At 55.7% G+C, this 57,671-nt stretch carries 50 protein-coding genes (1 of these 50 running past the window's edge); 24 read left to right on the forward strand and 26 right to left on the reverse strand.

The window, feature by feature from the left end; translation table 11 throughout:
- Window positions 1-52 precede the first annotated feature (52 nt).
- Window positions 53-394: a hypothetical protein gene (locus ACYSMN_RS13565; RefSeq protein ID WP_488924434.1), complete on the reverse strand. Its 342-nt coding sequence runs from the start codon at window positions 392-394 to the stop codon at window positions 53-55.
- Between the two features lie 367 nt (window positions 395-761).
- Here ACYSMN_RS13565 and ACYSMN_RS13570 point away from each other — a divergent pair, with 367 nt between their 5' ends.
- Window positions 762-2,291, forward strand: coding sequence for a hypothetical protein (locus ACYSMN_RS13570; RefSeq protein ID WP_488924435.1), 1,530 nt, complete (start codon window positions 762-764; stop codon window positions 2,289-2,291).
- A 22-nt stretch (window positions 2,292-2,313) separates the two neighbouring features.
- Here the strand turns inward: ACYSMN_RS13570 and ACYSMN_RS13575 are convergent, their stop codons facing one another.
- The 7 genes from ACYSMN_RS13575 to ACYSMN_RS13605 all read right to left on the reverse strand — a co-directional run bounded on the left by ACYSMN_RS13575 (window position 2,314) and on the right by ACYSMN_RS13605 (window position 11,838).
- Window positions 2,314-2,727 (reverse strand): hypothetical protein, encoded by a 414-nt coding sequence (locus ACYSMN_RS13575; RefSeq protein ID WP_488924436.1) that lies wholly within the window; start codon window positions 2,725-2,727, stop codon window positions 2,314-2,316.
- Window positions 2,728-2,900: 173 nt separating this feature from the next.
- A complete protein-coding gene (locus ACYSMN_RS13580) occupies window positions 2,901-3,557 on the reverse strand; it encodes a PKD domain-containing protein (RefSeq protein ID WP_488924437.1) in 657 nt (218 codons plus the stop codon).
- Between the two features lie 2 nt (window positions 3,558-3,559).
- Window positions 3,560-4,294 carry a LytR/AlgR family response regulator transcription factor gene (locus ACYSMN_RS13585; RefSeq protein ID WP_488924438.1) on the reverse strand — a complete coding sequence of 245 codons (735 nt, stop codon included), beginning with the start codon at window positions 4,292-4,294 and terminating at the stop codon, window positions 3,560-3,562.
- A gap of 52 nt (window positions 4,295-4,346) precedes the next feature.
- Window positions 4,347-7,868 carry a hybrid sensor histidine kinase/response regulator gene (locus ACYSMN_RS13590; RefSeq protein ID WP_488924439.1) on the reverse strand — a complete coding sequence of 1,174 codons (3,522 nt, stop codon included), beginning with the start codon at window positions 7,866-7,868 and terminating at the stop codon, window positions 4,347-4,349.
- Between the two features lie 314 nt (window positions 7,869-8,182).
- A complete protein-coding gene (locus ACYSMN_RS13595) occupies window positions 8,183-10,216 on the reverse strand; it encodes an OmpA family protein (RefSeq protein WP_488924440.1) in 2,034 nt (677 codons plus the stop codon).
- A 136-nt stretch (window positions 10,217-10,352) separates the two neighbouring features.
- Window positions 10,353-11,417: a tetratricopeptide repeat protein gene (locus tag ACYSMN_RS13600; RefSeq protein ID WP_488924441.1), complete on the reverse strand. Its 1,065-nt coding sequence runs from the start codon at window positions 11,415-11,417 to the stop codon at window positions 10,353-10,355.
- Window positions 11,418-11,544: 127 nt separating this feature from the next.
- Complete coding sequence (locus ACYSMN_RS13605; RefSeq protein ID WP_488924442.1) at window positions 11,545-11,838, reverse strand: hypothetical protein; 294 nt, start codon at window positions 11,836-11,838, stop codon at window positions 11,545-11,547.
- Between the two features lie 308 nt (window positions 11,839-12,146).
- Here ACYSMN_RS13605 and ACYSMN_RS13610 point away from each other — a divergent pair, with 308 nt between their 5' ends.
- Complete coding sequence (locus ACYSMN_RS13610; protein ID WP_488924443.1) at window positions 12,147-12,569, forward strand: BrxA/BrxB family bacilliredoxin; 423 nt, start codon at window positions 12,147-12,149, stop codon at window positions 12,567-12,569.
- A gap of 129 nt (window positions 12,570-12,698) precedes the next feature.
- On the opposite strand, the gene ACYSMN_RS13615 is transcribed toward ACYSMN_RS13610, so the two are convergent.
- Window positions 12,699-13,151, reverse strand: coding sequence for a GxxExxY protein (locus ACYSMN_RS13615; RefSeq protein ID WP_488924444.1), 453 nt, complete (start codon window positions 13,149-13,151; stop codon window positions 12,699-12,701).
- Between the two features lie 97 nt (window positions 13,152-13,248).
- Complete coding sequence (gene recQ, locus ACYSMN_RS13620) at window positions 13,249-15,444, reverse strand: DNA helicase RecQ (RefSeq protein ID WP_488924598.1); 2,196 nt, start codon at window positions 15,442-15,444, stop codon at window positions 13,249-13,251.
- A 166-nt stretch (window positions 15,445-15,610) separates the two neighbouring features.
- On the opposite strand from recQ, the gene ACYSMN_RS13625 reads away from it, so the two are divergent.
- The gene (locus tag ACYSMN_RS13625) at window positions 15,611-16,588 is read left to right on the forward strand and encodes a KpsF/GutQ family sugar-phosphate isomerase (protein ID WP_488924445.1); all 978 of its coding nucleotides are present in this window, start codon (window positions 15,611-15,613) and stop codon (window positions 16,586-16,588) included.
- 172 nt (window positions 16,589-16,760) lie between these two features.
- Window positions 16,761-17,849 carry a mannose-1-phosphate guanylyltransferase gene (locus ACYSMN_RS13630; protein ID WP_488924446.1) on the forward strand — a complete coding sequence of 363 codons (1,089 nt, stop codon included), beginning with the start codon at window positions 16,761-16,763 and terminating at the stop codon, window positions 17,847-17,849.
- 76 nt (window positions 17,850-17,925) lie between these two features.
- Here the strand turns inward: ACYSMN_RS13630 and rlmB are convergent, their stop codons facing one another.
- From rlmB to ACYSMN_RS13655, 5 genes are all read right to left on the reverse strand, one after another.
- A complete protein-coding gene (gene rlmB, locus ACYSMN_RS13635) occupies window positions 17,926-18,963 on the reverse strand; it encodes a 23S rRNA (guanosine(2251)-2'-O)-methyltransferase RlmB (protein WP_488924447.1) in 1,038 nt (345 codons plus the stop codon).
- Window positions 18,927-20,153 (reverse strand): GWxTD domain-containing protein, encoded by a 1,227-nt coding sequence (locus ACYSMN_RS13640; RefSeq protein WP_488924448.1) that lies wholly within the window; start codon window positions 20,151-20,153, stop codon window positions 18,927-18,929. Before ACYSMN_RS13640 ends, rlmB begins: the two co-directional genes overlap by 37 nt.
- A gap of 143 nt (window positions 20,154-20,296) precedes the next feature.
- Window positions 20,297-23,296 (reverse strand): glycosyltransferase family 117 protein, encoded by a 3,000-nt coding sequence (locus ACYSMN_RS13645; protein ID WP_488924449.1) that lies wholly within the window; start codon window positions 23,294-23,296, stop codon window positions 20,297-20,299.
- 219 nt (window positions 23,297-23,515) lie between these two features.
- A complete protein-coding gene (locus ACYSMN_RS13650) occupies window positions 23,516-24,160 on the reverse strand; it encodes a T9SS type A sorting domain-containing protein (RefSeq protein WP_488924450.1) in 645 nt (214 codons plus the stop codon).
- Window positions 24,161-24,453: 293 nt separating this feature from the next.
- Window positions 24,454-25,245 carry a biotin--[acetyl-CoA-carboxylase] ligase gene (locus tag ACYSMN_RS13655; RefSeq protein ID WP_488924451.1) on the reverse strand — a complete coding sequence of 264 codons (792 nt, stop codon included), beginning with the start codon at window positions 25,243-25,245 and terminating at the stop codon, window positions 24,454-24,456.
- A gap of 15 nt (window positions 25,246-25,260) precedes the next feature.
- Here ACYSMN_RS13655 and rsfS point away from each other — a divergent pair, with 15 nt between their 5' ends.
- From rsfS to ACYSMN_RS13690, 7 genes are all read left to right on the forward strand, one after another.
- Window positions 25,261-25,650 (forward strand): ribosome silencing factor, encoded by a 390-nt coding sequence (gene rsfS / locus ACYSMN_RS13660; protein ID WP_488924452.1) that lies wholly within the window; start codon window positions 25,261-25,263, stop codon window positions 25,648-25,650.
- Between the two features lie 90 nt (window positions 25,651-25,740).
- Window positions 25,741-27,852 (forward strand): ATP-dependent zinc metalloprotease FtsH, encoded by a 2,112-nt coding sequence (ftsH, locus tag ACYSMN_RS13665; RefSeq protein WP_488924453.1) that lies wholly within the window; start codon window positions 25,741-25,743, stop codon window positions 27,850-27,852.
- Window positions 27,853-27,965: 113 nt separating this feature from the next.
- Window positions 27,966-28,631, forward strand: a complete 666-nt coding sequence (locus ACYSMN_RS13670) for a LutC/YkgG family protein (RefSeq protein WP_488924454.1) — start codon at window positions 27,966-27,968, stop codon at window positions 28,629-28,631.
- Window positions 28,597-29,409 (forward strand): UDP-2,3-diacylglucosamine diphosphatase, encoded by an 813-nt coding sequence (locus ACYSMN_RS13675; protein ID WP_488924455.1) that lies wholly within the window; start codon window positions 28,597-28,599, stop codon window positions 29,407-29,409. Before ACYSMN_RS13670 ends, ACYSMN_RS13675 begins: the two co-directional genes overlap by 35 nt.
- Window positions 29,410-29,545: 136 nt before the next feature.
- The gene (locus ACYSMN_RS13680; protein WP_488924456.1) at window positions 29,546-30,391 is read left to right on the forward strand and encodes a hypothetical protein; all 846 of its coding nucleotides are present in this window, start codon (window positions 29,546-29,548) and stop codon (window positions 30,389-30,391) included.
- 198 nt (window positions 30,392-30,589) lie between these two features.
- Window positions 30,590-31,753, forward strand: a complete 1,164-nt coding sequence (locus ACYSMN_RS13685; RefSeq protein WP_488924457.1) for a zinc-dependent alcohol dehydrogenase — start codon at window positions 30,590-30,592, stop codon at window positions 31,751-31,753.
- A gap of 260 nt (window positions 31,754-32,013) precedes the next feature.
- Window positions 32,014-34,641, forward strand: coding sequence for a S8 family serine peptidase (locus ACYSMN_RS13690; RefSeq protein WP_488924458.1), 2,628 nt, complete (start codon window positions 32,014-32,016; stop codon window positions 34,639-34,641).
- A gap of 297 nt (window positions 34,642-34,938) precedes the next feature.
- Here the strand turns inward: ACYSMN_RS13690 and ACYSMN_RS13695 are convergent, their stop codons facing one another.
- Window positions 34,939-35,697 carry a M57 family metalloprotease gene (locus ACYSMN_RS13695; protein ID WP_488924459.1) on the reverse strand — a complete coding sequence of 253 codons (759 nt, stop codon included), beginning with the start codon at window positions 35,695-35,697 and terminating at the stop codon, window positions 34,939-34,941.
- Between the two features lie 548 nt (window positions 35,698-36,245).
- Between ACYSMN_RS13695 and ACYSMN_RS13700 the strand changes: the two genes are divergently transcribed.
- Entirely contained in the window at window positions 36,246-37,787 is a 1,542-nt protein-coding gene (locus tag ACYSMN_RS13700; protein ID WP_488924460.1) for a PSP1 domain-containing protein, read from the forward strand.
- 5 nt (window positions 37,788-37,792) lie between these two features.
- Window positions 37,793-38,281, forward strand: coding sequence for a gliding motility lipoprotein GldH (locus ACYSMN_RS13705; RefSeq protein WP_488924461.1), 489 nt, complete (start codon window positions 37,793-37,795; stop codon window positions 38,279-38,281).
- A 174-nt stretch (window positions 38,282-38,455) separates the two neighbouring features.
- Here ACYSMN_RS13705 and ACYSMN_RS13710 read toward each other — a convergent pair whose 3' ends face one another.
- The gene (locus ACYSMN_RS13710) at window positions 38,456-38,656 is read right to left on the reverse strand and encodes a cold-shock protein (RefSeq protein WP_488924462.1); all 201 of its coding nucleotides are present in this window, start codon (window positions 38,654-38,656) and stop codon (window positions 38,456-38,458) included.
- A 269-nt stretch (window positions 38,657-38,925) separates the two neighbouring features.
- On the opposite strand from ACYSMN_RS13710, the gene ACYSMN_RS13715 reads away from it, so the two are divergent.
- Complete coding sequence (locus ACYSMN_RS13715; protein ID WP_488924463.1) at window positions 38,926-40,503, forward strand: hypothetical protein; 1,578 nt, start codon at window positions 38,926-38,928, stop codon at window positions 40,501-40,503.
- Window positions 40,504-40,769: 266 nt separating this feature from the next.
- Here the strand turns inward: ACYSMN_RS13715 and ACYSMN_RS13720 are convergent, their stop codons facing one another.
- Entirely contained in the window at window positions 40,770-41,633 is an 864-nt protein-coding gene (locus ACYSMN_RS13720) for a hypothetical protein (RefSeq protein WP_488924464.1), read from the reverse strand.
- 190 nt (window positions 41,634-41,823) lie between these two features.
- Between ACYSMN_RS13720 and ACYSMN_RS13725 the strand changes: the two genes are divergently transcribed.
- Entirely contained in the window at window positions 41,824-42,639 is an 816-nt protein-coding gene (locus ACYSMN_RS13725; RefSeq protein WP_488924465.1) for a phosphatase PAP2 family protein, read from the forward strand.
- Between the two features lie 94 nt (window positions 42,640-42,733).
- Here the strand turns inward: ACYSMN_RS13725 and ACYSMN_RS13730 are convergent, their stop codons facing one another.
- The gene (locus tag ACYSMN_RS13730; RefSeq protein ID WP_488924466.1) at window positions 42,734-43,117 is read right to left on the reverse strand and encodes a hypothetical protein; all 384 of its coding nucleotides are present in this window, start codon (window positions 43,115-43,117) and stop codon (window positions 42,734-42,736) included.
- A 199-nt stretch (window positions 43,118-43,316) separates the two neighbouring features.
- On the opposite strand from ACYSMN_RS13730, the gene tssD reads away from it, so the two are divergent.
- From tssD to ACYSMN_RS13750, 4 genes are read left to right on the forward strand one after another with little or no spacing between them, the layout of a single operon-like run.
- Window positions 43,317-44,255, forward strand: coding sequence for a type VI secretion system tube protein TssD (tssD, locus tag ACYSMN_RS13735; protein ID WP_488924467.1), 939 nt, complete (start codon window positions 43,317-43,319; stop codon window positions 44,253-44,255).
- A 6-nt stretch (window positions 44,256-44,261) separates the two neighbouring features.
- Window positions 44,262-44,762 carry a hypothetical protein gene (locus tag ACYSMN_RS13740; protein ID WP_488924468.1) on the forward strand — a complete coding sequence of 167 codons (501 nt, stop codon included), beginning with the start codon at window positions 44,262-44,264 and terminating at the stop codon, window positions 44,760-44,762.
- A gap of 37 nt (window positions 44,763-44,799) precedes the next feature.
- Complete coding sequence (locus ACYSMN_RS13745; RefSeq protein WP_488924599.1) at window positions 44,800-45,096, forward strand: HNH endonuclease; 297 nt, start codon at window positions 44,800-44,802, stop codon at window positions 45,094-45,096.
- 5 nt (window positions 45,097-45,101) lie between these two features.
- Window positions 45,102-45,617: an SMI1/KNR4 family protein gene (locus ACYSMN_RS13750; protein WP_488924469.1), complete on the forward strand. Its 516-nt coding sequence runs from the start codon at window positions 45,102-45,104 to the stop codon at window positions 45,615-45,617.
- Here ACYSMN_RS13750 and ACYSMN_RS13755 read toward each other — a convergent pair.
- Entirely contained in the window at window positions 45,614-46,207 is a 594-nt protein-coding gene (locus ACYSMN_RS13755; RefSeq protein ID WP_488924470.1) for a hypothetical protein, read from the reverse strand. The two genes, ACYSMN_RS13750 and ACYSMN_RS13755, sit on opposite strands and share 4 nt — an antisense overlap.
- A gap of 465 nt (window positions 46,208-46,672) precedes the next feature.
- Between ACYSMN_RS13755 and ACYSMN_RS13760 the strand changes: the two genes are divergently transcribed.
- From ACYSMN_RS13760 to ACYSMN_RS13770, 3 genes are all read left to right on the forward strand, one after another.
- Window positions 46,673-47,071 carry a response regulator transcription factor gene (locus ACYSMN_RS13760; protein WP_488924471.1) on the forward strand — a complete coding sequence of 133 codons (399 nt, stop codon included), beginning with the start codon at window positions 46,673-46,675 and terminating at the stop codon, window positions 47,069-47,071.
- Window positions 47,072-47,232: 161 nt separating this feature from the next.
- A complete protein-coding gene (locus tag ACYSMN_RS13765; RefSeq protein ID WP_488924472.1) occupies window positions 47,233-48,447 on the forward strand; it encodes a PAS domain-containing sensor histidine kinase in 1,215 nt (404 codons plus the stop codon).
- Between the two features lie 108 nt (window positions 48,448-48,555).
- Entirely contained in the window at window positions 48,556-48,996 is a 441-nt protein-coding gene (locus ACYSMN_RS13770; RefSeq protein ID WP_488924473.1) for a hypothetical protein, read from the forward strand.
- Window positions 48,997-49,108: 112 nt separating this feature from the next.
- Here ACYSMN_RS13770 and ACYSMN_RS13775 read toward each other — a convergent pair whose 3' ends face one another.
- The 5 genes from ACYSMN_RS13775 to ACYSMN_RS13795 all read right to left on the reverse strand — a co-directional run bounded on the left by ACYSMN_RS13775 (window position 49,109) and on the right by ACYSMN_RS13795 (window position 52,824).
- Complete coding sequence (locus tag ACYSMN_RS13775) at window positions 49,109-49,603, reverse strand: GNAT family N-acetyltransferase (protein ID WP_488924474.1); 495 nt, start codon at window positions 49,601-49,603, stop codon at window positions 49,109-49,111.
- Between the two features lie 83 nt (window positions 49,604-49,686).
- Window positions 49,687-50,145: a DUF6428 family protein gene (locus ACYSMN_RS13780; protein ID WP_488924475.1), complete on the reverse strand. Its 459-nt coding sequence runs from the start codon at window positions 50,143-50,145 to the stop codon at window positions 49,687-49,689.
- Between the two features lie 29 nt (window positions 50,146-50,174).
- Window positions 50,175-50,525, reverse strand: coding sequence for an ArsR/SmtB family transcription factor (locus tag ACYSMN_RS13785; protein WP_488924476.1), 351 nt, complete (start codon window positions 50,523-50,525; stop codon window positions 50,175-50,177).
- 175 nt (window positions 50,526-50,700) lie between these two features.
- Window positions 50,701-51,747 (reverse strand): ComEA family DNA-binding protein, encoded by a 1,047-nt coding sequence (locus ACYSMN_RS13790; protein ID WP_488924477.1) that lies wholly within the window; start codon window positions 51,745-51,747, stop codon window positions 50,701-50,703.
- Window positions 51,748-51,864: 117 nt separating this feature from the next.
- A complete protein-coding gene (locus ACYSMN_RS13795) occupies window positions 51,865-52,824 on the reverse strand; it encodes a hypothetical protein (protein WP_488924478.1) in 960 nt (319 codons plus the stop codon).
- Between the two features lie 126 nt (window positions 52,825-52,950).
- Here ACYSMN_RS13795 and ACYSMN_RS13800 point away from each other — a divergent pair, with 126 nt between their 5' ends.
- Complete coding sequence (locus tag ACYSMN_RS13800; RefSeq protein WP_488924479.1) at window positions 52,951-53,553, forward strand: DinB family protein; 603 nt, start codon at window positions 52,951-52,953, stop codon at window positions 53,551-53,553.
- Window positions 53,554-53,612: 59 nt separating this feature from the next.
- Here the strand turns inward: ACYSMN_RS13800 and ACYSMN_RS13805 are convergent, their stop codons facing one another.
- Window positions 53,613-54,374 carry an outer membrane beta-barrel protein gene (locus ACYSMN_RS13805; RefSeq protein ID WP_488924480.1) on the reverse strand — a complete coding sequence of 254 codons (762 nt, stop codon included), beginning with the start codon at window positions 54,372-54,374 and terminating at the stop codon, window positions 53,613-53,615.
- 420 nt (window positions 54,375-54,794) lie between these two features.
- On the opposite strand from ACYSMN_RS13805, the gene ACYSMN_RS13810 reads away from it, so the two are divergent.
- Window positions 54,795-57,671 carry the beginning of an alpha-2-macroglobulin family protein gene (locus ACYSMN_RS13810; RefSeq protein WP_488924481.1) on the forward strand. The gene runs 3,417 nt beyond the window's last position, so the window shows 2,877 of its 6,294 coding nt (coding positions 1-2,877); it begins with the start codon at window positions 54,795-54,797; its stop codon lies off the right edge, out of view.

Below are 57,671 nucleotides of genomic sequence, written 5' to 3' on the forward strand. Positions count from 1 at the left end.
TTACATGCGGAACAGACTTTTTTGACCTAGGCCTACTACCTCGCAACTTGGGTTAGCTAGCTGCTACGCCACCCCAGCCGCTGCTGCCGTGCTCTACTGCGGTGATGCCACCCCAGCCGCTGTTGCCATGTTCTTCTGTGGTAACGCCACCCCAACCGCTTTGACCGTGATCTGCTGCGGTGATGCCACCCCAACCACTTTGGCCATGCTCTTCGGTGGTGATGCCACCCCAACCGCTTTGACCGTGATCTGCTGCGGTGATGCCACCCCAGCCACTTTGACCATGCTCTTCGGTGGTGATGCCACCCCAACCGCTTTGGCCATGATCTAAAAGAGTGGACTCAGTTGTGAGGGTAGCGATTTGAAAAAGGGCGAGGGCGATGAGTTCCAACATGACAGTAGAGTTTGTGTGTTTCAAGTGATTGACTGACACAAAGGTGGGCTATAACCGTACGCTCGTAAAGGAAAGGTAGAGTCTAAAAGTGATTTGTATATTGCAGCTTTTATATTTAACTTTTTCTTTAAAAACAAACACTTTTATCGAAGTCGACTAAGACCACCCTTGATCTTTATCGCTTAACGGAAGATAAATGACTGAAATGTGACATCGGGTCCTCAAAAACTTTCCATCTCACCTAGTACAAAGGTGAATGCATAAGGAGGCAGTTGTAAAGGAAAAAAGTACTTGATTTGTGACAATCGATCAATTGAGGTTTCTAGCCCTTGATAAGCTCTTTAAAACCGTCTGAACGTATTTTACAATGGAAGAACTGAACAATCTAGCACGAATTGTGACAGACCGTCGGCAGAAGGTTCTGCCTCTCTTGGACTTTAATGCTAAAAACAGCACTAACAAAGAGATGGGTTTGATTCAATTGCTAGTAGAAGAGCAAGCGAAATCTCAGCAGCAGGTAATCAGATCGTTATATGGCAAGATAGATGATAATAGTAAAACAGCTTTTCGTAAGTTGAAGTCACGGGTTCAGCAAAAGTTACTGAACCATTTATTCTTTCTTGATGAATCAGATCCACGTCACGCCTTATCGCGTCGTTATGAACAGCAGTGTCTGAGCATGTATTATCAAGTCAGCACGTTATTTGGCGAAGGAGAATATTATAGTGCTGAACGCCTCGCTCGCAAAACATTAAGACTGGCCGAAACAATGGAGTTCACCCAATATGAGGTGATGTGTGGTCAACTGTTGCGAATCATATATGCAGATATGCAACAACCTGGCAAATTTCGGAATATCAATAAAAAACTGAAAATCAGTCAACAGCGTCTATTGCTTGAGGAAGAAGCTGCCAAAATATTTTGGGAGTTGAAGTCGATGCTAGCTTACACAGTACGGTCGCGACAGACCATTCTAGGAAAAATTGACGTTCAAGTCAAACAGTTAGAAGACTTGCATAAAGTAGCAAAAACATTCAACACTTTCGTTTTCCTCTACCGGACGCAACTTATGGTGGAGGAACTAGTTGGGAATTACGAAAAAATAATTCGTCTTACGGCAACTACCGCAAAGAAATGGGAACAGGAAAAAATCAACCGTAAACGTTTCGATAAGCTACTGAACAATTACATGAGTGTGTACGCACACTTGCGTAGCCGGCAGGCTGAGAAAGGTCTAAAGCTAGCAGAAGAGTACGCCAAAGACTTTCATTATGCTTCCAACAATTGGCTATATTTTTTGGAAATATATATGCTGCTAGCTCTGCATGCAGGCCAATATAGCCAAGCTCAAGAACTGTTGCATACAGCGCGAAAAAGCGTTTATTTCACTAAGCAGCGTGATGCGGCGCGGGAGCGTTGGGACTTGTACGAAATGTACTTACAGTTTATCCGACCGGAATCTTCACCACTGCGGGTACGCAGCTTCAACATGTTTATTCAAACGGTGCCGACGCATAGCCGCGATAAACAGGGCTATAATATAGCTGTACTTATTCTCCAATTTATGCACTACTTAAAGAAGCGGGATATAGAAGGATTGCTCGTACGATTAGAAGGGCTGCGCAAGTACCAGCAGCGCCATTTGCGGGAGGCAGGTGCACTTCGTAGCCAGCTATTTTTCAAGATGTTGGCTCTCACGGTCAAAGCAAACTTCGACCCCGCGCTAAGTAAGCAGCGAGCTGCACCGCTGCTGTTGCAGTTGCAAGCTGCGCCTCCGCCCGGTGAGGCATTCTCCGAAATTGAGATTGTGCCCTACGAGCATCTCTGGCAAATCACAATGGAGATTTTGCAAGACACAGCTCTACAGAAAGCCTTAGAGGATAGGCAACTGGTGTAGAGGCCAACATGTTGTGTTGTCGCTAATGCTCAGCGTTTTTCGCAGGCTCGACAATCGCTTTATTATCGGAAAGGCTGATTTGTGTCTGGGTGGCTTCGGCTGGCTTGGGAGCTGTAGCCAAATACCGCTGAAACTGAGCCTCTGTTAAGACCCCTTTGAGCTTCTCGGCGTATTCTTCTTCCACAGTACGCAGCTTGGTTTGGCGCATCGCCGGGTCATCACCGTACATGGTCTTGATCTGGCTCTCCTGTACCAACCGCTCGTAGGTGAGGCGGCGAACCTGTATGGAGCGAGCATCGTCGAGGGAAATGCGGCTAGCTAAGGCTCGCGTGGCTTCCATAGCCTCTGCCCGCAGCCGGTCAGGAGCTTGTTGGGCGGAGGCCGAGAACGAGGCAAGGCTGCTAGCAACAAGCACAACAAGTAGTGTTTTCATCATAGCTCAGGAGAAGATTTGATGGAATGCGAGCGCAATTAAAGCAATTATTTATATGATTAATACATACGAGCTATATATTTTGAAACTAACTCAGATAAAACAGACAATTATGTCCTCTAGTGATACATGGTACGCTAGATGCACTTAATGAACCAGTTACCTAATATCTTCATCTACGGGGCTGCTAGTACGGTCACAAGCTGGCTAACACAATGGCTGTCGGGGCAAGAACCAGGGCCGTTGGCGCGGAGGGCCATACGCACGGAATATTTGCCGGGCCGCCGAAAAATGTGCTCTACACGGCGTCCGTTGGAAACGGCCCCATCCCGAAAATCCCAGAGGACGACTACGTTCTCACAGGCAGGCAACTGCGAGTCTACCGCGTCGAAAACGACACGTTGGCCCACCCGAACCGCGGCAGGAGTAGCGGTGAAGTTGAGTACTACTTCTTTAGTGAAATCAACAGGAATAAGCTTTTCGGCCGCGCGTACTTCGCCGGTTTTCTCGTCTATTACATCCAACTGCACGGTGTAAAGGCGGCGGGCAGCGTAGCAATGAGTAACAGCAAGGCCGGTTAGGGTGGTGCCGTCACCCATTTGCCAACGAAACGTGAGTGGACCGGCCGCGGAATCCACGGATGCCCTGGCATCAAGGTCCACACAGAGTTCCGCTGCGCGTGGTTGCGGGCAGGTTACGCTCAACGTATCGCCAGCCCGCTGAGCGTATGCAGCACGCAACGGCAACAAAATCAGCAGCCCAAGTAGCACCGCAACGCAGGAAAGACACCTAATGGACCTCTCCCAGCGAAAACGGGTGCTAACAGCGTACATTGTTAGAATTTATTGAGCCGCTGAAATACCTCACGCATGTAAGTCTGACCAATAGAGATGTGCTTGCCATCGATTAGAATGGTATTGTCTTCTATGGCTTGTATACGCTTGAGGTTGACGATGAATGAGCGGTGAACCCGCACAAACATGGTTGATGGAAACTTCTCCTCCACCGCTTTCATAGTGCTGTACACGATGAGTTTGCTTTGCCCCGTCACGATATGCACGTAGTCGCCGAGGGCTTCAACGTAGCGTACATCGTCGAAAATAACCTTGACAAGCTTAGTGTCAACTTTCACGAAAGTGAAGTCGGACGTGTCGGCGGGGGCAGAGATGGCAGTGGAGGCTGGCTCGGCAGCGGGGCGAGCTTCAAAAAGTTCTAGTGCGCGCTGAGCAGCTTTCAGAAAACGTCCGTAGCTAATAGGCTTTACCAAATAGTCGACTACATCGTGCTCAAAAGCTTCGACGGCATAGTGCTTGCTGCTGGTAATGAGGACGACTAGCGGCGGATTCTGGAGGGTGCGTAGCAAATCAATGCCGGACATCAACGGCATTTCCACGTCCAGAAATAATACATCAACAGCTTGGCCGCGGAGCACTTCAGCCGCTTGTACGGCGCTTTCGCAACTGCCAACAACTGTTAGGAAGGGCGTACTAAGGATACAGTTTTCGACAACCTGTATAGAAAAAGGATCGTCGTCGACTATCAGACAGCGGAGAGGAGTAGAGTGGGGCATACGTTCAAAGGTAAACTATCCCCCGAAAAAAATACAATCGTCTTGACTTTGCTTAATTTTTTTGGGCCCGCTCCCGCAACGGCGCGTACAGCGCGTCTAATTGTTCTTCTATTTGGTCGAGAATGATAGCCAGAGGAGCCGTTTCGGTAGCTTGCCGCGCCTGTTGTTCCAAGGTATCGAGGGCGACATGTAGCGTATCGACACCGAAGTAGGCAACTTGGCCTTTCAACTTATGCGCCGTACGAGCCAGCGTATCCGTGTCGGCCGCTGAAAAGGAATCAGCAAGCTGCTGCTGAAGGGCTGGGGCCTGCGTTAGAAAAGTGGAAATGGCCTGCTTAACAAAGGCTTCGTTGCCGCTGGCCAACTCCTCTAACAGTGTCAGGTCGAGTGGGCTGTGCGAGGAGGTGGCTTTCGTGTTGAGTAATTTGGCTGCGGTAGGCGGGGGCAGTGTAGCCCGGCCAGTGTAGTGGGCCAAGCGGCTAAAAAGCACAGCCGGATCAAAAGGTTTAGCCAGGGTATCATTCATACCGGCCGCTAGCGCTAGGATGCGGTCTTCGGGCAGAGCCGAAGCGGTGAGACCAATGATGGGAAACTGCTGGGCGTCGGGGAAACGGGCCCGCAGCTGGCGTGAAGCTTCGTAGCCGTCCATCTCGGGCATTTGCACGTCCATCAGTACGGCGTCGTACTCCCCGGTCTCGGCGGCTTGTACGGCTAGTCGGCCGTTGGGGGCTATGGTGACGTGCACGTTCCAGGCTTCTAGGGTCTTGCGCGCCACTAATTGGTTTAATTCATTGTCTTCGGCAACCAGCACGCGCAACGCAGGTTCGAAGCAACCGACGGCCAAGCTGGCTTCGTCGGGCACCGTAGTGGGGTCGGCAACAGGATAGGCAATGTCGAAGGAGAACACGGAGCCAGCATCTTCCGCACTCTCCACCCACAATTGGCCGCCATGCAATTCCACCAAGTTACGAGCAATGCTTAAGCCCAAGCCAGTACCGCCAAATTGCCGGGTTGTGCTGGCGTTGGCTTGCGAAAAATCCTCAAAAATGGTGTCCAGCTTAGCTGCCGGAATACCGATGCCCGTGTCTTGCACTGCGAAACGTACTACCGGTTGATCAGGATTTTCGCTGTTAGTAACAGCTACCCGTACCGTGATGCCGCCGGTAGCAGTGAATTTTACGGCGTTGCCAACAAGGTTGACAAGAACTTGATTGAGCCGCACCGGGTCGCCGAGGACGGCAATGGGCACGTCGGGAGCTAAATCGAGATGGAAGTAGAGGTGCTTGCTTTCCGTAGCGAAGCGGAACATGCTAGCTACACGCCGAAGCAGATCAGGCAGATGAAACGGCGTGTGTTCGAGGGTGAGCTTGCCAGCCTCGATTTTCGAGGAATCCAGAATATCATTGAGAATGACCAACAGGTTCTGCGACGACGATTGCACGGCTTCTAGGTACTCCTTTTGCTCGTGGGTCACGGGCGTTTGGCGCAATAGGTGCGTGAGACCAATAACGGCATTCATGGGCGTGCGGATTTCATGGCTCATGTTAGCCAGAAATTGCGCTTTTGCCCGTCGCGAAGCTTCGGCAGCGTCGCGGGCTACCGTTAGCTCGGCATTCATCTCTTCAATGTGGGCTTTTTGGCGCTGCAGTTGCCGAGTGCGCTTGCGCACGGTGGTTTCCAACTGCAACTTCTGCTGCCGCAAGATAGCCTCCCGGCCCCGCATGAAAGCCCAGATACTCGCTGCTACCGCCAACACACTCAGAACACCAAACCACCACGTCCGCCAAAAAGGGGTAGCAATGCTGAAGGAAACCGTAGTGGGAGTGCTCCAGGCGCCTTGTTCGCCGCGGCGGGAGCGTACTTCAAATACGTAGCGTCCGGCATCGAGGCGGGGGTACTGCACCTCATTTTCGGTGGCAGGTAGGCTCCACTCTTCCACGTAGCCGCGCAGGCGGTGTTGATACTGCCACGTTCCCGCGGGCGCCAAGCTAGCCGCTCGAAAACGAAATCCTACCCGATGCCGTTTGGCCGTAAGCTCCCCGAGGCTAGTGGCTGCAAAATCGAAACCCAAGCGCCGCTCTTCGTCTATATCTACCGCCGGAACCGTGAGGCGAGGCAGTGTAGAAGACGGCAAGTGCGCGGTGGAAAATCGTATGAGCCCAGCCCGACTAGCTACCCAGACAAGGCCAGCCATATCCGTTTGCGCGGCATTTGGTAGCAGATCCCGTACCAGCGGGTTCTCGGCGGAGGTCAGGACTTGGAAGGTGTGGGTGCGGGTGTTGAAGCGGCTCAGGCCGTTGCGGTGCACAAGTAACAGGTCGTTGCCGGGTAGGGCGGCAAAGCCGTAGCAGTAATTGTTGGGCAGGCCTTGCTGTCTGGTGTATTGGCGAAATTGGCCGTGCTCGAAGCAGTATACTCCGTCGCCTTCTGTGCCCACCCAAATGCGGCCCGTGGCGTCCTCATGCAGGGCGGCAATGTCTTCGCCACCTGGCAATAGCCGATGAATTTGAAACCGCCCGTCGGGTTCCCGTACTGCCAATCCCGTACCGTGCGTACCGAACCACACTCGTCCAGCCCGATCAACCAGCAGCGTGTAAATATCGTTGTGAAGCAAGCCATTAGCAGTAGTAAATTGCTCCACTGCGCCACTTGCCATTATGTGCCAGGCTCCTTCACCAACGGTACCTAGCCAAAGCCCACCCTGAGCATCGGAGGCCAGAGCCGTGATGCTCAACTCGCTCGGAATTTGTGCAAGACGCGTAGGGTTACTTGTAGGACCGAGTCTAGGGGTGTTTTTGGTAGAGTTACTTCGGTTGTATCGCCACACTCCGTGGCCCGTAGTGCCGAGCAGTATACTGGCGTCGGTAGTCAGCAGCGCTGATACTTCCTGTTGAAAACCTGGAGTTTTGGTTAGTAGCTGTAAGCCAGCGGCGCCAGGCCGCACAAGATATAGGCCCTGCTGCGTTCCGAACTCCAACGTTTGGCTGGTCCGGCCCAGAGCCGTAGGGCGAAGAGGACTCGAAAAGAGAGTGAACTGCTCATCGGTGAGCCGCCATAAGCCCTGCCCCGAGGTTCCTAGCCAGCGGTTACCTTCGGTATCCCGTAGCAAACAGCTCACCTGGGTTCCTGAGGGCAACTGGGTGGCGAGGCGCTGCTGCCAAGCCGTGGCAGCGGTATCGGGAACAGGCAGGCCATGAATGGCAGTAGTTGCCAGTTGCTGAAATTTGGTTCCGTACTGCCGGGAGCGGCCACCTTGATAGTGGCCTATCAGCAGGCGGCCGGTGGAATCTTCGAGTTGCAGGTCCGTTACGAAATCTTCGGCTAGTCCGTCTTTGGTGGTGAACGTGATAAAATCCGCACCATCGTATCTAACCAAACCCTCCGCTGTACCGATCCACAAATAGCCCTGTTGGTCTTGTGCTAGAGCATAAATGAAAGGCGTTACTAAACCGTCTGCTGGCCCAAACTGCTTCAGAAACTGCCGCGCTGGTAATGTCTGAGCCTGGCTTTGCTGACTAAGCAGCAGAAACAGCAGGAACAGACAACGAAACAGCGTAGAAAAAGCGCGAAGCACAGGCGATAGTCGGGGGCAGAGCAACAGAACCAGGATGTCCGGCAAGGTAGGTTTCTAGTTATCCTTTGTCCGGCAATAATCGGGGAACGGGTGCTCTTTCTCGCCGAACCGGTCTCGCTACTGGTTCACATGGCGTTGCGCAAAGCCCGGGTTGTATTCTCGAATGTAGCTGAACCGTAAGCTCAGCCATTACGCAAAACCGGGACAAGAACTACAGTTCGTGCCCCGGTCAGCTTGTTGCATAAAACCCCGGTTCCAGGCCTTGTTTGCAGAGACCTCCCGGTTGCAGAAATTGCTTTGCTTGCCCCTTTAAACTACTTGCCAGTCACTTTAAACTCGGTGCGGCGGTTCTGTTGGCGGCCGGCCTTGGTGGAGTTGGTAGCTACCGGCTGCGTATCGCCGTAGCCCGCGAAAGTGAGACGGTCCTTCGTCACGCCTTTTTGCACGAGGTAGTCTACTACGGCTTTGGCGCGGCGTTGCGAGAGGTCTTTGTTGTAGGCGTTGTTGCCCACGTTGTCGGTGTGGCCCGAGATTTCGAGGCGCAGGGCGGGCGTTTCGGTCAGCAGTTTTTGCAGGCGTTGCAGTTCGCCGGTGCTCTCCTTCCGTAGCGTGGCTTTGTCGAAGTCGAAGAAGATGTTGTTGAGTACCACCTTCACGCCCACATCGAGCTTCTTGAGCTGCACGTCTTTCACCACTTCCGAATAGGCGGCGCCAGCTGGCAGGTCAAAGTTTTCGGAGTGGAATAGGTAGCCTTCTTTCCGCACTACAATGCCGTAGTTAACGCCGGAAGGCAAACTCACCAAGTAGCGCCCCGACTGGGCATTGGCCTGAAAGGAAGCAATGTTTTCGTTGCGCGAGTTATCAATTACGTCAATAGTAGCTTCGAGTGGCTGCTTGGTGCCAGCGTCCGTCACGGTGCCTTTCAGGATGGTAACCTGGGCCGTGGCAACGGGCACTGGCGGGGCCAGCTGCGTTTCCTTCACGGGCTGGGCGCGCGAGGCCAGCAACTGATCTTCTTGGCTGAGCACCGGCGGCTTTTCTTCGCCTAAGAACGTGATTTGGTAGATATCTTTCGAGCCCAAACCATCATCGCGGAAGGAGGAATAGTACCCGTGCCGCCCGGAAGCTGAAATCACGAAGAACACGTCGTCGTCGGGCGTATTGATGGGCCAACCGAGGTTTTCAGGCGTGCTCCATTTACCGTTTTCGAACGTCGACTTGAAGATGTCGTAGCCGCCCATCGAATTGTGGCCTTCCGAGGAGAAATACATCGTTTTGCCATCGGGATGCAGAAACACGCCTTCTTCGCCGTAGGGAGTGTTGATAGGAGCGCCCAAGTTCACGGCTGGCCCTCGGCCTTCTATCTCGATCTTGTAAATGTCGCGGCTGCCCAGGCCACCGGGCTTGTCGCTCACGAAAAACAGGCTCCGCCCATCCGGCGTGTAAGCCGCCGACGATTCGTGGGCCTTGGTGTTGATGCGGTTGCCGAGTTGTTTGGGTTTGGCCCACACGGCGCCGCGCAGGTTGCTTTCGTTGAGGTCACCGCCATTGTCTTCCACGTACACCAGCATACGCTGAGCATCTGGGGCAAGGCCCACGGTGGCGTCGTGGCCGGCGGTATTTACGGTTTCCCCTAAGTTGGTGGCAGCTCCCCAGGTGTCGCCTTGGCGGGTGCTTTGGAACACGTCTTCGAAGAAACCACCCGATTCTGGGTCTTTCTCCCCACCCGTGGAACCCTGGCGGCGCGAGGTAAACAGAATCACCGATTCGTCGGCCGAAATCACCGGTCCGTAGTCGGGGTAGGGAGAGTTGATGCCTGGCCCCGCGTTATCAACGAACACGCGGATGGGCTTGGCGGCCAGCTTGCGGCCGTTTTCGCACTCCTGGATTTTCTTCTGGATGTCCTGCGTGAAACCCGCCGTATTCTTAGTGCCGGTAGCGGGCGTGGCCTGTTTGTACTCGGCTATGGCTTCCTGCCACTTACCGTTGAGGTGCAGCCCGCGCCCCAGCAGATAATGAATGCGCGTATCGACACCTGAGTTGAGCTTATAGGCTTTCTGCAAGTAGGCCAAGGCTCGCGGCTTGAACCCGGAATGCAGGTAACAATCTCCAATCCGGAGGTTGAGACGGGCGTTTTCGGCGTTCAGCTTTTGCGCTTCGAGGTAGTGGGGCAGGGCTTGCTCGTAGCGCGGCGGATCCATTTCGTACCACTCATCGCCGGTCTTAATTTCTTTGATTGCCGCCTTTAGCCCATCCTTATTATCGCCGAATTGCTCTTTGCTGAACTCAACGTTTTGAGCCTGCGCAGTAGCGGAAAGCAACAGGAAAGCAAGTAGATATTTGTGCATATGGTGGGGGCGCGTCGCACGTGCCCGTTGGGTTTGAAGGATGAGGGGACGCACAGCACGCGCCCAGCATAGAAATTAGATGCAGAAGAACACCTTGCGTGTGTCGCTCCACGGCACGGGCGCGTGCAACAGGCCGCTATTCTGCGTCGCCGCAGCCGGAATTGGCGGCGTAGTTATTCCCAATTTCCAGACCCAGCTCGGCCGCCTTGCGCCAGTCTTGGCACGCCCCATCGGTGTTGCGCAGCATTTCGCGGGCGTGGCCGCGGTTGAGGTAAGCTTCGGCGTACTGTGGGTTGAGGGCAATGGCACGGCTTGCGTCGGCTTCGGCCTTTTTGTAGTCTTCTAGTTTGAGGTAGGCCGCGGCGCGGTTGTTCCACGCGAAGGCGTAGGTGGCGTCCAATTCCACAGCTTTTCCAAAGTCTTCAGCCGCACCCTTGTAATTCGCCGCATCGTAGCGGGCGGCGCCGCGGTTGGTATACGCCGTGGGGTTGTCGGGCTTTTTCTGGATGTACTCCGAATAATCAGCCTGGGCTCCTTTCAAGTCGCCGGCGCGGCGCTTGGTGCTGGCACGGTTCAGCAGGGCCGGCAATAGGTCGGGCTGTAAGCTCAGCGCTTTGGTATAATCCTGGATGGCGGCCGGATATTCCTTGAGCTGCCGCTCCGCGCTGGCCCGGTCGTGCCAGGCGTAGGCGTAGTTGGGGTCGGCTTTGGTGGCTTGGTCAAAATCAGCCTTGGCCGCTTTGTAGTCGCCTTTTTCGAAGCGCAAGGCACCCCGGTAATACCAGGCCGGCGCGTAGTTTGGGCTGGCTTCTACGGCTTTAGTGTAGTCCTGTTCCGCTTCGGCGGGCTGCTTCAACGCCTCTTTGGCTTGCCCGCGTCCGAAGTAATGGGTACCGGTCGGTTCGAGTTTGATAGCCGCGTCGTAATCCTCGACGGCCGGCTGGTATTCTTTGAGTTCGTAGCGCACTGCGGCGCGATTATAAAAGGCTTTGGCAAAATCCGGCTTGGTTACCAGAGCTTTGTCAAAGTCCTGTAGCGCAGCACGGTAACTCTTCTGGTTGAATTTGGCTACCCCGCTATTGTATAGCTTTTCGGCTTGCTGAGCGGGCGGTAGCGTGGAAGCCCGTACGCTATCCACCTGGGCTTGAGCAGCCAAAGCCAGCAGACTAGCAGCAGCAGTTAAAAGTATCGGTTTGCGCATAGATTCCGTTGAGTTTGATTCGGCCGGATAAATGTAATTTTAATTGCGCAAACGGCGGAAAATCAACGCATATTTTGTTGTATGGTAGAATTATGGCAAGGTGAATTAGTAGCCTTACTAGGGCAGTCTAACTGGTCAGCTGGGTCTGGGTCAGCTCCTGCCATTCCGTACGGATGGAACCATGAAAAACCGGGCGCCCTGCTCGCTGATACCAGTAGGCGGCATTGCCAGCATCGCCTTCTTGGCGGTGGAGCAGGGCGTGGAGCCAGTTGTGGAGCGGGTCGTCTTCGTGCTGCTGGGCAATATCGTGCGCGAGGGACCATTCGTCACGGCCGGCGTGCCAGAGAGCGAGTAGCAGCGGCGAGAGGCCAGCGGGCGGCGTGTGTTGGGTGAGCGAGGCGGAGAAGTCAGCGTAAGTCATGCGAATGGTTAGCAAAGAGTAGGAGCGAGAGTGTGTCGCCGTCCGTGTACGTGTTCACTTACAGACCAGATTTGAACTGCAGCTGAATTATGAGCGCCTAGTGACTGATTGACACTGTGGCTTCAAGGGCCATTGGAAGTGTGTTGGAAGTGAGAAAGTAAGTCGTAAAAAAGCGCCGCTTGTAAAACTTAGGGAGGCGCAAACGGGTTGAATACGCCGACTGCAGAACCACACCACTTATTGCGTATTTTTGCGGTGGCGGCACACTACAGTCCGTCATTTCTCACTCTCACGCCTAGCTTTTACCTATGGCTACGTACCCCGAATACATGGTTGCTCCCATTCGCCAGGACCTCGTTGAGGTTGGCTTCGAGCAACTGATGACCCCCGAAGAAGTAGATGCTGCTCTCGCTGAGCAAAAAGGCACCGTGCTGGTAGCCGTAAACTCGGTCTGCGGCTGCGCTGCCGCCAAAGCCCGCCCCGCTCTGAAAATGGCCATTTCCAGCTCCGACAAAAAGCCTGCGAAGCTCGTAACGGTATTCGCTGGCATGGAAACCGAAGCCGTGGCCAAAGTACGGGAGCACCTGCTGCCGTATCCGCCCAGCAGCCCGAGCATCGCACTGTTCAAAGACGGCGAATTGGTGCATATGATCGAGCGCTACCACATTGAAGGCAATGACCTCATGCGCATCGTCAACAACCTGCAAGGCGCCTTCCAGGAGTACTGCTGATCACGGATTAGCGCGGATTTTAGCGGATTACACGGATTTTGTGAACGGCTCCTGATGATTCGGGGGCCGTCTTCTTTTTTGCCTCTTGTTTGAAATCGGTGATTTCTGTTCCTGTGTATGCTCGTGGCGTTAATCTAGATGTACAGGATTGTGGAGGAAGCGCCGGAATTTTAGGCTGGCTTCACCAAAATTAATGAGCAAGGCCACTTCGAGCCGATATGCTTTTAGGTAGTTTATTACTTGCGCGCAATGTGCATCGGTTAGCTCCTGAATTGCTTTCAACTCCACCAAGACATCGTTCTCCACCAAAAAATCGGCTCGTCTGGACCCAATGTTGGTGCTTTTATAAAACACGGGTAGATGCACTTCGCCCTGAAAAGCAACGCCTTCCTGCTGTAGCTCCACCGCCATTCCGCGCTGGTAAATCAATTCTGGAAATCCGCTGCCCAGCTCTTGATGCACACGCATCGCACAGCCAATAACTTTCTTCGTCAACTCATTATGTCGATTATCCAGCAGCATAGAAGCACCAAGAAAATGATTGTAGTATTCAATTTCAGTGATAAAGTAAATAAACCACACTCTCAAACAAACAGCAAAACAAAAAAGACGGCCCCCGAATCATCAGGAGCCGTCCACAAAATCCGTGTAATCCGCTAAAATCCGCGCTAATCCGTGATCAGTTGGCCACTTCACTTAGGAATTTGATGCGCATGAGGCGCAGGTCTTCCTCGGTGTAGTCGTCGGTGCCTAGCTCTTTGAGGGCCACGGCGATATTGTCTGTGTTGGCCGACATGAAGTAGTCGTAGATTTCTTCTTGGCGGTCCTGGTCCAGCACGCCGTCGATGTAGTAGTCGAGGTTGAGCTTGGTGCCGGAGTAGCAGATGTGCTCGATTTCTTCCATCAGCTCCCGCATGTCGATGCCCTTGGAAGAGGCAATTTCCTCCAGGTCCATCTTCTTGTCGATCTGCTGGATGATGTAGATCTTGATTTTCGACTTGTTGACAGCCGACTTTACCACTACATCGGTAGCAGTTTCGATATCGTTTTCTTCTACGTACTTCTTTATGAGGGCCAAGAAGGGCGCGCCAAACTTCTGCGCCTTGCCTTGGCCTACGCCGCCCACGTGCGCCAAGTCCTCCATCTTCACGGGGAAGGTGGTGGCCATTTCCTTGAGCGAAGGGTCCTGGAAGAGCACGTAGGGCGGCAGGTTTTTCTCCTTCGCCATCTTCTTCCGCAGGTCCTTCAGCATCTGAAACAGGGTTTCGTCGTGGCCAGCGGCGTGCTGCACCTCTTCCTGTTCCTGCTCTTCCTTCACCTCCTCCTCGTAGTCGTGGTCTTTGGTGAGCTTGATAGAATGGGGATTGTCGATGAAGTCCATACCCTTGTCGGTGATTTTTACAACGCCGAAGCTTTCAATATCCTTCTCCAATAAACCAAAAATCAGGCACTGCCGCAACAGCGAGTGCCAGAACTGCGCATCGTGGTCTTTGCCTTGCCCGTATATAGGCAAGCCATTGTGGCCGTAGCTCTCTACGTGGGCGTTGTTCATGCCCATCAGCACGGTACCAATGTGGTCGAGGCCGAACCGTTGGTCGGTTTGCACCACGGCTTTTAGCGCCATCGCCACCTCATCCTTGGCCTCGAAACGCTCTTTCGGGTGCTTGCAGTTGTCGCAGAAGCCGCAGTCTTTGGGGTACGTTTCGCCGAAGTAGTGGAGCAGTTGCTTGCGGCGGCACACGGCCGAATCGGCGTAGTTAGCCATTTCCTGGAGCAACAGCTTGGAGTTGTCGCGCTCCGTCACGGGCTTGTCCTTGTTGAATTTCTCCAGCTTCACAATGTCGTCGTAGCTGTAGAACATCAGGCAGTCGCCATCGAGGCCGTCGCGGCCGCCGCGGCCGGTTTCCTGGTAGTAGCCTTCGATGCTTTTGGGCGTGTCGTAGTGAATTACGAAGCGCACATCGGGCTTATCGATGCCCATGCCAAAAGCAATGGTGGCCACAATTACGTCGCAGTCCTCACTCAGAAACGCGTCCTGGTTGGCCATGCGCACGTGCGGGTCGAGGCCGGCGTGGTAGGGGAGGGCGCGCACATCATTGACGCGCAGCAACTCGGCAATCTCCTCTACCTTCTTGCGGCTCAGGCAATACACGATACCCGCCAAACCTTTTCGCTGCTTCACGTACTGAATCAGCTGCTTTTTAGTATTGTGCTTGGGCCGGACTTCGTAGTACAGATTGGTGCGGTTGAACGAGGTCTTGAACACCGACGCATCGTCCATTTGCAGGTTCTTCTGGATATCGAGCTGCACCTTGGGCGTGGCAGTGGCCGTGAGAGCAATAATGGGCACCTGCCCAATGTTGTCGATGATACCCCGAATGCGGCGATACTCCGGCCGGAAGTCATGGCCCCACTCCGAAATACAGTGCGCCTCATCGATAGCGACGAAGCTGATGGTGGCTTTCTGCAGAAAGTCGATGGTTTCGTCCTTCGTCAGGCTTTCGGGCGCTACGTACAGCAGTTTCACTTCGCCGCTAATCACATCCTTCTTCACCCGGTTCATCTCCGATTTCGACAAGGTCGAATTCAGAAATTGCGCGTTTACGCCAAATGCGTTGAGCTGATCCACCTGATTTTTCATCAGGGCAATGAGCGGCGAGATGACAATAGCTGTGCCCGGCAATACCAAGGCGGGCAACTGATAGCACAGGCTTTTGCCCGCGCCAGTAGGCATGATAACGAAGGTGTTATGGCCTTCAATGATGTTTTGGATGATGGCCTCCTGCGTTCCGCGGAACTGCCCGTACCCAAAAACTTCCTTTAACTTGCCTTTCAAATCAGTTTTTTCACTGATTACAGTGTTCACAGCTGGCATCGACATCCTCACTTGCTCGGTTGGAAAATTCAGACAGTTTTCTCCGCGTGGTGCGGTGTCTGTCTCAATCTAGGGATTTTTGAAGTATTGAGTAATGGGTAGCGGATAAAAGATCAAAACTTGTTTTGTAAGCGTCTTCCACCCGTAATACCTAATCAAATTTAGATTGAAACCGCAGAAAGAACTTCATTCCATTGCAAAAAAAGTCCTTTTGCATGAAGCCGAAGCTATCATTGGCGTAGCGGAAGCCATTCAACAAACCCCTGATTTTGCACAATGTGTGGAGGCCATTTTGGCTCTGCGCGGCCGGGTGGTGGTAACAGGCATTGGAAAAAGTGCGCACATTGCCGGTAAAATTGTAGCTACGCTGAACTCCACGGGCACACCAGCTTTATTCATGCACGCCGCCGACGCCATTCACGGTGATTTAGGCATGATTCAGCCGGAAGATTTTGTAATTGCCATCAGCAAGAGCGGCGACACACCCGAAATAAAAGTGCTGGTGCCGCTGCTCAAGCGTAAGCAAGTGCCCCTGGCCGCCCTCGTCAGCAACGCCGATTCCTACTTAGCGCAACAAGCCGACTACGTGCTCCACGCCCCCGTAGACCGCGAAGCTTGCCCGCATAACCTGGCTCCCACCACCAGTACCACCGCCGCCTTAGCCCTCGGCGACGCGCTGGCCGTGTGCCTGCTCGAAAGCCGGGAGTTTACGCGCCAGGATTTTGCCCGCCTGCATCCCGGCGGAACGCTCGGTAAGCAGCTCTACCTGAAAGTAGGAGACTTGAGCCGCCAAAACCAACAGCCCCAAGTTCTCGACGATGCGCCACTCAAGGACATCATTCTAGAAATCTCTGGTAAGCGCCTCGGAGCCACCGCCGTACTTGATGCCCACGGTCAACTCCAGGGCATCATCACCGATGGGGATTTACGCCGTATGCTCGCCAATTTTGCGGGCCGGTTGGAAGACGTCCGCGCCCAAGACATTCTCACGGCCAACCCAGTGAGCGTGGACGTTGATGATTTTGCCGTGGAAGCTCTGGCCCGCATGCAGCAGCGCAACATCACCCAGCTCATCGTGACGGAAGAAGGCCGATTCAGTGGCTTCATTCACTTACACGATTTGCTGCGGGAAGGATTGGTGTAATACTATCAACTTGTATTGCGCTTCGTGCAAGACTAACTGTTGTTCGATGCTAGATCAAAGCGTTGCAGCAGGAAGTGACTTCAGCCTACCCCGCTCGTTCCCCACAAAATCGGATATTTGTGTCCCTGTTTCTTTCAGCGCTCCAACTTCAACGGTGCGGCAGGCTCTACTTATGAATCAACACACCTATCTCGTCGTCATGGCGGGCGGTATTGGCAGCCGTTTCTGGCCCTTCAGCCGTACCAATCATCCCAAACAGTTTCATGATGTGTTAGGCGTGGGCCGTTCCATGCTGCAACTTACTGTTGATCGGTTTGCCGGTATTTGCGCACCCGAAAACGTATATGTTGTCACGAACCGCGACTACCGGGAACTGGTGCAGCAGCACTTGCCGGAACTGCCCGCCGACCAAATTCTGGGTGAGCCCATTGGCCGTAATACGGCGCCGTGCATTGCATATGCCAGCTACCGCATCGCGCAACGCGACCCTCAGGCGGTGATAGTAGTAACGCCCGCCGACCACGCTGTGCTACGCGAAGAAGAGTTCCGGCGCGTTATTTCATTGGCGGTTGATGCGGCTCGCACGCACGAAGTATTGATCACGCTCGGTATCCAGCCCTCTCGCCCCGATACCGGCTACGGCTACATTCAATACATGGATGACGCGGGAGGTACGTTGGCTAATGATCTGAAAAAGGTTAAAACCTTCACGGAGAAGCCGAATTTAGAGCTGGCCAACATGTTTCTGGAAAGTGGCGACTTTCTTTGGAACTCGGGCCTGTTTGTGTGGCGGGCCGACGTGATTTTGCATGCCTTCCACCAATACTTAAGCGATATTTCAGAAGTATTCGACGAAGGCGAGGCGCAATTAGGCACCGACCAAGAAGAAGCCTTCATCTCTGAAGCGTATTCCCGCTGCCGCAACATTAGCATCGACTATGGCATAATGGAAAAGGCCGACAACGTGTATGTGCTCCCCGCCGATTTCGGCTGGAGCGACCTGGGCACCTGGGACTCACTGCATCGTATGGGCCGCCGTGATGAAAACGGCAACGTGGTAGATGGCGACGCCATTCTCTACGACACGCACGAATGCGTAATCAAGACGCCTTCAGAACGCCTCGTGGTGGTGCAAGGGCTCGAAGGCTACATTGTAGCAGAATACGATAACGTGCTCCTGATCTGTAAACGCACAGAGGAGCAACGAGTGAAGGACTTTGTGGCGGATGTAAAAGCCAAAAAAGGCCACGGGTATAATTGAATAAAGAATTGAGAAGGAGGAATTAACCGTTCAACGATACCATCAGATGAGTCGTTGAACGGCTAATTCCTCCTTCTCAATTCTTCGTTGATACCAGCCGCTGACGTAATACTTCAAACAGCATAATGCCGCTGGCTACCGATACGTTCAAGGAGCCAATCTGACCCGTCATGGGAATGCGGAGGCGGTGGTCGGCGAGTTGTAGGTATTCGGGGGAGATGCCGTCTTCTTCGCTGCCCATGAGAATGGCTACCGGACCAGTCATATCAACGGAGGCGCTTTCGAGGCTGGCGTCCGATTTTTCGGTACAGGCTACAATCTGCACGCCTGACTCGCGTAAGAAGCGCAGGCTGTCACGCAGATTAGCCTCCCGGCAAACGGGAATCAGATTCAGAGCCCCAGCCGAGGTTTTCAGCGCGTCACCGTTGATCTGGGCGGCACCGCGGGCGGGTACCACAATGGCGTGTACACCCAGGCATTCAGCATTGCGGGCAATAGCGCCGAAGTTGCGCACATCTGTGACCCGGTCCAGAATCAGCAAGAAAGGCGTTTTTCCTTCCTCGTAGAGCCCCGCCAAAATACTGTCGAGGGGCATGTAGTCAATCGGCGATACGAAGGCTACAGCGCCCTGGTGGTTCTTGCGCGTCAGTCCATCCAGCTTCTCTACTGGCACCGACGATACCGGAATGCCCCGTTCCCGAGCCAGGTCATTGATTTCCTGGGTCAGGCTGTTTTTTGTGCCGCGCAACAAGAATATCTTCTCCAGCGTGCGTCCGCCGTGCAGAGCTTCTAGAATGGGCCGCAAGCCAAACAGCATATCGATGCTCCGGTCGGCGGCGGGCCGGTGAGGGTAGCGGGGCTTATCGTCGGAGGAGCGGCTCGTATTACCGCGGGAACCCTCGTAGCGTTGGTCTCTCCGAGGTTCTTCCCGGCCCTCTTCTCGGCTTTCGGGGCGGCGGTAGCCAGCGGGGGAGTCGCCGTCGTTGTTGAAGTCGCGGCTACTATCGCGGCCGCCTTCGCGGCGTGGCGTGCGAGGAACCGGACGGTTTTCGGAATCAAAAAAGGTGCGGCGCGGCTTTAGCGGCCGGCGGCTGTCGTCGTTGCTTTTCTCCATTGCTCCACGGCGGCATACCAGAGACGTTCGTATTCGGGTCGGCGCACCAAATCATAGTGTTCGGGGGCAAAGGTACTGGGTTTGGGCCGGAACGTGTAAGTAGTTGAGGCCCCATTATCGCGGCCCCGGTATACCCACCGTTCCTCCTGCGCCGTGCGGTAGACAGCATCAGGCGGGCCTAGCACTACGTAGAGCATGCCTCGGTCCGTCATCCAGCCGGCTTTGTGAGCGGCAAACAACTCATTGGCCGTCGCTGCCCTTCCATAATACATTCGAATGGCCTGGCGGGCTAGCGTTTGTTGGCCCGCAGCGGCAGCCAGCCAGAACTCATCCACGGCTCTTTTAGGATTGGGCGCTTCGTAGAGCTTCTTGCGTTCGGCGGAAGTAGTCAGATAAATAAGTGGCTGAATTAATTCGTCGGCGGTAGTAAGGTTGGGGTACTCGCTGCCCGTAACAAGCAGGCCTATGATGCTGGGCTCTCCTTCCAACCGCAACGTGTACAAGCCCGGCTCCGGCAGGGCCAGAGGCACACCAGCGCGGGCAAAAAGGGAGTCGCTGACAGAAAGCTTGGCCGGGACGGCGGCTTGTCGATAAGGATCGGCATGAGGCGGCAGCGCTGCAACAAAAGGCGCCGCATATCGCTTCACGCTCACCACCTGGTCCTGGCCGTAACGGTCCACGAAGAAAGCCTCCTCGGCTTGGACTGTGCGACGCAGCAGTGGTAGCCCCAGACTATCGGTGAGCAGGAAGGGGCGATTCAGTCGCGCCGTTGTGATGGGTAACCAAGCTGCCTCACCAGTAGCGGCTTCGGCGGCTGGCGCACAGTCCATGCTTAGCACGGTGCCCGCCTGTAGTCGAGAAATTGGGAGGCAAAATTCCACTCGGGCTGCTGTTCCCTCACGCCGGATGCGGCGAGCTAAGTGCCGTACCGTGTCAGTCCAGAGCGGCCGCTTGGCATCATACGTTGTCCAAGCCATTATGCGCAACGGCTGCTTTTGCTGTAACACGCTGCCATCGGGAAACCGTAGGTAGATGCGTAGACTGTCTGCTTCCCGGCGGGTGTCGACGAGTAAACGCCGGTCGGGGCGGTACTGGCCGGCGAAATCGCGCCGCTGGGCCAACGCGGCTGAGACTGTGGCGAAAACTGCTATCCAGAAAAGTATGAGGGAATTCAGTAGTCGAGAGTTCACGGGCTGCAAAGTGAGGGTAGCTACGAAACGCAAAAGAGGCTTGCGCCGACATGACCGCAATAAAAAAGCCAGCCTTGATAAGAAGCTGGCTTTTTTACGGGGCTAACACGAGGCCAGCTAATGAAGTTGGCCCAAAACAGCTGTTATTGGCGCGGGAAGTACTGTTGCAGTAACTCCAGTGCCTTGCTGGCGCGGCGCTGATCCCCGACTTGTTCGGCGGCGCGGTATACGCTCTGCACGCCTAGCAAGTACGTTTGGTTTTCCATGTCGAATAGCGCCGGGTTGTGCGTCTGGTAATAGGCCAGGGCTACCTGGGCACGGCTTGTCATCTTATCCATGATATCGTTAGCCCGGTCTTTTTCTCCCACGGCTACCAGCGCCGGCACAAACTGCGGCGAGTAGTAGTCGTAGGGAATAGAGCTATCGGGCATGGCCTCAAAAGCTTTGTCCAGCACGGCTTTAGCTTTGGATTTATCACCGTTAGCCAAATACGTATTGGCGAGGCGTATGAACTTGTCGCGGTAATTGGCGGGGAAGCGCAGGTTGTTTTCGTCGTAGAAAACGCCCGGCTTGTTGAGGTTACGGAAGGCAAATTTCTTCATCATGTTGTCAAACATGAGGTCAGCCTGCACGTAACCTTCATCGGAGCTGCGCGGCTCGTAGTTTGGGTCCTTCATGGGCAGCACCCGGTAGGCCATGCCCTCAAGCTGGAAGTAGGGTTGCAGATTCATGAAGTCGGAGCCAGCTACGGTGCTAGAGAAGTAGATGGGGCGCTGCCAGTTGTTGGTAGCCAGCATGTCCAGAATCACCAAGTTTTTCTTCTCGATGGCGCTCTTACCCATGTCCCATTCCATGCGAGTCACTAGTTGCTTACGCCGGTCGGTAGGCACGAGGCCGAGCTTTTCCACCGCCGAGGTATCTACATCGAGGTAGAACTTGCGAGTGGGGTACGACATCATGGCCGGCTGATTCTCGCCGTACGACACCTGTAGCAACTCGCTGTTTTGCTTCACCAACTGAATGAACTCCTTCAGGTTTACTTCTTTCACGGCCGGATTTTCGGCGAAAGGCAAGTAGTCATTGGTGCCTTGCTTGTACCGGTCGTCGGGCATGGAAATGGGCAGTGGCTGCGACAGGTAGGCCCGGCGCTTCATCTGTTGAATGTACCAGTCGGTGTTAAGGTAGCTGAGCACGGCTACGCGCACATCGGTCCGCACTCCTTCCACTTCCTGCGCGTACCAGAGCGGGAAGGTGTCATTATCACCGTTTGTGAACAAAATGGCGTTTGGCTGCAAGGAATTCAGCAGGTTCTTAGCGGAATCCACCGAGTTGTAGCGGTCCGACCGGTCGTGGTCGTTCCAGCCCTGGCCAATTAGAATGGCCGGTGCCAGCAGGCCTAGCGCAGTGGCTGCTACGGCCCGGACTGTATCGGCGCGGAGCACTGCGCGCAGCACCTCCGCCAAACCTAACACACTCAACCCAATCCAGATGGCAAAGGCATAGGTGGCGCCCGTGAAAGTATAGTCCCGCTCACGTGGCTCAATGGGCGGCTGGTTCAGGTACACTACAATCGCCAAACCGGTAAACACGAACAGCAACCCTACAATGAAGGCATTGCGTGAGTCGCGGCGAGCATGGAAAAACAAGCCAATCAGCCCCAGAATAAGAGGAATGGCAAAGAAGTTGTTACGAGCTGCACTATTGGCCACGCGCTCCGGCACACCAGTTTTACCCGCATCCCAGGGCCACAAGGCTCCCGACTGCTGAATGTCGCTCTCGCGGCCCACGTAGTTCCAGAGGAAATAGCGCCAGAATTGGTGGCCCATCTGGTAGCGAAATAGAAACGATAGGTTTTGACCCATGGTCGGTTTCACGCCTTCCCGAATATCCACCCATTTCTGGTAGTTGTAGATGTGCTCAGGCTGGGGACTGTAGATGCGCGGCAGCAACATCTTGTCCGCGTCATCATAGACGACGTTCTGTCGCTTTTCAGCTACCACGTACTTGTTACCCTCACGCACGTAGCGCGGGGCACCGTCTTCGTAGCGAAGCGGCCGAGCGTTGAATTGCGGGCCGTAGAGCAGAGGCCGGTCGCCGTACTGCTCGCGCTTGAGGTAGCTCACGAAGCTCAGTACATCTTCCGGGTTGTTTTCGTTGATAGTGGGGTGGTAGCCGCTACGAATAGGAATGATGAGGTAGCTGGAGTAGCCAATCAAAATAAACACCAGGCTCAGCATGGCCGTGTTCACCAAGCGGCTTTGCTTTTGAAACGAGTAGCGGAAACCTAGCCACAGCAACCCAAAGAAAAGCACCAGGAAGATGATGATGCCCGAGTTGAAAGGCAGCCCCACACTATTAATGAAGAATACCTCGAAGGCACCCGCCAGCGAAGGCAGGCCAGGAATAATACCCGCCAGAATCAGCCCCACAATCACGAGGCTTATCACCAACGTGATGATGCCACCAAGGGTAGTAGGGTTGTCGGTGCGGCGGTAGTAGTAAATGAAAGCCAAGGCCGGCAACGCCAGCAGGTTCAGCAAGTGAACCCCGATGCTCAGCCCCACTACGTAGGCAATCAGAATCAGCCATTTGTCGGAATCAGCTTCGTGCGCACGGTTTTCCCACTTCAGCATTATCCAAACTACCACGGCCGTACACAACGACGACATGGCGTACACTTCGCCTTCCACGGCGTTGAACCAGAACGAATCGGAGAAGGCAAACGACAGAGCACCTACTACGCCAGCTCCTAAAATGAGCAGCGTCTCGCCAAAAGTTGGCTCCGGGGCGCCCGGTACCGTGTGCCCCGCCACCAAGCGGTGCAGCACTAGCTTCTTGGCCAGCATAGTGATGGACCAGAACAAAAATAGCACTGTAAACGAGCTGCTTAGCGCCGATAAGGCATTAATCAGCACGGCTACTTTCGTGACATCGCCGAACGAGAACAGGGAGAAGATGCGGCCTAGTAGTAGGAAAGTAGGTGCTCCGGGTGGGTGCGGCACTAAGAGCTTATAGGAGCAGGCGATGAACTCACCACAATCCCAGAACGAGGCAGTCGGTTCGAGCGTGAGCAGATAGGTGAGCGTGGCGATGGCGAATACCACCCAACCTACTAGGTTATTCAGGCTTTTATAAGAACGCATGCGTGCTTGAGGTAGGAGCGGAGCTTGTCCCCGCCCATCGTTGTTACCCAACGGGGGTTAGTTGATGCAGAAATTGGGAGAAAGGCCAAAAGTAGATAATAAATCCGGCCGCGCCGCACTCCATTTAACGGTCTAAAGAGCAAGGATTATATGGAGCGCACAAAAAAAGCGGTCCGAGCAGTCGGCCGCTTTTTCAGCAAGGGAACAAAAGGAATTGCGTCAGTTTTGTAAAACTAGCCGTCTGGTAGCTACCACCTTATCGTTGAGTAGTAGGCTGTAGACGTACATGCCAGCGGGCAGATCCGAGAGGTTAAGCGGCATTCCGGTGGTAGCGGCCTCGGGGCGTAGCGTGAAGGTGCGCACCTCGCGGCCAATAATGTTGCTCAGACGAAGCTTATACCCGTTTTCAGCACCAGCTTTCTTGTTCAGCGTCAGCATCACCAAGCCTTTGCTAGGATTGGGATAGATGTTGAGGCCTATGGTGGCCGCTTTAGAATCAAGAGTAGCAAGAGGAGCATTGTTAACGGTGATAGTGCCAATCATGCCCTCCCGTACTCCGCCACCGACAGACGCATGCGCCGAGCAATAGTAATTATAGGTGCCGAGCGTGTTGAAAGTGACGGTCCTAGTGGTATTGTTTGGACTGATGACAAACGTCTGCCAGGCTGCCGGGGTAGATTCTGATACCGTTGGGTGAACTCCGGTACCTACATTCACCCAGCGTATCTCGTCACCAGGGCGGATCTGTACGTTAGCGGGACGGTAAAAATTGTCACCGACTTCCACCGTAATGGTAGCAGCTATGGCCGAAAACTGAACCAGCAGCAAGGCCAGAACTACAAAAAGGCGAGTAGAAATTTTCATGACATTCATTAGGGGTTGCGGGTCTCAGGATGAGCTGAGGGCTCCAAATATAGGGTTTTTCCAACAATCGCGCAATGTTTTTCTTCTTCATAAACGTTGCGTTACATTCCACTGAAAACAAGCACTGTGCCTAATCGCTCGAAGCGTTTTGCTAGGCTACAGATAGCCGTTAGAGCATAAAGGTTGCTTTTGGTTTAAAGCGGAATGTACTCTCTACTCGAACAGCTAAGCGTAAAGGTTGCTAGTGCCACGAAAAATAATTTAAGCCAAATCCAAGAATGTGCGCAAATGCGTCAGAGCACGTAGCGTATTTCTTTCAGATCGAAGTGCCGAAGCTGACCCTCTAGAACTAGGGCGAGCCGACCAGTTTCATCTACCCCCACAATCTCACCCGTTACACGGCGCCCATCCACTTCGTAGGTGTTAGACTCTTGATAACGGTAGAGCACACGCAGATAATCGTGTCGAATGGCGGAAAGGCGACCAGCGCGCAGTTGCAAATAGCGCTGCTCCAAACTTTCAAGCAGGCGAGTAACTAAGGCTGGCAAGATGTAGGAGCGGCCCGTGAGGCTAGCCAGAGAAGTAGCAGTAGAAACGCCAAATTCTTGCTGATTCACGTTTATCCCTATTCCTACTATACTATTCTGAATCATTGTGCCAATGAGCGTGTTTTCAATCAAAATTCCCCCCAGCTTTTGGTCTTTGTAGAAAATATCATTTGGCCATTTCACGCGCAAGGCTTGGTCGGAGCCAAGTAGAGTGGAGGCCCAATCGTGTACACCTAGTGCCACGGCTTGGCTAAGCAGAAATTGGTTTTGCGCGGGCAGAAAGCTAGGCCGCCACACCACGGAGAACGTCAGGTTTTCGCCTGGTTGGGCTTCCCAGTGGTTGCCGCGTTGGCCCCGACCGGCGGTCTGTTTGTCGGTAATGACCACGCAGCCGTCGGTGGCGCGGTTTTCGCCAGCAAGGCGTTGTGCTTCACTGTTGGTAGAAGCACATTCTGGCAACCAAATCACTTGGCGGCCCGTGAACAACGTTTGGGGGGATAAAGCCTCCACTTGATTTTCGTACTTTGTGACGTTCAAACCTAACAATACCCCATGAAAAGTACCCTGGTTCGGCAGGATTCGGACAAGTTGGCAGATGTAGTAGTACGCGGCATGCAGGAAAAGAAGGCTGTCGATATCGTGGTGCTCAATCTTAAAGACCTTAAAAATGCTGTAGCAGACTATTTTGTTGTCTGCTCAGCTTCTTCAGATACCCAAATCGACGCTATTGCGCGCTCGGTAGAGGAAGAAGTGGATAAGCTCACGGGCCAGAGCCCGTGGCAAACCGAGGGCCGCACCAACCGCGAATGGGTTTTGCTCGACTATGTGGACGTGGTAGTGCACGTGTTTCTGCGCGACCGACGTCAGTTTTACGCCCTCGAAGAGCTGTGGGGCGATGCCGAAATCCGGTACGTGGAAGAAGAAGCTGTTACGGCCCGGTAAAGTAAACGCCGGCCGGTTTCGTCTGCTACCGGGAACAAACGTGCTGGCGGCGTGTTCCGCCTTTGTTTTTTGCTTAGTTAATCCCTATTCATGCCTGATAACACGCCCAAAAAGAAGAAGCCAATGCTGCCTTCGCCCGCTCCTAAGCCGGGCATGCAGCTTTGGCTGCTAGCCGGGTTGGTTTTCTTTCTGTGTGCCTGGTTGTTTTTCAACCAAAGCGGTAGCACAGTGGAAATCAACCAGCAGAAATTTGAGCAGATGTACGTTGCCGGTGATGTGCGCGACGTGAAACTGCTCACGGATCGGAACCTAGTGGAGGTTTCGCTCAAAAAACAAGCCCTGCAATCGGGCCGTTACAACCAGCTGCTGAGCCGCCGCGGGCCGCTGACCTTCGAAACCAGCCCGCAATTCGACTTCCGAGTTGTAGATGGCAAAACGTTTAAGGAAGACTTTGAAAAGCTTCAGACGCGAGCCAACATACCCGTGGAGCAGCAGATTGGTCTCACGTTCGACACGCGCACTGGCTACGGTGACGTTATTACAACTTGGGGTTTTACCATCCTGCTTTTTGTGGGCTTCTGGTTCCTGATGCGCCGCATGAGCGGTGGCGCCGGGGCTGGTGGTCAGATTTTCAACATTGGCAAAAGCCGCGCGGCTCTCTTTGAAGGTGGTGACAAGGTGAAAATCACTTTTAAGGATGTAGCTGGTCTGGAAGAAGCCAAAGAGGAGGTACAAGAAATCGTGGAGTTCCTCAAGAACCCCTCAAAGTTCACCATCCTCGGTGGTAAGATTCCGAAAGGTGCTTTGCTGGTAGGTCCTCCTGGTACAGGTAAAACTCTGCTAGCCAAAGCTGTAGCCGGCGAGGCCGACGTGCCGTTCTTCTCGCTGTCGGGTTCCGACTTCGTGGAAATGTTTGTTGGGGTTGGTGCGGCGCGCGTACGCGACTTGTTTAAGCAAGCTAAAGCCAAGGCGCCGTGTATCATCTTCATCGATGAGATTGACGCCATTGGCCGCAGCCGCAGCCGCGGCAACGTGCCCGGCGGCAACGACGAGCGTGAAAACACGCTGAACTCGCTGTTAGTGGAAATGGATGGTTTTGGTACCGATTCCGGCGTCATCATCCTTGCCGCTACCAACCGTCCCGATACGTTGGACTCAGCTCTGCTTCGTCCGGGCCGCTTCGACCGGCAAATTTCCATCGACAAGCCCGACATCAACGGCCGCACCGAGATTTTCAACGTGCACTTGAAGCCGCTGACTTTAGGTCCCGATGTGGAAGCCAAGAAGCTGGCTGCTATGACGCCTGGTTTCGCGGGTGCTGAGATTGCCAACGTCTGCAACGAAGCCGCCCTCATTGCCGCCCGCCGCGACAAGAAGATGGTGACCATGCAGGACTTCACCGACGCCGTGGACCGCGTAATCGGGGGCTTGGAAAAAAGAAACAAAATCATCAGCCCCGACGAGAAGCGTATTGTGGCGTATCACGAAGCTGGCCACGCTATTGCGGGCTGGTTCCTGGAGCACGCCGATCCATTGGTGAAAGTGAGCATTGTGCCCCGTGGGGTAGCGGCGCTAGGATACGCGCAGTATCTGCCGCGCGAGCAGTTCCTCTACAACACCGAGCAGCTCACCGATGAAATGTGCATGACCCTGGGTGGCCGTGCGGCTGAGGACATCGTATTCGGCAAGATTTCGACGGGTGCACTGAGCGACTTGGAGCGCATTACGAAAATGGCGTACTCCATCGTGACGATGTACGGGATGAATCCCAAGCTGGGCAACATTTCCTACTACGACTCGAAGGGACAGAATGAGTACGGTTTCTCGAAGCCTTATTCGGAAGCCACTTCGCAAATGATAGACGAGGAAGTGCGCAACATCATCGAAAATGCCTACATCCGCACCAAAGAGCTGCTGACCGAGCGTCGGCACGAGCTGGAGGTGGTAGCCAAAGAGTTGCTGGAAAAAGAAGTTCTGCTTCAGGACGACTTGGAGCGTCTCGTGGGCAAGCGTCCGCACGGCGTACAAACAAATTACCAGGCACACATGGCCGGCACCGACCGTTCGGAAACGTTGAGCGAGCGAAAGCAGGAGCACCCATTGCAAAACGACTTGCCCCCGCTGAACCTACCTGGTGTAGACGATGACCGGACGAGTGGTTCGACCACTGAGCCCAGCGGCAGCGCCGTGACGCCGGTTTAAGGACAACTTGGGATACATAGAAAAGCCGGTCTCGTAAGAGGCTGGCTTTTTTGTTGGTGGTCAGGTTGGTCCGGCCGTTTTCAGGTCTGCCAGCTTTCCGAGTACCTTTGTTTATGCCCGAATCTTCCCGCGACATTATTCTGCGCCGTATCCGCGAAGCCTTGCGCGAGCCAACGGCACCCAAGGCCGCGCCTGACTTCACGGCTCCGCTGCACCCGCCCGCCACCGGCGACCTGGCCGTCGCGTTTGCCGAGAGCTTCGTGCGGGTAGGAGGGCAGCTGTACTTCTGCGAATCGGAGGAGCATTTCTACGACCAACTTTTTGCCTACAAAAAGGAAAAGGAACTAGACCGGCTGTTTGTGTGGGAGCCGGAGCTAAAAAAGTTGCTTCACGCCGGCAGCATCGTATTTCAGCAGGATGAAACTGACTTTTTGGCCCACGCCGATGCTGGCCTGACTACCTGCGAGGCGCTGGTGGCCCGTACCGGCAGCGTGCTAGTGAGTGGCGCTACGGGCAGCGGCCGGCGCCTGAGCATCTACCCTGATCAGCATTTGGTATTTGCCCGCACTTCGCAAGTGGTGCCCGACATTGGCGACGCGCTACGGCTGGTGCAAGACAAGTACGGCGCGGACCATTTGCCTTCCATGATTTCACTCACCACTGGCCCCAGTCGCACGGCCGATATTGAAAAGACCCTCGTGCTCGGGGCCCACGGCCCGCGCAGCATTGCCCTGTTTTTGTTGGATGACGAAACCGACCCCGCCACCCCGCCTGCCTGAGCTGGCGCTGCTGCCCGGCCGCCGCGTCTACTTCGCCTCCGACTTCCACCTCGGTGCCCCCGATGCCGCTCGCTCGCTGGAACGGGAGCGGCGCATCGTGCGCTGGCTCGATGCCGCCGCCCAGGATGCCGCGGCCATCTATCTGCTCGGCGACATTTTTGACTTTTGGTTTGAGTACAAGCACGCCATTCCGCGCGGCTTTATCCGGCTGCAAGGCAAGCTAGCCGAACTCACCGACGCGGGCCTGCCCATCACCTTCTTCACCGGCAACCACGACATGTGGATGTTCGACTACTTCACGAAAGAACTGGGCATTCCTATTCTGCGGCACCCGGTGAGCCAGCTTATCGGTGGGCGCGAGTTTCACATTGGGCACGGGGATGGACTGGGGCCGAAAGACCACACGTACAAGTTGCTGAAGCGAGTATTTGCCTCACCTGTGTCGCAGTGGCTGTTTGCGCGGCTGCATCCTAATCTGGGCATAGCCATTGCCAATCAATGGAGCCGCCACAGCCGCATACAGAATGCGGAAGCCGATGCCCGCTATTTCGGCGAGGACGAGTGGCTGCTGGTGTACTGCCGGGAGCTAGAGCAGCGTTTCCACCACGACTACTACGTGTTCGGCCATCGGCATTTGCCCCTCGACGTGCCCGTAGCTCCCGGTAGCCGCTACCTCAACCTCGGCGAGTGGGTCAATTATTGCTCCTACGGTGTTTATGATGGTACAGACCTGGCTTTGCTGCATTTTGAGAAAGGAGAAGGTAGGAGTAGAAGTTAGAACTGAGAACTTAGAACTTAGAAGTTGGATATACAAGCGCCGCGCCGCGTCTAAGCTCTCAATTCTCAGCTCTCAGCTCTTATTACTCACTTCTACACTCCTGTTTTTCTCACGCTTTTCCCAGGCCCAAACTACCGTGCCCACACCAGCTTCGGTAGTGCCGCCGGGTAAGCCGGCGCCAGCTGCTGCCGCACCGGAAGTAGGGAAAGCTGCCGAGCCAGCATTGGCGGCAGGGGCGTGGCAGTTGGTGCAAACCATTGCCCTGCCGCAGCCGGGCGTGGCCTCTCTCGACCGGCGTGGCACACTCTACGTGGCCGATGCCAACAATAATATTCACCAGTACGGCCCCAACGGACAGGCGCTGAATGTGTACTCGCCACCCCAGCCGGGCCACGTGGCGCAACTGGAAGCCTGGAATACCACCAAGACGCTAGTGTTTTATGACGACCGGCAGCAGCTTGTGTTGCTCGACCGGTTTGCCGCGCCGCTGGGCCAGTTCAACTTGCTCGATTTGCTTGATGGCACCGTTCGGGCCGCCACGTTGGCGCCCAACGACCAGTTCTGGCTCCTGAACGAGTCGGATCTGACGTTGCGACAATTCGATCCTACGGGTAAAAGCCTCACCCTTTCCACGCCGCTTGACCTGCTTATCGGCCGCTCCAGACCTGACTTTCGGTTCCTGCGCGAATACCAGAACAACGTCTACCTCGTGGACCGCGTGAACGGCATCTACGTGTTCGACAATCTGGGCAACTACCGCAAAAAATTGCCCTTCCTAGATCTTAACACCATTAGCTTCCGCGGCGACGAACTGTATTTCTTGGCCGATGGGGCCGTACAGTTCTTTCATCTTTATAATTTTTCGCAACGCACTATGCCCTTACCCGCTGGCATAGCCGCCACCGAAGTGCGTCAGGTGCTGCTAGGGGAGGGCTATGCCTATGTGTTTGTGCCCGCTGGTATCCAAGTGTACCGATTGTGACGCAAGAGCCCGGCGTCAATATCCGTGTCCTCTGCGGGCTAAAAATTAGCTGGTCCGTAGTCCATTGGGGTAGTAGCTACGGTGTAGCAGAGAGAAGCTGAGCCATAACCTCACTTTCTGGTGGCCGTTAGCTGAGATATAGTTCAGTTCTGTTTCGACAGAGCCCTGCTCCGTTTCTCCTAACCAAAACCAACCCCTATGAAAGCACTCGTGTATCATGGCATGAAGGACGTTCGTGTCGACACCGTTGATGATCCGAAGATTGAAGACGCCCGCGACGCTATTATCCGCGTGACCAGCACCGCTATTTGCGGGTCTGATCTACATATTTATAACGGCAGCATTCCGCAGCCCCGGCCCATGGTACTGGGCCACGAGTTCATGGGCATCGTGGAAGAAGTGGGGCGCGGCGTGGGCAGCAAGCTCAAAGTCGGCGACCGGGTGGTGGTGCCTTTTCCTATTGCGTGCGGCACCTGTTACTTCTGCAATCACGAGCTGCCCGGCCACTGCGAGAATTCCAACCCCGACCACTACGGCCCGGAAGGCGGCTTGGCCACCGAAAAAGGCGGCGCGCTCTTCGGCTACACTGACCTATACGGCGGCTACAATGGCGGCCAGGCCGAGTACGTGCGCGTACCCTATGCCGACTTCGGCCCCCGCGTCATTCCCGATTCCTTAACGGACGAGCAGGCCCTATTCCTGACCGATATTTTCCCTACGGGTTACTCTGGTATAGACTGGGGGGAAGTGAAAGGTGGCGAGTTCGTGGCTATTTTCGGGGCCGGTCCAGTGGGCGTGATGGCTGCAAAATCGGCGTGGTTGCGCGGCGCGGCCCGCGTCGTCATTGTCGATACGCAGCAGTACCGTCTCGATAAAGCTAAAGCTACGGCCAATGCGGAAACCATTCTCTGGGATGGGGCTAAAGAAGTGGTAGAACAAATCCGGGCCATGAGCGAAGGCCGCGGCGCCGACGTGTGCGTAGAGTGCGTGGGCTTCGAGCCGGACCGAGACTTGCTCGACCGAGCTAAAGCAGTTATCAACCTCGAAAAAGGCTCACCCAAAGTGCTGGAAGCCTGTATGAGTGCCGTGCGGCGCGGAGGCATCGTGTCGGTGCTCGGCGTTTACAGCTCGCCCTTCGACAACTTCCCCATCCATCAGTTTTTCGACAAAGGCATCACCATCCGGGGTGGCCAGGCGCCCGCCCAAAAGCACATCGACAAGCTGCTACAATACGTGATTGAAGGCAAGGTGGTGCTCGACGACATCATTTCGCACCGGCTGCCCTTGGCCGAAGCGGCCCACGGCTACGACATCTTCCGCAACAAAAAGGACAACTGCACAAAAGTGGTGCTGAAGCCATAAAGATTACTGGTTTATTTCTACAAAAGAGCCTGCCTAGCGCAGGCTCTTTTTTGTCCGTCGACTTGCACGTATCTTCCATGAGCCTGCCTTACGTAGGTGCTTAGTTGATTTACAGATAGGTGTCATGAGGTCAAAAAGCCACAATTATATAGGTGCAGAAAATTACTTTAAAAGATGACCTATTGATTTCTGTTTAAATTTGAGGATAAGGCTACTGCATTCACATCATTGCCCTGATCTGGTAATTATTCAATCTCTATATGGTGTATCGTGGACTTTCTGTTTGGGTAGCTACTGCGTTGCTGCTGGTTTCATGCTTCTCCTCAGTAGCTCAACACCGTCCTGATGCGGACAAGCTGGCTCCTAGCCTTCGGCTTTCCCTGGCCCGGCAGCAACAGCCCGGTGCCCAAACCGTGCGGGTTCAGGTGCGCAATACACCAGAGTTTGAACAATGGGCTCGGCGTGCCTTGCCCGGTGTTGGGTTGCAACGCGAAAAAACGCAGCCGCAGCTACTGACGCTGTCGGAGGTGAGCCGGACGCAGCTGGAGCAGCTGCTGGCTTCGCCGCTGGTTACGTTTATTGATGTGCCCAACCGCGTGGCCCACGAAGAGCAACTGCTCAACCAAGCCGATTATACTGTCAATAGTATTACCGCCCTGCACCGGCGCTATCCGGGCCTTACCGGCCAAGGGCTTACGGTGTCAGTCAAGGAAAACCCATTTGATCCTGCTGATATCGATTTCAAAGGCCGCTTGCTAGAAGTAGACCAAAATGCTTCGCCATCTCAGCACGCCACCATCATGGCTACGCTTGTTGCTGGCGGTGGCAACTCGGGGCCAGCCGGCAAAGGCGTTGCCTGGCAGGCCCGCCTTACTCCAGCTGACTATGCCAACCTATTGCCCGACGACGGTACGCAACTGCAACAACGGACCGTAAGCGTGCAGAATCATTCCTACGGCACGGGCATTGAGAATTACTACGGCCTCGAATCACAAGCGTACGATGCGCAGGCCCGCCAATTTTCAACGCTGCTGCACGTATTTTCATCGGGTAATTCCGGCAGCCAGGCCAGCCCTACCGGCACCTATCAAGGCCTGCCCAACGTGGCCAACCTGACCGGGCAGTTCAAGATGTCGAAGAATACGCTGAGTGTGGGTGCTACCGACGCGCTGGGGCAAATAGTGCCGTTCAGTTCCCGTGGTCCCGCCCACGACGGCCGCGTGAAGCCCGAACTGGTAGCCTTCGGGGCCGATGGCTCTTCCGACGCTGCGGCGCTGGTGTCGGGCATCAGCCTGTTGGTGCAGCAAGCATACCGCAACCAAAACGGTGGGACGCTGCCTCCCTCGGCGTTGGTAAAAGCAGCGCTCATCAATAGTGCCGATGATACGGGCCGTCCGGAAGTGGACTTTGCTACGGGTTTCGGGCAGGCCGATGCGTTAGGTGCCGTACGCACCATTCTCAATGGCCGGTTTCGGACTGGCACTGTTGCGCAAAGCCAGGAGCAGGTTATTCCGCTCACTGTGCCCGCTGGCACGCAACAACTGAAAGCCACGCTCGCCTGGACCGATGTCGAAGCCGCCGGCAATGCCTCCCGCGCCTTGCTCAACGACTTGGACCTGGAGCTGGTGAACGTAGCTACTGGTAGTCGGTGGAAGCCCTGGACACTGAGCAGCTACCCGCACCTTGATTCGCTGAGCCTGCCTGCCCGTCGCCGCGCCGACCACCTCAACAATGTGGAACAAATTACGCTCAGCGCGCCGGCGCCGGGCAACTATGAGTTGCGGGTGCGAGGTTACGCCGTGCCGGTGGGCCCCCAAGTCTTCAGTGTAGCCTACGAGCTGAATGCTGGTTTTGAGTGGCTGGCGCCCACAGCCGAGCGCAACGTACGTCCCGGCGAAACCGCTCAATTACGCTGGCGGTGGGCCGGACCCGCCACATCGGCCCAATTGGAATACCGCCCCATTGGCGCCAATGCTTGGCGCCGGGTTGGCTCTACCTTGAACTTAGCTACGCGTACCACCACTTGGTCCGCACCCGACACCACCACGCTCGCCGAACTTCGGATGGTGACGAATACTGGCACGTTTGTGTCCGATACGCTGGTGGTGGCCCGGCCGCTACCGTTGCGTATCGGTTATGCCTGCCCCAACGAAGTGCTGTTGTATTGGCCGCACATACCCGGGGCCGCGCAGTATCAGCTCTACCGGATTGGCGCTACGCACTTAGAGCCGGTGACCCGCACGTCTGACACCCTCCGCATCCTGACTGGTGGAGAGTTAGCCGTACCTAATTTTGCGGTGGCGCCGCTGGTGCAAGGGCGCCTGGCCGAGCGTGGCACTACCATCAACTTCAGCACGGCTGGTTTTGATTGTTACCTGCGTTCCTTTCTGCCCCGGCAACCCGCCGCCGATACCGTGCAGCTGCTGGCAGAGCTAGGCAGCACGTTTGGGTTGCAAAATCTGCAGCTACAGCGCTTAGTGCAAGGAGAATTCCAAACGGTGCTCACCATCAATCCGGTTACGCAACTACAGTTCACCTTGCCCGACCTCGATGCGCCGAGTGGCTACAATCAGTACCGGCTGCAACTGCAGGATATAAATGGTCGGGTGTTCTATAGCCAGGTAGAAGGCGTTTACCGCGTGGGGCGCGCCGAGGTACTAGCTTTTCCGGTGCCCGTAGTAGCTGGCCAGCCGCTCAATGTGGTGGGCCCACCCGGCGCCGCGCTGCGCCTGCGCCTCTACGATGCGCTAGGCCGGCTGATGCGCGAAACCATCGTCGACGGTACTATCAATTTATTTCCCACCGACGGCCTGCGCCCGGGCACCTACCTACTACGCATCGCCCCGAACAATTCTCCGGAAATCACGCGCCGCATTTTGATAGAGTAGGATAGGAAAGCATCTAGCTTACTGCTCCCTTCGTGGGCCTGTATTGTGCTGCTTATATACATTGCTTCGCGGCATTCCACCTTGCTTGCCGTCAGCAGTCTATATGAGTTTCGACGACTATTGAGGCTATTTTATCGACTCTTGTCTTGCTCGCTCGCAACAGTAAACATGATGGTCCATGATAGCGGGATAAGCACCAAGGCCCTTCAAAAACAAAATCCCCGACTTGAGACAAGCCGGGGATTCTAGTTTAATTCGGTGGCTTGTCCCTATGCAAGGGCCAAGCAGGCGATGCGCCTAGTACACGTAGCTGAGAGCCGTGCGGTCGTTGGAATTGAATGGACGGTCGCTAGCAGAGCCAATGCAAGCCAGCATCCACGAGCTTGGATCAGGACCGGAAGGCGTGCCGGGAATCAAGATGGCTCCTACGTTGCTAGCTCCTTCGTTGGAGGCTTGGCCGCCGCAGCTGTAAGCGCGGTTCATGTAGTCGGTGTGGCGGAAGCCGATGCAGTGACCCATCTCGTGAGCCATGATGGTGGCGATGTTGTTAACTGAACGATTGCCAATTACGTTGGGCACCAACTTGAAGCCAGGGGCGGGGTTGCCGTTTGAAGGGAAACCACCCGACTGCCCAAGTACGCCGGGGCCGAGGTCGGAAGAGTACGTCACTGGAATGTCGGCGGTGCCCGACGTAATACGGCGGAAGGTAATGCGCAGTCCTTCGGCGTTGTAACGGCGAATCGCTTCGTCGATGGCCGTCGAATAATTGGCTGGAAACTGGCTCGACAAACTCACCGTGAGCACCCGCGGCAAACGAGATACGAGATTAGTGGTCCGGTACTGCTCATCCTGGCCTACACGCAGCATGGAGTACTCGGGAGTGCTAGCCAGAATCTCGTCGGTTAATAGAATGTCGCCTTCCACCCGAACACCTCCTTCAACTTTCTCAGCGCCCTGGACGCTGAAACCTAGGGTACGGATTTGACCGATGGTTTCTTCGGAAATTTCATTTTTAGCTACTGTTTCTTGCTTCTGTTCGCAGGAGGACAGAGCCATAGCTGAGCTTGCAAGCAAAGCTAGTGGAGCCAGTAAACGGGTTACTCTCATGGGGATGGTTGGTTTGGTTGTGGTAGTGAAAAGGACAAATTGTATCGGAATATTAGTCATTTGTTGATGATATTTCAAAATTATAGCAGTTGATTTAACAAAATTATATACATAGTTGCGTTTAATTATTGAATTCATTTTTTCAGTATGAAACCTCAATAAAGTGCATCAGTGTGGAAATTGTGAAGGTTTTAGGGCTATGTCTAAAATCTAATTCCCATATCAAGAGATACTAACTACCATTCGTTTGGAAAGTAGCAAAAACCCAAACTTGCTCCACCGTAGCACAAGCCTCTTGGTTCATTGGGAATTCTTCCGCCTCCGAATTCTGTATCTTTGTAGAAACCGACTTTTCGCGGCGCAACGCGCTGCTTCACGATATACATACTTTACAAGTGGCCTGTACTTCTTGCTCATCAGGCGGAGGCTGCTCCACTACAACCACCTCGGGCTGCGGCTCGAAAGGCAGTTGTAGCAGCGGCTGTACCCGTCTCAACGTGTTCGACTGGCTCCAGGACCTGGACACGCCTAGTGACTTCAAGGGCTTCGATCTAGTCGAAATCCGCTTCAAGGGCGGCCGTAAAGACTTTTATCGTAATGCCAGCCACCTGCCGCTTATCACTGGCGATGCCGTAGTGGTGGAGGCTGGCGGCAACGGCTGGCATCTGGGCCACGTCTCGCTCAAGGGCGAGCTGGTGCGCCTGCAAATGAAGAAAAAGAAGGTACCTACCGACTCCAAAGAAATCCGCAACATCCTGCGGGTAGCCAGCGAGCAGGACGTAGAGCGCTGGAATGCCGTACGTGACCTCGAAACCGGCACTATGTTCCGAGCCCGCACCGTGGTGGATGAGTTGCGCCTGAAAATGAAGCTCTCCGACGTAGAGTATCAGGCCGACCGTACCCGCGCCACGTTCTTCTATTCGGCCGAAGACCGGGTTGATTTCCGGGACCTTATCAAGCGCCTCGCCGATGAGTTTCGGGTGCGGGTGGAGATGCGCCAGATTTCATTGCGCCACGAAGCCGGCCGCCTGGGTGGCATTGGGGTATGTGGGCGCGAACTGTGCTGCTCCACTTGGCTCACCGATTTCAAAAGTGTGAGCACCACCGCCGCCCGCTACCAGAACCTGAGCCTTAACCCGGCGAAACTCTCCGGGCAGTGTGGCCGCCTCAAGTGTTGCCTCAACTACGAGCTCGATACCTACCTCGACGCTCTCAAGGATATTCCGCAAGTGCAGCGCCCGCTCCAAACCGAGAAGGGCGAATATGTGCTCCAAAAAACCGACATCTTCCGCCGGAAAATGTGGTTTGCCATGCGTGGCGACAACAACTGGGTGGTGCTGCCCACCGAGCGTGTGCGGGAAGTGCAAGAACTAAACAAGCGCGGCGAGAAAGTGGAATCGTTGCTGGTAGCTGTGCGTGAAGAAGAGAAGGCGCCCGACGTAACCGCCATTGTGGAAGGCTCGCTGGAACGTCTCGATGACAAAATCAAGTCGGCTAAGCGCGCGAAACGCTCCAAAAAGAAAGCCAAGCCCGAAGCCTCCGCGGCCGAGCGGCCTGCTTCCATCCCCCGCGAGGGTGGCCGGGGTAGCCGAGCTACGGCTCGCCCAGCCACCCCACCCAACGACTCCGATGTGGCGGCAACTGCCCCCGATGCCGCCGGGAATGCTGACGAAGCTCGGCGTCCTCGGGGCGCGGCGGCCCGCCCCATGAATCGGCGCAACAACCGCAACCGTTCCGGCAATGCCCCGGACGCTGGCCCCAAGCCCGAGGGGAACCGCGGCGAAGGCCGCTCGGTGGAAGGGCGGCGCGGTGCTCCCGAAGGCGGCACGGAGGCGCGGCCGCCCCGCGCCGGCAATGAGCGGCGCGGCGGCAGGGGCAATGCCAACGCTGGCGAAGGTGGCAACCGCACTGCTGGCCCCGAGGGCAGCACCGAACGGCCGCCTCGCGAAGGCGGTGGTGGGCGCAACCGCCGTGGTGGCCGTCGGCCCGAAGGCGGCGCGGCTGGAGCACCATCATCTACTCCTCCTGCTGCTTCCTAATGCCCATGCTTAAGCTGCTTCGTTTGGTGCCCGTGCTGGCGTTGGTTGTTGGCCTAACGGCCTGCGACCCAAATCAGCTTTACGAGAAGAACGTGGATTTCGAAGGTTATACCTGGTCGGTGCGCCAGAAACCGGCCTTTACCTTCGACATAGCCGACACTACGCAACGCTACGATGTGTACTTCAACGTGCGCAATGCATCTGCTTACGGCTACTACAATCTGTATCTGAAGCACACGCTAACCGACCCCGCGGGCAAACCAGTGTCGCAGCTGCTGCATCAGATGTTGCTCATGGACCCGCAGACGGGAGAACCCCGCGGTAGCGGCACCGGCGACATCTACGACCACCAGTTCCTGGCGCTTCCCAATCAGCGGTTTCATCAGGTTGGCACCTACAAGATTGTGCTGGAGCAGTACATGCGTCAAGACCAGCTACCCGGATTGATGGCCGTGGGAGTGCGCGTAGCCAAAACCACGACGCAAAAACCGTAGGCCGGCAACATTTATATTGTGTGCTCAAAAGCGCCGCATTAGCCTCTGGGCCAGTGCGGCGCTTTCGCGTTTGGGTGGTTTGTAACCATGTTAAAACAGAGCCGAGAAGCTTGTAAAAACAAGAAGCTCCGGCGATGGGCCGGAGCTTCAGGAAAAGCTGGTGGTGGCAATGGCTCAGAGAGCCGCTATGCGCTCCACTTTTACGGCATTCAGGCCCTTTTTGCCCTCGATAACTTCGAAGGATACTCGGTCATTCTCGCGTATTTCATGGATCAAGCCCGTCTGGTGCACGAAAATATCCTGGCTGTTTTCATCCTGGATAATAAAACCGAAGCCCTTCGATTCGTTGAAGAACTTCACTTTGCCCGTTTTCATAAGAGTACTTTGGTTGTTGTGGAAGTGTGGAAAGACACCGGTAAATCTAAGGGGTATTTCGAATAATTAATTTATCCGCGCCATAAACCTCTGTATAATCCTTGCGTCAAGAATTGTCGAAAAACCCTATTTATCAGATGATAAGACAATGCCCGGTGCCTGAATTATACTGCTGCAAATGGAGCATCAATTACGAACAATGGGTGAAACAGAAGCGTATAGCCGGGTATCTGCTTCGTTGATTTTCTCACCCAACCCTCGCCATTCCCATGGAAAACGAAGAAAAAAATTCGCAAATCCCTGCGCAGTCATTGGGCAGCGCCGATAATAAAGCTGGTTTGAATTCGGGCTTATCCACCACCGCTTCTACTTCGACTCCCGGCAGCCAAAATGCCACGCGGGGCCGTAAGAATCCGTCGGCAAATCCTAGTGCTACGGATGGTGTTACCGGCTCGGCGTCTTCCAGCGCCTCACTGGTTTCTTCGGAAATGAGTGCGGGCCAGGGCGCCATCGAAAGCAATCCGAAGCCTTCGAACCGTACTTCGTCTTCGGCCAGCAAAAAATCTGCGGCGCCCAGTGCTAAATCCGGCACTAGCGGCAAGACGAGCAGCGGCAAAGCCGCCACTGACAAGAACAATGCTACGCAGAACGCCGACAACCAAAGTTCGACGGTGGGCCGCAAAGGCAACCGCTACGATACCAGCAGCACCCAAGCCAGCTACGACGACGCGGACCGGCGCGAAAACCAGAACAGCGGCGCCAGCCGGGGCGAGTTTGGCAGTCATGGCCGCGGCAGCACGCAGGGCGGCTACGGTAATCAATATCGCGAAACCAACGACTACAACCGTAGCGGCTACTACAACGACAATGGCTACGGCGGCCATACCGGCCCCGACCACAATTCTTACCGCGAATACGACGGCCGCGGCGACTACAACCGCAACAATGGCCCGAGCGGCCAGGAGTATGGCTACGGCAATCAGAACGATGGCAACCAGAACTACGGTCGCCAGCCTAATGAATACCGCGGGCCGCAGTACAACCAAGGTTACGGCCAGCAAGGCTACCGCGACTCTTACGACGCCCGCGACCAAGGCAACAAAGGCTATTATCGCCAGGATGACTACGGGCAGCAGCGTTACGACAACGGCAACCGCTATGATCAGCGGGGCGGCAATGGTGGCTACGACCAAGGGCGCCCGCAAGACCGGCGCAACGACTATGGCGGCCAGAACCAGGGCCGCCCCAACGGTTATGAAAACGATAATGGCTCGGGCTACGGCCGGGGCCAGGGCTACAGCAACGACTACGGCAACTCATCGGGCGGCAGCGACTACGGCCGCAACCGTGGCTTCCAAGGCAACCGTGGCGGCTACGACAACCACTCCCGTAACCAAAACGAAGACAGCCGCTCCTCGCGCGGCGGCTACGACGACCAAGGCTACTCCGACCGCAGCAATTACGAGCGACGCGACTCGTACGGCAGCCCCGAGCGTGGCTACGGCCGCAACGAAGGCTACGACGAAGACGGGCGGTACAACAATAACCGCAACCAAGGCCGTTCAAACAACCCAAACGCTGCCCCCGACAACCGCAATGGCTACCGTGGGGGCAGCTACGGCGGCAACTCGGGCGAAGGCTACGGCTCCCGCGGCGGCTCCTACAACGACGAATACGATTCGTCGGACCGTAACAACCGCGGCGGCTCACCTTCCCGCGGCGACTACAACCGACAAGACCAAAGCCGCAACTACGGTCAGGACCGTCGCAACCAATACCGCAACGAAAACGACGATACCGACTACGGCTCCGCACCCCGTCGCAACCACGGCCGCGACGAGCAGTAGGTTATTGAGCCCCAAAGGGGCGGTATATCAGTAGAAAGAACGACAGTAGTCTTAGATAAAGCCCCATCGAGGAGCGACACATGCTCTGCCAAGTGTCGCTCCTCGATGGGGCTTTAAAGCTGTATTTGGCGCAATAGTACTCCCGGCATTTCGCCCCTCCAGAGCTTGACAAGCTACTGAACTTGCATTGTCAATTACTGATTTAAACATCAGAAAGGGCCCATTACATGATGTAGTGGGCTTTTCGTGTATTACGTGTCGAAATGCTACTTGTGCTTAATCCAGTAGATGCGGCCTTTCTCGTTGCTGAAAACCAAGTCAGTGTCATTGAGGAAAGCCAGGGCTTCGGTTTGGCCGGTGTTTGGAATGCGCAAATGGCTCTTGGGGCCCGCAAACAGGCGCTTGCCGGGTTGGCGCTCTATGAGGTAGATTTTTTCCTCGCCAAGCAGTGCCACCGTTCGGCCATTGGGGCTGATGTCGGCGGCGGTTATCCAGGTGTCGGTGCGGATGCTGTCAAGGAGGGTGGCTACGTGGTAGCCGGGCCGGGCGGGCAGGGCATACAGCTTCACGTAGCGGCCTTTGCCCCGGTTTTTGGTGAACAGATAGAGGCTGTCCTGGGCGTAGAAAAACGCTTCGCAGTCGAAGTTACGCTCGGCTTTACGGGGCGGGAAGTCGCGCTGGTCGGCGTAGCGAAAGCGGATGGTATCGATCAGGTGCAAGTCGGGGCCGCTGAGACGGTAGATGCAGAGGTTGCGCCGCTTGTTCTGGTTGTTGCCAAAATCGCCGATGTACACGCGCCCTTCATCGTCGCGGGCCAGGTCTTCCCAGTCGATGTTGACGAGGGGCGCCAAGTTGAGGGTTTCCAGCAAGTCGCCCTGGGGAGTCACTTTATAGAGCGCCGCCGTGCTGCCGCCGTCACCGTGAGTCCACAAGTCACCTTGCGCATTAGCTAAGGCGAAGCCGGAGCTTTCTGCCACTCCATCTTTGCGCATCTTGCCTGCCTCCGTCACACTGTACTCGGTTGCCCGCCGAGAAAAATCGCCCCGTTTTTCCTGCTGCACGCAGCTAGGTAGCACGGTTTGTAGCAGGAAAAGAAAGAAGAGCAGCTTGGCACTCGACGGGAATACCATAGACGAATGGATGGTTGAGCCTTGTAACGTCACTTCATCCGAATGGTTGGTCGAGCAGATTGACCCATTAAACCCGCCGAAAGAACTGGTCACATAATAGCATCCTACCTGGGCGGCGTCTGTGTTGCGGGGGCTAGGACAACGCGCTAACTTAGTGCTGAATAGTGCCTATCCACTTCCAGCCTCGTTGATGCGCTTATTGACTTGTTTCTTTCTGCTGATGGCCTGCTTGCTCAGCCATATCACCACTGCGCAATCTTCGCTGGTACCCTTTCCCCCCGATTCTGCGGCGAGGCCTGCCAGTGCCGCCTTATTCGCTAAACCATCTAAACCGTTTCTGCTGCGGCCTGCCGTGTGGCGCCTAGCCATCCCGACGGGCCTGATAGCCGCCAGTTACTGGGGCAGCTGCCACCGCAACAATGTGGTGTATGAAATGCGGGAAGAAATGCAGGAAGAAGCACAGGAGCTGTTTCCCCGCGGCCTGCGCACTCACCTCGACGACTACACGCGGCACGTACCGGCTTTGGCGGCCTATGGCCTACACGTGGCGGGGGTGAAATCCGAGCGGGGCGTAGTGGCCTTCACGATCTGCTACGGCCTGAGCCACGCCCTCAGCACGGGCATCGTCAGCCACCTGAAAAAAAGTGCCGCTATCCAGCGGCCCGACAATCCGGCCGACCTTTCCTCGTTTCCATCGGCCCACACCGCCGAAGCTTTTATGACGGCCACGCTGCTGCACGAGCAATTTGGCAAGAGCAGCCCCTGGATCAGCGCGAGCGGCTACGCCGTGGCCACCGCTACGGGTGCCATGCGCGTCATGCACAACCGCCACTGGGTAACGGACGTGGTGGCCGGGGCCGGAATTGGCTTTTTGTCGGCGGAGCTGGTGTGGCGGGCGTACCCGCAGGTAGCTCGGCTGGTGCCCGGCAAGCTAGGCCAGAAGCTGGTGGTAGTACCCACGTACCTGCCCGGTGGCGCAGTGGGCCTAGCCCTAGCAGTAAAGTAAAGCTGACCGTTTATAAAAATAGAGACTAAATAATAATCCGCTTGTTAGGCGGTGCCTGAACCTGCCTACAAGGCTATTCAGGCACCGCCTACGTTTAGATAGCGGCTTTACGAGCCGTTACAGCAGCTACGAAGGCTTCCGTTTCGGCTATCTGCACCTCCGTTTGGCCGTAAGCCAATTCACGGGTGAGCAGTGCTACGGCCCCACGGGCTCCTTGGCGGTCAGTTAACTCATCGCGCCGGTCGGTAGCGCGACGCAGCTCCGTTTCGCGCTTGCTGCGGCTGTCAGAGTCGGCGGGTAGCGTTGCGATGAGCGGTGTTAGAAAACCAATCTCTGCTTCTAAGCCAGTTAGCTCAGAGGTCAGGTTAATTGCCGAGTTGCTTGAGTTCTCGCGCTGGTAGTCAGAATCGATCAGGCGTTTGCGTAATACGCGCAGCTCCTCATCAGCAACTTTCAATACTTTGTCGCAGTCTGCCACAGTTGTTAATAGTTCTACAGAGTAAACCATCTGTAAATTGTGTTAAGAGTGAAAGGAAAAAATGTACGGTTCAAATATATAGATATAATTATCAGTATGGCAGATTTTCTTTGTGCTTATATTGCAGCCCAGCCTACTATCCCTACGCACCTATTGCCACTTGTTCTGCTTCAAAACTTTCACAGTTTGAAACGTTACAATGGCTTCATTCTCTGCTTACCTAGAACTAGAGGGGAAGAAATACATAGTGGTAGTATGCCGCTATAGCTTCCATCAGCACATCGACTACCGGGGCCGGCCTAGCAGCAAGGTCAGAAAAGGCCCCATCGACGTGGAGCTGTACGCCGTGGACGATACCGGCGCGCTGGTGGCGTGGACTACTTCCGACTGGAAAACGCTTTCCGGCAAGCTTGTCTTTCTGCAAGCGGATGGGTCGGCGATGAAACACCTGTGGTTTACCCATGCGTTTTGTGTCCGGCACCACGTAGCTTTCGACAGCACGGGCACCACGGGCGGAGCCTCGCTGCGCCTGAGCTTCACTATCTCGCCCGAAGACATGGGCGTGGAAGCCGGCAGTGGTGAGAACTGGGTAGCGCCACCAGCGCGGGCTTATGCGTATGTGCCGCCGGTAGCAGCGCCAACCTCCAATCCTTTAGCGTCCGTATTAGCCGCGCCGCCCGTAGTATCTGCTGCTGTTCTCGCGGGTCCTAAGCCGCCGAAAAATACCCCCGAGGGTATCGCTTGGCGGTGGGCTGACTATCTTAAAAACAAGCCAAACCCTTGGTCCTACGAACGTTGGATTAAGCAGACGCTAACGAATCATCAAAATTGTGAAGTTGGCTTATCACGTGAAGCGGAATATCAGGCCGCGATGGGAGGTATTAGCAAAACGTTGAAAACAGCCCACACAATGAGACAGGTTGACATCTTTATTAAACACATGGACTATTGCGGCCAGTTGAAGACTGGTAAACTCAGCTTAGGTAAACAGCAAGTAATCGATATTCAAAGAGATGAATGGCTGATTAAGCAACGAATGACAGTCGAGTACATCCTGGAAAAAGGAGGTAGCAAACCGCTACTGAAAGAATTGGCTCGAATTGGAGCCAGCATAAAGACCGGACCTCAAATTCCCTAAAAACCCATGTTGACCAAAGCACAATTTGAAGAGTCAGATGACAACTTGAATAAGTTCCTCATCTATATGCAGGATGCACATGACGAGTTCCTAGAAGAAGCCGCCGCTAAAGGCTACCACCTGGAATATACACTGGACAACCTGTTAGAACTGGAACGCTACATACTGGAACAGCAGGTAAAATTCGTCCATGAAACGGATGAGGAAATGCTACATTTTGCCCACTGCTGGTATCACTTAGGCAAAGTAGTAACGACAAACTTTGGTGGCGGTTGGGCCGTGAGCAATAATGAGGAGAACAGCGCTAACGAAGGAGAGTGGGTGATAGAAGGTTTTAAATCTATACAAGAAGGCATAGAATTCGAGACGAAGGGTATGACGCGTAGGTTCATCCGTAATCCTGGTGTGGGTGTTTTCAGAGAGGCAATTGAAGCCAGCACTGACCCTAATTTCTTTACCGCCTCACATGCGCACTTGGACTCTTTGCCGTTGGAGGACGAAGAATAGTCGTTTAAGCATTGAATAGAAGCCCCATCAGCTTATGATGGGGCTTCTTCTGTCTGCTACCCAAGCGGCGCTTAAGCACCTGTGGTTCTTTCGCCGTGCTAACAAAGAAGCCGGGCTACTGGACGTGGTTAAGGCACAGGGCTTGGAAAACCACAAAGCCCCGGATGGTTATACATGGCACCACCGTGACGACTTCAAACCGAATCCTAACCCGCCACCCCTGGGAACTTGCACAATGGAATTGGTCGATGAAGTGGCCCACCGCCGCACCTTTGTTCATTACGGCGCTTGCGACCAATGCAATAAGCACGTCGGTAAGAAACTTTACACCTAAAAGCAATGAACGCTCTTACTTTCGCCCGCAACAGAGAACTTGCCTCCATAGTCGATATCGAAGCTATTGAGCAGGAATACGGCTTTACCTTACCCAACGACTACAAGGCGCATATTCTGACCGTTAACGGCGGCTACCCCAAACCGGACCGCTTTGTTGTCGCCGCGAATGGCGAATCCGATGCTTATGTGGTGAACAAATTTTACTCTGTCAAGTATGGTGGCAGCAGCGCCTTAGAAACTGCGTTGGACGATTTGCGCGACCAAATTCATCCTGACTTAGTGCCGTTCGCGGACGAAGCAGGTGGAGACATATTCGTGCTGAGTGTTGGCCCTCAAGATTACGGGGCAGTCTACTACATCAGCCACGAGTTTTACACGCCCCCGGAATACGACTACGACCAAGAAACCGACACGTCCACTCCCCCCGCGCCACTGGACTACGGCTCTGGGGTACATTTCCTCGCTCTCTCTTTTACTGCCTTCTTGGAAGGACTGGTGGCCGGAACACCCGCTACCTAACGAGGCTCTTGCAACAACTCTTCCAAGGCTTCCACTTCCTGTAGCAATAGGCGCAGGCGTAATGACAATAGCGCTAGTGGGGTAGCAGGAGTAGGCGTAGTAGGTGTGGCAGCATCTAAGTAGGCTAGCCAGCGCTGTATATGCTCGGCGTCGATGGCCGGGTCTGCTGGGTGGAGAGGGGCAGTAAGCAAGCCTGCCCGTAGGGCCGCTACTGCCTGCTGGCGCTGGTTGTGCTGCTGAACGCGTGCTAGTCCATTTTCCATCTCAAAACGTGTACGCACCACCAAACGGCGGCAGCGGCGTAGCCGGGCTAGCAGGGCGGGGCGTTCGGCTGGCGAAACAGGCAGGCTAAGTAGCTCCAGAGGCGGAGTTGTGACCTCTGTATCGGGGCTTGGCGAAGAGGGGAGCAGTAGGGCCAAGCTCCGTAGCCGCTGCTGAGGAAGAAGAGAGAACGTGCTGCGCCCTGCCTCCACGTGGCCCACTTGCGCGGCGTTCACTCCTAAGTAGCGAGCCAACTCGGCTTGGGTAAGGAAAAAGTAGTCCCGCACGGCTGCCGATACGGAGGTAGAGGGAATGGCTGTCCGGGGCATAAGCTGATTAGGATTCGTGCAACTTTTTTACTTGAATCCTAATGTACGCTAGGATTCAAGTAAAAAAAAATTTGTGAATCCTAATAGGCATTAGGATATAAATAAAAAAGTTGAGCGAATCCTAATACCCATTAGGATTCAACTAAAAAAGGCGGATGAATCCTAATGAAGGGCTGGGCATGGATGCGCTCCTTCTTGCGGGATTTGAGCAGCGTGCAGAGTGTCGGACACGCCCCATTGCGTAAGTCTAGTTTTCCCTGCCGAAAGAGGACCGTGCGCGCGACCAACGAAGAGGCCCGGGCCTGCGGTGGCGCGTGTCGGGTGAGGCGGCATGTGTAGTCAGAGCCGTTGCGGGAGCGTCCGTTCTCATTGCGTAGTAGCCACCAGGAAAAACCCGCGTTTCTACGCAGGGAGCACTCACCTCGGTATCCGAGCTTTGCCACGCTCATTCTATAGCCCCGTGGCATGTCTCATTCTCACCGTATCCTGATTATTGAGTCCGGCGCAGTACTGCGGATGGGGCTGCATCTGCACTTTACCCAGTGGGGCTTTGCCCACATAACGACCGTGGAGACCGGTGCTGCCGCCCTTCAGCAAGCCGCAATATGGCGGCCCGATTTGCTAGTGCTTAGCGCTCCTCGACCCGATGATGTAGACGGGCTCTACTTGGTGCATCGCTTGCAGGCGCAGTGCGGCCCTATTCCGGTGCTGGTACTGGTGCCCGAAACGTGGCAGCTGCACCCGCTACCCGATGCTTGGCCAGGAATTGGGCGCTCTTGCTGCGTGCCCAAGCCACCCACGCCGGCCCAATTGCAGCTAGGAGTAGAGTACAGCCTCCATCTTACTCTCTCCGAAGAAGCTTAGCGCGTGCGCTTTCTTACGAGCTAAATGGGGCGGGCTTTCGACAAAAAGACCGGTAGCTGCGTATAAGTCGTGCCGTAATTTGGTGGCCACTCTGCCTTACGGTGGCGTACTCCTGTAGCTTACTCACTTACGATGTATCTTGGTATCTAACTCCCCCTGCCATGTCTGCTGCTCCTGATTCCGACTCTGCCCTAGCCTCCTTGCAGACCGAGCTACACGCGCTACGGGCGGAAATAGAGTGGCTGAGCGCCGAGCGGATCGAGAAAACGGCCCATCAGGTGCTGGCCGACCGCTACCAGCAAAGCCAGGTGCGGTTTCGTACGGTGTTCGAGAACTCGCCGCTGGGCCACAAGATCATCAGCGGAGACCTGATCATCCGGCAAGCCAACGCCGCCCTGGCCCAGATGCTGGGCCTGGAAAGCCCGCGCGAGCTGGAAGGCCGGCGCATTCTGGAATTTGCCCACCCCCACTACCGCTCCGATTGGCACGACCTGCAAGAGCGGCTCTGGGAGCACAAGCTGCCGAGCTTCTCGCTGGAAACCTGCCTGCTACGCGCAGACGGCAGCTCGTTCTGGTGCCAGGTTACGTCGGTGCTCTTCGCCGACGAAGCCGGCAAGCTAGGCTACACCACGCTGGAAGACATTTCGGCCCGCAAAGAGGCCGAGGCCGCACTGCACCGCCTCTACGACGCGCAGGAAACCGTGATGCATCTTGTTGCCCACGACCTGAAAAGCCCGCTGACCCACATTCAGATGGTGACGTCGATGCTCCAGCGCGACGAGCACCTGCTGGCCGCTTTACCGACCGGGGCGCAGCAGGAAACCCGCTCGTTTTTGGCGTTGATTCAGCAATCCTGCGCCGAAGCCAGTGCCCTGCTCCAAGATGTGCTCTACCTCGGCGAGCTGGACACCAAACGCCTGGTGAAGAAGCGCACCGACCTGAACGCCTATTTGGAGGCGCGCCTCGGCATGTACCAGCTAGCAGCACAGCAGAAAGGCATTGAGCTACGACTGGAACTGCCCGCGCAGGTGGTGTATGCGCATCTGCACCCAGGCAAGTTTGCCCGGGTACTGGCCAACCTGCTCACCAACGCGCTCAAATTCACGCCGTCCGGCGGGCATATCACCGTAACCCTAGAGGAGCAGGCCAGCCGCGCCCGGCTGTGCGTACGAGATACGGGCATAGGCATTCCCGCCGAGCTGCAAGAGCACCTCTTCGATAAGTACAGCGTCGCCGCCCGCGCCGGCCTCTACGGCGACACTACCACCGGCCTGGGCTTGTTCATTACCCGGCAGATTGTGCAACTGCACGGGGGCAAGATCTGGGTGGAAAGCCGCGAGCACGAAGGCACTACCTTCTGCATCGAATTGCGGTGAGGCGAGCGTCGAGCCAACAATGACCCATTCTGGGAGGTTTGTATGACATCTCAGTTGGATTTCTATATCCAGCGGGTTTATTTTGACCTCCACTAGTTGCTCCCCCGTATGCTCAGCACCTATACTAATTCGTTCGGCAACATCTACTTGCACCTACAGTGGGACGAGGCCAACGACTGGATTTATGTGCGCTGGCAAGGGCTATTGTCCACCGACAACGTCATCAAAGGCGGGGAGTACATCCTGGAAATGATGCAGCAGACCGGCTGCTACTCCCTGCTCAACGACAACCGGGAGCTAACCGGCTCCTGGAACCAAGCCAACGACCATATTGCCCAGCACTGGATGCCACGGGCGCTGGCCCTGGGGCTACGGCGCTTTGCCCACGTGCTGGCTCCGGGTGTCTTCGGACAAACGTCGGCGGAGGAAATGCAGCGCCGGGCGGCCGACCAATTTCAGATGGTCCTATTTGCCGATATGGAATCGGCGCAGGCATGGTTGGGAGAGGCTCAGCAGACACGCCAGCGAAACACTTTCAAAAAAATCTAGCACCTATAAAGGATATAGGGGGTGTTAGAGAGTATAGCCGCCCTTGTAGTAGCCCATACCTGAAGAAGAGGCCAAAAACGACAGCCCGAACCGTGCCCAACGAGCGAGTCGGTTAGTCGATGCCAACGCGCTGGCTGCGCCGTTCCATCTGCACGGTATTGCGCCACACCCCATAGTGCTGACCAATCCGCTCTCGGTAACCAATGACTCGAAAACCGGCTTGGGTGTGCAGGCCGATGCTGGCCGCATTTTCGGCGAAGGTGCCAGCTTGCAGCGTCCAGATGCCATGGGCTTCCGACTCGGCAATCAGGGCGTGCAGTAGCTGGCGGCCCACACCCTGCCCGCGAGCTTCCGCGGCGATATAGATGCTGATTTCGGCCACGCCGCCGTACACGCAGCGTCCAGATACTGGAGAGAGGGCGGCCCAGCCGAGTATCGTGCTGGCATCATCCACAGCCACGAGCCGAGTATGAGCCAGATGGGCCGCATCCCAGGCTTCCCAGCTAGGAGCCTGCGTTTCAAAAGTGGCGTTACCTGTTGAGATGCCGGCTTCGTAGATGACCCGTACCTCGGGCCAGTGGTGTGCTAGTAAAGGGCGGACGGTCATGGTTGTTGAAAGTAGATTGGGTTACGGCGCCCTACCGAACCAGCCTAGTGGAAAGCACAATAGGCGAGGTGGCTGCCGGTAGCCTAGCAGCACCCACCTCCTGGCGTGCAGCCCGCTACTTGCAGTTGTGGTAGGGCAACGATTTCGTTAGGAATGCCGCAGGTGTCTTGGGCCAGACAAGCCGTCTGTTTCTGAGTCAGGACGAAGTCCTTTCCGTCGAAGGTCAAACAGAATTTGCCAATGGTATCTTGCTGATACTCTACCTCAATGTCTAAATCTTCAGTGCCTAGAATCTTCTCAGAAAGGTTGAGAATATGCAGGAATTTCTGCGGAGCCAGCCGGTGGTCGTAGTCACCGGCCTCCCAGAGTTGGAAATTAGCTACAGTTTCCCGGCGCTCAACCCCGCCGCAGTCGATGAAGTGCTTGCTTACCAAGCCTACTTCTGTTACATGGAAGTGGGAGGGGAGGTACGTGCCATTAGGTAGGCGAAAAGCAACGGCTTCCAGTCCGCTTAAGGACTGCTTCATTTCAGAGATTTTCATGGCTTTGTGAGGTAAGGGCAAAAAACTATTTAGCTGGCGCAGGCACTAGCTGGCCCGCAGGAATTGGTCGCCGTAGCTTCGATAAAGAAGGCGGTAAATTGCTGGTACACTTGCCGCAGTAGTTCGGTGTTGAGGCAATAGCAGACCGTTAGCCCGTCAATCTCCCCGCGAATCAAATCCAGAGCTTTGAGTTCTCGCAGGTGTTGCGAAACCGTTGTGCGCGAGAGCGGCAACTCGGCGGCAATGTCACCCGAAATGCAAGTCTGCTGAGAGGCCAGCAACTGGATGATGGCTACCCGCGCTGGATGTGCTAAGGCTTTAGCCACGCGGGCCAACTGCTGTTGTTCGTCAGTAAAGACTGTGGTCTTGGCGTAGGTCATAAGTGAACGATGAAGTATGACGTAAATATACGGCACATTATGACGTATGTATGCGTCATTGCTGAAAAAAAGAAAGCCCGCTTTAACGCAGGCTCTCAAGCATTTTTTGTAAGGTTACTTCTTTTCTACTGGTATACTGCCCCGCTGCTCCACAGCTAGCACTTCGCAACTCGTCTTACTTAATACTCAAGTAAGGTTTCAGCTTCTCGTACGTGGCTTCGTCCAGAATGCGAATCTGACGCAGGTCGGCGGCTTGCTGGAAGGGGCCGTGCTGCTGGCGGAAGGCTACGATGACGCGGGCCAGACGCTTCCCCACGTACGGATGGTCCTGAAGAATCTCAAACGGAGCATTATTGACATCGATGGCCGTAGGGGTGAAGTCCGGGCGCACGAAGGTGTATTTGCGCAGACTATCCACCAAATCGGGCGCGTCGCGTAGGCTGTAGAGTTCGGCTAGCTGGCCCGCTCCTCGAAAGCCGCCCAGCCGCTCCCGGTACGCTACTACCCGCGCCGAAAGGCCCCGCCCAATACCGCGAATCTGCATGAGCTGCGTGGTATCGGCCTTGTTCAGATCAAACGGCTGAAGGTTGCGCGGCTTGCGCGGATAGTTACTCGGGGTTGCCGGGTCGCCGGGCCGGGCACCCTCGAAACGGTTGCCGCCACCGGCACGACTGGCGTACGTGCGTGGCGGGAGCTGTTCAGGAAGCTGCATGTAGGGTGCCAGCCGCGCATATGTGGTATCCGACATGCCGTAGGCGCGGCGCAATTGCTCTTTGGCCCGAAAACCGCCCACCGCCTTGCGGTAGCTCACCAGCCGCTGGCCCAGCCAGGCCGGCAGCCCGCGGGCCTGCCAATCAATAGCGGAAAATTTGTTGGGGTCGAAAGGCGCCAGGGGCACTTGCGGCACGCGCTGCTTCTTCTCGTACGGCTTGCGCCGGGGGTAGCGGCTGGCGTACGTTGGCCGGGCTTCATGGCGAGCGGCTAGCTCGGCGGCCCACTGATCAAGCCGTTGCTGGTCGGCGGCGGGGTCGTAGTGGGGCAGACGTGGCAACAGGAGCGGCGGGGCCAGCAGCAACAGCAGCAACACACTCAGCAGCACTACGAAGCCGGAAGTCTCGCGCCGCGAAAAACCGAAGTAGCGGCGCTGTGCGGTTCGCCAGGAGGCCGCCAGACGCTTAGGCTTGGGGCTGGGCTTGACCGCGCGAGGAGTAGGTAGAGGCATAGTGAATCCCTAAAGAATACATAGTGCAAGCAGTATAGACAGAAATCCCGATAACTAAAAGCGTGTTCTCACGCCGCCTCTAACAAAGCAACAAGACCGCCGGCCGGAACCAGTACGCTACTTCCTAATTTTTACATCCACGTTGTATCGATAGCGCGGCGGGCCACCCAGCGGAATAGCAAAGAACGGCAGGGCCGTATCGTACTGGTCCGTGACGTAGAACACCAGGTCGTTGCCGGTTTTCGAGAGGGAAGTAAGGCGCAAGTCGAGGGAGAGACCGTGCTCCTTCTCGCTGATGGTATGCACGCTGCGGGCCCATACGTTGTCCTGACTGACCTGGGCCGGGTGCCCATTTTTGGCCACGCTGAAAATCTTGATGCTCACGTCGCCATCGAGGTCAAAGTTGCTTTGCTTGATGCTCACCACCCGGTCGTTGACGAAGGGGTAGAGGTGCGTCACGGCGCGGGGCGTGGGTACCAGCCGGAAGGCGTACTCGTAAGTGAAGGCATTGCCGCCCTCCACGGCAATGTTCTGCGTGGCGCTGGTGCTGAAAAAGTAGCGGTACAGGTTGCCATCGTCGCCGGCTTTGCCTTGGGCAATGAGCTTGAACACGTAGCCGTCGAAATCGGGCACGTATTCGCCTTCCAGCGGGTTGAGCGGCCCAAAAGTGTACCACTTGTTGTCATACTTCGGGTCTACGCCAAACTGCACTTGCTTGAGGAGCGTGCCGGCGCGGAAGCTGCCGCCCGGCTGCGGATTGCGGGCATCGGGGGCGGAGTGCGCGCCGGGGCCGCCGTAGAGGCTGAACTCGGTGGTGGTGTTCCAGCCGAAGCGTTTCTCATCGAACTGGCCCCCGCAGTCGGGGTCGAATACGCGGATGTACACGGCCTCGCGGTTTTGCTTCGGCACCAGAAAAAAGAAGACCTGCGTGAAATCATCGTCGCCCCAGCTTTTGTCGGCCTGGGCGCCAAACGTAACCAGGGAGGCAATATTTTCGCCAGGGTTAGGCACGGCTTGCGCTTTGGCCGCAAATGAGCCAAGGAGCAGGCACCAGGCAAAAAATACGAGTCGAAGCATGCCGACAAGGTACCGGAAATTGGGTTGAATCCCCGGTCAAGCAACGTCCGTAATTGCCGAAGCGGCCCTCGGCGCGTATCATTACAGTCTCTTCCGGCCGCTTTTCTCTTCCGCCGCTTCCCGCCCATGAGCCAGCCCGCCTCCCGCACCCCTGAGTTCTTCGATGGCTTAGCCGCCGACCTGGCCCTGTTGCGTGAAGTGATGCAGCGCCGTTTTCGGCCCCTCACCAACGAGCAGCTCAACCGCCGGCTCGGGCCCGACAAATGGAGCGTGGGGCAGTGCCTGGAACACCTCAACATCGTGGGCGGACTCTACTTACCCATCATCGCACGCAAGCTGCAACAGGCGCGGGAAAGGGGCAGCACACCGGCAGCCACAGTGAAGCGTGGCTTCATCGGCCGCAAGATGACTGAGGCCATGCGCACGCCAGCCAGCAAGAAAGGAGGTATGAAAACTCCTCAGCAGTACGCGCCTAGCGGTTCGCAGCTGCCGCGCACGGTGGTAGAGGTGTTTGGCCGCCAACTGGACGAGCTAGGCAGCTTGCTCGAACAAGCCCGCCACGTCAATGCCAATGCCATACGCATTCCCAACCCCATCATTCCGCTGCTGCACCCACGCCTCACCGACGTGGCCGAAATGCTCATCGCCCATATACAGCGCCACGTGGTGCAGGCTGAGCGGGTGCTGGATGGCCTGCCCCGGCCTAAGAGCAGCCAAGAGCAGCAATAGACAGCAAAAAGCCTCGCCAGTTAGACCAGTGAGGCTTTTTCTTGCGCTAAGATGAGCTGTTACTCTAGAAAATAGGTCAGCGAAAACTGGAACCCACGGTTGTGGACTTTATCCTCCGGCTTTTTATCGTCTCGGTCATTCGGAACGAGGTTTCCTAAACCCAGGCCGTAGCCTAGCTGCGCCTGAATACCACCTACTTTATAACCAAGGCCCATGTTGAAGCCTAAATCCAGGTTGCGGACATACGCTTTATCCTCGTCATTTCCTTCTTTGCCAACGAATTTCACGGAAGACTCATCCGAATCCGATTCTGAGCCGCTAGCTACTACCTGACCATTATACGTGGCCGTGTATTTCGCCTCGGATTTAAGTTCAGCTTTGCCCCCTACGCCAAACGCCGCATAGGGCCCAGCAAACACCTGAAATCCACCTTCGGCGCCTTTGGTGCTATACACAAAGTTGACGGGCACTTCAATGTAGTTTAAGTGAGTCTTCGATGACACCTTGTACTCATAAGCAATTACCACATCGTCCTGACGGTCGGTGTCGCTGTCGTTGAATTTCTGTTTGTCGCCTTTCATGGTGAATAGCAGGGCGGGCTGCACGGCCAGATTACCGAACTGCGCGTTCATGGCTACTCCCACTTGCGCGCCATACAATAGCTTGGATTCTGGCTTATCATCAACATCATCAAAGTCATATTTAAGTTTCGTAGCATTTAGACCTACACGTGGGCCGAAGCTAACCTGAGCCTGCGCCGCGCTAAGGCCAGCTACCAATAATGTTGCAGTCACCAGACCCTTTAGTACAGTTGAATTCATGAGAGAGTGAATGAGAAAAAATGAAAAAATGGTGAGGGCTGGCTCATGACAAAAAGGCTGCCAAGTATTACGACAGACAGATAAAGTATAAGTTGACCTAGGTAACTGACTTGAATAGAGCGATAAATAGTTCTTAATAGTAAGACCTTATCAGCCCTCAGTAGTGATTTAGGCTAAGCGTTGGTGAATCAAAGGGCTTAGTGAGTTGAGACTCGTTTTCAGAAGAGCAGAGATACAGCGTCACGCGGCGCTGCTTAGCATAGCAACTGCTGAAGCCAGCTCAGAAGACAGAAACCACTATGAGTCCAGCAGTAGAACCTACGAGCTTACAGCGAGAATATTATTTGTGCGGCTGTGTGGAATCCAGCTGAGCTGGACATCTGAATTTTGCCAACTTGCCTCTTCAGTTGCCTCAAGCTTATGCGTTCCTTCCTGTTCCTCTCATTCACTCTACTAATGCTGTTTACTACTGGTTCGTCCGCACCTACCCCGCCCGGCGGCTTCAATGCTGCCACCTGGAAAAAAATCGACCAACTACTGGCTAAAAGCCAAACGGCCTCGGCGGCCAAGCTGCTGGAGCCGCTCTACCAGCAAGCCCGGCAGCAGCAAGACACGCCGGAATACCTCCGGGCGCTGCTCTACAAGCTGCGTCTGCTCGAAGCTAAAGAGGAAGAAGCCGATGAAAAAGCCATTACTCTGGTAGAGGCCGACCTGCAAACTGCCCAGTTTCCGGCCCGGCCCATCCTGCACAGCCTGTTGGCTCAGCTCTACGCCAATTATTATCAACGGCATCGTTACCAACTCTATAACCGTACCCGCGCTAACGCCCCCGACCCCACTGATGCCAGCGCCGCCGACATCCGTACCTGGGATGCCGCCCGTCTCGGCAGCACCATAGTGCGCCATTACCGTGCCTCCGTAACCGAGGAGCCCCGGCGCCAGCAGCAGCTGAAGCTAGCTGAGCTAGGGTACGCCGTACACGGCGGCGATGCCGAAGGCCGCACCCTGCGCCCCACACTCTACGACCTTTTGGCTCACCGGGCCGTGGACGGGCTGCGCAACGATGAGTATTACGTAACCGCACCGGCCAGCCAGTTTGAGGTGAAGAATCCGGTGCTTTTTAGCTCCGCTTCCGACTTTGCCCGCTTGCTCCTGGAAGCCCCGAAGCCCGATTCGCTCAACGGCCAGTTTCACGCGCTGGAAGTCTTACAGCAGCTCACGGCCTTCCGCCTAACCGAGTCCGGCAACCAGGCTGCCTTGGCCGATGTGGAGTTGAAACGCCTGCACTTGGTGGTGCAGTACGCCAAGATGAGTGATAAAGAAACGCTGTACCGGGCGGCCTTGGCCCGTGCGGCGGAAACCTACCAGAGCTTGCCCATCAGCACGGAGTTCTTGTATTCGCAGGCTACGTCGCTAGAGACAGAAGATCCCACCAAGGCCCGCGACATCGCCTTGCAGGCCGAAAAACGTTTCCCAAAGTCGCGGGGGGCGCAACAGGCGCGGGTGTTGCGGCAGCGTATTGAGGCAGTTGAGATGAGCTTTACCACCGAAGAAGTGGTGCTCCCGAAACAGCCCTGGCTGCTCAGACTGGCCGTGCGTAACGTGCCGCGGCTCTACGCCAAGGCCTATCCCGTGAGCAGTGATCAGGTTGTAGAGCGGCTCAACCTACGCTATGGCCTCGGTGAGAGCGAATTTCAAAGAATGTACGCTCGTACTTTGGCCTCCAAGCCGGTTGCGGCCTGGACGCTTGAGGTGCCGGGGCCTACGGATTACAAGTCGCACACGGTGCAGCAGGCCGGGCCTGCCCTGCCGCTTGGGCAATATCTCATCGTGCTGAGCACCACGGCCACGAACCCCGCCAAAGAACAAGCTGGCGTAATAACCTCCTACGCGCACCTGGCGGTGAGCGAGCTAAGCCACGTGCGGCGTAATGGTCTCACGGGCGGGATAGAGCTGCTAGTGCTGCATCGGCAGAGCGGGCAGCCGCTCGACGGGGTGAATGTGCTACCCTTATTTCAGTATTACGACCGGCTGGCGCAGGAATACAAGCAGCGACGCGGCAATGCCTTAGCTACCAATGCTGAAGGACAAGTGCAAATTACGCAAGGCCTGACCAGCGACGAACACACGCAGTTACGTGCTGTACTGCTCACCAAAGGCCAGGACTCACTGCCGGTGACGGAAGAAGCGTACTACAGGCCTCGCCGGGAAAGTATCCGCTCCGAGTCCACCCGCAATTGCTTCCTCTACACCGACCGCGCCATCTATCGGCCCGGTCAAACGCTCTACTTCAAAGGCATCCTGACGGAAACGCACGCCGGAAAATCGCAGCTGCTCACCAAGTCACCCGTATCGGTGCGCTTGGTGGATGTAAATGGCCAAACGGTGCAAACCCTGGCTTTTACCACTTCCGAGTTTGGCAGTTTTCACGGCTCAATTATCCTGCCCACGGGCCTGCTCAATGGTCAAATGAGCCTGCAAACCGAGTATGGCAGCGTAGGGTTTTCGGTGGAAGACTATAAGCGCCCCACATTCCAGGTCACGTTTGAGCCGCTGACGGGCACGCCGCAGCTGGGCCAGGAAGTAACCGTGCGCGGCAAAGCTACCGCCTATGCCGGTCAGCCCATTGATGGAGCCGCCGTGCAGTACCGCGTGGTGCGCCGCACGTTCTGGACGTTCTTCGGCGCCGGCTCCCGGTGGACCCCATTCTCCGACGGCCCGCCAGAAGTGGAAATTCTCTCCGGCACCACGCAAACGGATGCGGAGGGTAACTTTTCTGTTACGTTCGGGGCAAAAGGGGAGGAGCAGAGCTCATCCCGCGGCAACCCGAGCTACCAATTCGAAATAACGGCCGACGTGACCGATGCCGCCGGCGAAACCCGCACCGGCGAGCAGCGCGTGAGCCTCGGTTCCCAGGCCCTCTCGCTGCGTCTGGACGTACCAGTTCTGCTAGACCGGGACAAATTGCCCGAGCTAAACGTATTCAGCACCAATGCCGCGGGCGAGCCCCGGCCCGCCCGCGGGCAGTTGCAGCTCTACCGGCTCACTCCGCCCGCGCGTGCTCTGCGGCCCCGTGCCCTAGACCGGTCGCAGCAGGAGGCGCTGAGCCTGGAGGAGTTTAAGCGGCAATTCCCGCTGGACGCCTACGACAGGGAAGACAACGACAGCACCTGGGCCCGCACGCTCGTCCTGACCCAGGACTTCGATACCGAAAAGTCGCCGCTGCTGGCGGGGCTGCCGAAGCCGCTGGCCCAGCAAGCCTCCGGCCGCTACGTGCTGCAAGCCACGGTGCCCGCC

This window comes from Hymenobacter sp. M1-2, assembly GCF_057808495.1.

Bases quoted from the DNA above. Each gene is read 5' to 3' on its own strand.
- tssD (WP_488924467.1), top strand. From the start codon at position 43,317: ATGGCTTCATTCTCTGCTTACCTAGAACTAGAGGGGAAGAAATACATA.
- ACYSMN_RS13795 (WP_488924478.1), bottom strand. From the start codon at position 52,824: ATGCTTCGACTCGTATTTTTTGCCTGGTGCCTGCTCCTTGGCTCATTT.
- ACYSMN_RS13785 (WP_488924476.1), bottom strand. From the start codon at position 50,525: ATGACCTACGCCAAGACCACAGTCTTTACTGACGAACAACAGCAGTTG.
- ACYSMN_RS13645 (WP_488924449.1), bottom strand. From the start codon at position 23,296: ATGCGTTCTTATAAAAGCCTGAATAACCTAGTAGGTTGGGTGGTATTC.
- ACYSMN_RS13675 (WP_488924455.1), top strand. From the start codon at position 28,597: ATGACGAAACCGACCCCGCCACCCCGCCTGCCTGAGCTGGCGCTGCTG.
- ACYSMN_RS13800 (WP_488924479.1), top strand. From the start codon at position 52,951: ATGAGCCAGCCCGCCTCCCGCACCCCTGAGTTCTTCGATGGCTTAGCC.
- ACYSMN_RS13770 (WP_488924473.1), top strand. From the start codon at position 48,556: ATGCTCAGCACCTATACTAATTCGTTCGGCAACATCTACTTGCACCTA.
- ACYSMN_RS13695 (WP_488924459.1), bottom strand. From the start codon at position 35,697: ATGGCTCTGTCCTCCTGCGAACAGAAGCAAGAAACAGTAGCTAAAAAT.
- ACYSMN_RS13740 (WP_488924468.1), top strand. From the start codon at position 44,262: ATGTTGACCAAAGCACAATTTGAAGAGTCAGATGACAACTTGAATAAG.
- ACYSMN_RS13565 (WP_488924434.1), bottom strand. From the start codon at position 394: ATGTTGGAACTCATCGCCCTCGCCCTTTTTCAAATCGCTACCCTCACA.
- ACYSMN_RS13610 (WP_488924443.1), top strand. From the start codon at position 12,147: ATGGCTACGTACCCCGAATACATGGTTGCTCCCATTCGCCAGGACCTC.
- ACYSMN_RS13780 (WP_488924475.1), bottom strand. From the start codon at position 50,145: ATGAAAATCTCTGAAATGAAGCAGTCCTTAAGCGGACTGGAAGCCGTT.
- ACYSMN_RS13580 (WP_488924437.1), bottom strand. From the start codon at position 3,557: ATGTACGCTGTTAGCACCCGTTTTCGCTGGGAGAGGTCCATTAGGTGT.
- ACYSMN_RS13805 (WP_488924480.1), bottom strand. From the start codon at position 54,374: ATGAATTCAACTGTACTAAAGGGTCTGGTGACTGCAACATTATTGGTA.
- ACYSMN_RS13585 (WP_488924438.1), bottom strand. From the start codon at position 4,294: ATGCCCCACTCTACTCCTCTCCGCTGTCTGATAGTCGACGACGATCCT.
- ACYSMN_RS13725 (WP_488924465.1), top strand. From the start codon at position 41,824: ATGCGCTTATTGACTTGTTTCTTTCTGCTGATGGCCTGCTTGCTCAGC.
- ACYSMN_RS13595 (WP_488924440.1), bottom strand. From the start codon at position 10,216: ATGCACAAATATCTACTTGCTTTCCTGTTGCTTTCCGCTACTGCGCAG.
- ACYSMN_RS13750 (WP_488924469.1), top strand. From the start codon at position 45,102: ATGAACGCTCTTACTTTCGCCCGCAACAGAGAACTTGCCTCCATAGTC.
- ACYSMN_RS13630 (WP_488924446.1), top strand. From the start codon at position 16,761: ATGAATCAACACACCTATCTCGTCGTCATGGCGGGCGGTATTGGCAGC.
- ACYSMN_RS13605 (WP_488924442.1), bottom strand. From the start codon at position 11,838: ATGACTTACGCTGACTTCTCCGCCTCGCTCACCCAACACACGCCGCCC.
- ACYSMN_RS13670 (WP_488924454.1), top strand. From the start codon at position 27,966: ATGCCCGAATCTTCCCGCGACATTATTCTGCGCCGTATCCGCGAAGCC.
- ACYSMN_RS13685 (WP_488924457.1), top strand. From the start codon at position 30,590: ATGAAAGCACTCGTGTATCATGGCATGAAGGACGTTCGTGTCGACACC.
- rsfS (WP_488924452.1), top strand. From the start codon at position 25,261: ATGAAAAGTACCCTGGTTCGGCAGGATTCGGACAAGTTGGCAGATGTA.
- ACYSMN_RS13775 (WP_488924474.1), bottom strand. From the start codon at position 49,603: ATGACCGTCCGCCCTTTACTAGCACACCACTGGCCCGAGGTACGGGTC.
- ftsH (WP_488924453.1), top strand. From the start codon at position 25,741: ATGCCTGATAACACGCCCAAAAAGAAGAAGCCAATGCTGCCTTCGCCC.
- ACYSMN_RS13705 (WP_488924461.1), top strand. From the start codon at position 37,793: ATGCTTAAGCTGCTTCGTTTGGTGCCCGTGCTGGCGTTGGTTGTTGGC.
- recQ (WP_488924598.1), bottom strand. From the start codon at position 15,444: ATGCCAGCTGTGAACACTGTAATCAGTGAAAAAACTGATTTGAAAGGC.
- ACYSMN_RS13790 (WP_488924477.1), bottom strand. From the start codon at position 51,747: ATGCCTCTACCTACTCCTCGCGCGGTCAAGCCCAGCCCCAAGCCTAAG.
- ACYSMN_RS13755 (WP_488924470.1), bottom strand. From the start codon at position 46,207: ATGCCCCGGACAGCCATTCCCTCTACCTCCGTATCGGCAGCCGTGCGG.
- ACYSMN_RS13715 (WP_488924463.1), top strand. From the start codon at position 38,926: ATGGAAAACGAAGAAAAAAATTCGCAAATCCCTGCGCAGTCATTGGGC.
- ACYSMN_RS13600 (WP_488924441.1), bottom strand. From the start codon at position 11,417: ATGCGCAAACCGATACTTTTAACTGCTGCTGCTAGTCTGCTGGCTTTG.
- ACYSMN_RS13570 (WP_488924435.1), top strand. From the start codon at position 762: ATGGAAGAACTGAACAATCTAGCACGAATTGTGACAGACCGTCGGCAG.
- ACYSMN_RS13575 (WP_488924436.1), bottom strand. From the start codon at position 2,727: ATGATGAAAACACTACTTGTTGTGCTTGTTGCTAGCAGCCTTGCCTCG.
- ACYSMN_RS13765 (WP_488924472.1), top strand. From the start codon at position 47,233: ATGTCTGCTGCTCCTGATTCCGACTCTGCCCTAGCCTCCTTGCAGACC.
- ACYSMN_RS13745 (WP_488924599.1), top strand. From the start codon at position 44,800: ATGGGGCTTCTTCTGTCTGCTACCCAAGCGGCGCTTAAGCACCTGTGG.
- rlmB (WP_488924447.1), bottom strand. From the start codon at position 18,963: ATGGAGAAAAGCAACGACGACAGCCGCCGGCCGCTAAAGCCGCGCCGC.
- ACYSMN_RS13710 (WP_488924462.1), bottom strand. From the start codon at position 38,656: ATGAAAACGGGCAAAGTGAAGTTCTTCAACGAATCGAAGGGCTTCGGT.
- ACYSMN_RS13760 (WP_488924471.1), top strand. From the start codon at position 46,673: ATGTCTCATTCTCACCGTATCCTGATTATTGAGTCCGGCGCAGTACTG.
- ACYSMN_RS13690 (WP_488924458.1), top strand. From the start codon at position 32,014: ATGGTGTATCGTGGACTTTCTGTTTGGGTAGCTACTGCGTTGCTGCTG.
- ACYSMN_RS13650 (WP_488924450.1), bottom strand. From the start codon at position 24,160: ATGAAAATTTCTACTCGCCTTTTTGTAGTTCTGGCCTTGCTGCTGGTT.
- ACYSMN_RS13720 (WP_488924464.1), bottom strand. From the start codon at position 41,633: ATGGTATTCCCGTCGAGTGCCAAGCTGCTCTTCTTTCTTTTCCTGCTA.